Genomic DNA, 56,734 nt, shown 5'->3' on the forward strand with positions numbered 1-56,734 from the left:
TATCCTGTAACTGTAGTAATCCAGTCATTTTGATCATTTAACACACGTACTTTAGATACAGTGGGCAGTCCTTGAGTTTGATCAGTAACCTCTTGTCCATAAACAACATCGGGAATCATATAGCCTCCAATATCAACATAGGAGTCATAATAATTAACCGTAAGCACTTCATCTACTGTGGTAGGAACAGCGTTTTGCGAATAATAAATAGCAGTACCCCCTACTGTAACTGTAACTGGATCTGCTGTTCTTTGTTCATATTGCGCTTGATCAGAAGCGTTATCTACCACACTCTGAAAAGTAGCTCTTGAAATATTTGCTCTTTTAATCCCTGTATAAATCACTCTTCCAAAAGCATCATATTTAGTAAAAAGCCATTCTCTTTGAGGAGACTTCGCATACTGATTTGCATCTTGAGTTAGAATAGGTTGATCCAGTTTATTATAGACAATATACTCCCATCCTTTGGCAGGGATTTTCTTTTCTATAAGACGGTTTCGATAATCGTACTTGTATTGATAGCCTAGTTTGTCAAGAATATCTTGGTGATTAGTCACAAGATTATCATTAGTATCAACGATTTGATTACTTGCTTCGGGTGATAATACAAAGGTTAAATTTCCAAAATCATCATAGGCATAGTATGTATTGTGAGCGATGTTATTGTTATAAGTACGCTTTAAAAGTACTTGTCCACTTTTATTAGTAAATTCTTCAGTGGTATGATTATTCCCAGAGGAAAGTGTCCAGTTCTCATCTTTAGTGATGTTTTTATAGAGCTCATTAGTTGGGTAGTAGCCTGACAAAGTAAGGTTAGGATTCTGAGTATTTCCCCCACTAAAACTTACATCAAAAAAGCGCACTTCATTTGCCACATTATGCTCATATTCAAGTTTAATGGTATGATCGGTATCATCCGAGACTGCCCAAGAATTTCCAGGGGCTCCTTGCTTTAATACTCTATTTAGTGGAGAAGTCTCATAGACCATTTCAGAGTATGGGTTCTGAGTATCTTCATATTTAGGCGTATTATAGAAGTTACCAATCCCAATTTTAAGATCTTCTTGGTCCATAAAGTCTAATGGATTAGTCACCTGAGTATCTGTAGCATAGGGGAGGTATTGTTTTGGTGTTCTTCCTACACCATCATACTCTTGATAGGTAACAATATTTTGTCCATTTCCTCCAGCGCGAACTGTAATAGATTGGATAGGCCTTCCTAAGCCATCTAGATATCCTATGGACTCTATCTTTAGAGAAGAGTCTAGATTATCTTCTTGTCCTTCATCTACAGCTACCTGATAGGTAGTTGATTTAACATAATTCTGTGTTTGTGTTTGTCCGATAACAAGCATCGGAAGCACTAAAGCGATGGTAATGATTATTTTTTTCATCTGTTTCCGATTTTAATTAGTTATTAATACCATAACGATATTCGTTTTTGCTATAAACTTTTCCGTTCTCATCTTTGACATACTCAAGTCTATTTTGAAGATCATACTCATAAAACATCGTATAGCCTCTTGGATCGGTTACTGAACTAACCCCTACAAGTGGTTTATAGGTATAGGTGGTTACTAGTGCATTAGGTAATCCTTGACGAATTGTATGTAGGGCCGATCTAAGAGAATCCCCATCTAAGCTTTGAATATTTCCCACTCCAGTATCTAATGCTCCTAAGACTTGGGCTATAGTAGCATTCTCTACTTTAGCTACGGGATATTGTTTATTATATCCCCATAAATAAGCAACAGCTTGTCCATCTTCTCTATGAGTCTGCGAAATATTTCCATTGCTATCATAGCTATCTATTGTATAAATGGTTTCTAAATCACTAAGAGGTACAGCTCCTTTATTTGCTTTTACTTGTTTAAGATGATATCCATTGATATGAAATATATAATCTGTTTTCTGACTACCAATGATTTGATCATTAAGGTAGGTTTTCTCTATTACTGGCGTTGAAATTTGATTACGATTCACCATAGATTGATACTGACTCTCATCTGTTCTGTTTTTAGGATATTCAAATACTTTCCGTCTTGTTTCTCCTTTACTATTGGTGATTTTTTGTTCTTTAATTAAGGTAAAATCACTTACAGGATCACGCTGATATTCTTGAGTAGTTATAATCTGATCTTTCATACTCTGTTTGTATGTAATGTCAAAATAGCTTTCGATTTCTTTATAACGAGTAACCTCATAGAGTTCACGAATAGCTTCAAAACAATCTGTATTTCCTAATTGATAACAATTAACTAATTCATTAACAAGGCGTACTTGTTTGTAGGCAATTTTAAAACTCCAAGGATGGTTTAAGCTAAAATCTTGAGGGTTTCCAGTATCAATTTCCAAATCAGGTCGTATCAGGGCATAGCTATTCTCTTCAAAAGCTATAACACCATCTTCACCTATCATTTTACTAGAGATGATTTTGGCCTTACTTTTATCCAAGTGTATTGGTCTGGGAGGATACTTATAGGTTCTATCCTCTAAAGGCATTTGATATTGATACTCCTCTACTCCTGATGCGATATATGATAGATTAGTAGTTGTATCAGGATTGGTAGGGCCAATGGGTCCTATTGGAGGATTGTCTTGATCATTTCCATTATTTGCGATTGTGGCAGCATAATACTTTCGTACTTTTTTATAATATACAGGAATTCCATTATGAGCATCCATAGCTCCAAAAGAATTAAGTCTATAATAGGTATCTTTTCTTTGATAATAATCTCCATTATTAAGAATAATATCAATATGGTGTGTTTCAACATTGCTAGGGATTTGATTTTCTTGCGCTGTAGAAAATCCATCTTCATCCTGATAGTTATAAAGGATAGTATTAGTAGCATCCCCTTGAATAGCATCATAATTTTTTATAGATGTCACACGTATTCCTCCAGTTGGATCATTTACAAATAGTTCCCTTACATCTGTTTGTTCATCTGCACCTGGAGGCAAGTAATATTGGAGTCTCATATCTGCAAATAATTCATCATAAGCCAAATTAGAAACAAGATGTGGATTTCCATTGGTGTGGGTAGAAATTACAAATCTATAAGTTCCAGCAGGGATCCAAAATGGGGTTGAATTAAATTGTTGGTTGATGGTATTTTGTTCTGTACATCCAAACCAATCATTGGTTGGGCCATTTACATTCCAATATGGGCAGTTATTATCTGGGTCTTTTGAGACGATAAAAGCAGGATTTACAACTGGATTTGGGTAATAATTATCACAAGGTCTTGGCGGTGTATTTGGATCATTATCAGGTGGGATCATACGATTACGAGCATCTTCTACATTTACAGGATATCTACTTCCGTGATACGTTGGTGTTCCTTGATAACAAGCATTATATTGATTTAAATCAGGGCCATCAAGTCTTTCTATTGTGACATATATGGCATTTCCAGAAGCTACATTCCCTATAATTCTATGTGTTAGATTTGCTCTAACAGGATAACTAAATGTTTTTGTAACTTCAGTATGCCTCTCGTTATTAGATAATTTTGCATCTAATTCAAGGAATACTTGATTGTTAAACACATTCTCATCCTCAGCACCACCAAGATTACTATCTCCATAGAGTTTTTTTACAGTATTCTGTTGATATTCTATCAGGGTATATCCACCAGTAGGGTAGGTGATTTTAGACATGGCTCCTTTACGAGTATCTGCAAGGCTTATAGATTTATCGATTTGTTCATTAAGAGCATAATCAATAGCTTCAGTATTATTATGAGAACCGTTATAGAATCCCCATAGATCTTGATTAAGTGGCTTGTTATTTACCCCTTCATAAAATCCAGGGATTCCACCTGTGGTAAGTCCATAATAATCAAAGCCAAATAAAAGTTCGTTGTTTTTACGCACTTCAACCAGCGCATCTCTATCTCCTTGATAATCGATTTGATAATCACATACTGTTGTTCCAGTATGATCTTTTAATATAATGGAATCAAATACGGTATGTCCACTTGGTCCTGCAATAGTATTAAATTCTAATGATCCTTTAGGAAAACTAATAGAAGATAATATTTGACGCCCCATAGTGGTTTGATTCATCTTATCGTCATACCCACCTATAAGTTCATCGGTAAAATACCCTACATTGTTAGGGTCTTGACCTGTCGCTCCATCTAGTATAACGGCACTGGCAGAAAAATCCCAGGATGTATATGTATCTGAGGTATAGTTAAAGATAATTTCTTCACCATTGAGATATTCTATTTTAGAAAGCAGCCAAGAAGTTGTTTTATCAATGTTATAAGGATGTCCAGGGTCTTCGGAGGGAATCACCGCTTCTCTGTTGTCATCATCAAAATAATACTTAACTCCCTTATCATCGGTTACCACAAAGCTACCTATCTCGATAGTAGGATGATTCTGCATCGTAATATCTACCTTAAAATTATGTTTTGATAAAAAATGAGCTTTATACTCCTGATTAGTAGTGTCATAATATATTTTAAAACCAAAATTGGCCCCTCCAATATTAACAATAAATTTATCTGCTTCTGAATCGTATTTGTTTTCAGCAAACTTCATAAAATCATCAAAAAGCATTGCATCAACATTATCAGTAGCTACGTACTGGTCGATGAGTTGTTTTCTGTTATTGGGTCCATAATATCCATCAGGATGAAAATCAGGTAGTCCGCGAACTACTTTTGTAATGACTCCATAGGCATTTAAGTTCCATCCCCATCCAGTAAGTGATGGTTTTGTCTCCGCAATGAAACCACTATAACTATAGTTTAGATTTACTGGCCAAGAATTTCCATTAACAGAAATGGTATGTATAGGAACACTATAAGACATTTGACCTGTTGCAGTATTTATAGGAACATTTCCAGCTCTACTTAGCGCTCCAGCTTCTGGTGTGGTGGGAGTAATGGCATCTATACCAGATGCCGCTTGTTGTGCATACGAAAAATGCAGACACAGAATACATAAAAAAAATAAACACACTGATTTTCTACTCATAATATTAAAATAAGATGGTTACTAATTTGATTTTTAGATACACGCGTAACTAACTCATATACGGCTATGTATAGGAAGTGAAGGCCATATAAAATTATTCACAGATAGGTATCTGTTGTTTTCAATAAAGGAGGTGGTGGTGCTTGTTTGGTATAAAACAATAATGATAACTAAAATATCATTTCAGATTTATAAGTCCAAAACTAGAAAATTAGTATCAAACTTTAACATTTCGTTACTGAAACTACTGAAAAAGTAGATGTCAATTTTGCTTATCTATTTGTTGTTTAGATTATTATTGTAAAATACTTTTATAAAAAGATGACAGTTTTTATATGAAAGATGGATTGAAATCTTATTTTTTTAAAGAATAAGGTGATAGAAAACAGTAGTTATAAGGAGCTACTATTTTGTTATTGTATATCATTATTATGTTGATGGAGTTATAAAAATACGAGTAGATTGTAATGTTTTGATTGAGTTACCGATCTATATATAAGTATTGTATTTTTATGATGAATATATATTGGTAGAATACAAACGCACCACACAAGAAAAGCACCTTTATAAATAAGGTGCTTTTTTATTCAATTATTTTAGCCAAATCTTTTTGGCATTGGTAAATCCAATCCAGTGTTGATTGTTATCATACCCGCGACTAGCTAGTTCGTAACGAATGAACTTTTCAAGTGGAATGTGATGTGCGAGCACAAAACGTAATATCTCTCCGTTAGTAGAAGAAAATAATCCTTTAAGCTCTTCCCAAAACCATAATGGATTACGATCTGCAAAGATTTCAGCGATCCGATCATAACAAAGAGAAGCATAGTTATCGGGTAAAACTTCAAAGGCTTCTCCAACAAATGTCGGATGATCTGCTAGTATGACCAGATAGTCGTGTTCTATACTTTGCATAACACCATATTCTTTATCAGTGGTACGATGTTCAAAATTGAGCCAAAGTGCGTTATCAAAAGCTTTATCTTTTTTTTGGTGTCGGATCATCTTTTTTGTTTTTTAGAGTTCCTTTTCTGAGTGCGATGGTTTTAGGTACTTCTTTCTTTTGAGTTTGTACAGGAGTATCTTTTACATCTGAGGTTTCAGGTTTCACTTCCTCTTTTTTGAGAGGTGTTCCATTGAGTGAAATGATATCCTCTCGAGAAGACAACCCTTCTGCTGCTTTTATGCGAATGAGTCTCTGAGAATTAAAGAGCGGTCTACATTTAATATTAAAGGCGGTATAGTTAAGAGCATCTTTAGGATTCTCCACACTACCTGCATATATGGTGTAGAGTTCATCATTGGTAAGTGAGTGGTCTTTAGCATCCATAATGATATTTAATGCTCTTGTGGCCACATCGTTTAATCCGTTACTACTATCAGAAGAATCAAATCCTAGAGCTTCAATCTTTTCTTTTTGCTCTTCGTTAGCATATTTCATTATAATGCTAATTTCCTTTCGATAGTCTTTTAAGCGATCTACAACGTCATTTTTTGAAGCTTTTGCTTCTGCAATTTTTGCGTCAGCCTCTTGTAAGAGTGCTTGATCTTGAGTGATGTTTTGTATTAAGACATCAACAATACTTGGTGTTTCCATAATGTATTCAGTTTTTAAAATTTAAGTTATTTGATTTTCCAGAGTGGGTAGACAACAAGGTCTGTTTCGCTATAGTTTTCTTGTTCGATAAGGCGCGTGATTTCAGTTTCTGCCTCTGACTTAGTATCATAGAGAATCTTTGGAGGACTCTCTATGATATAGATATCTTCCTTTTTTACAGAAGAACTATAGATCCCATAGACTGCAATGGTAAACCCAGCTTTATTAAGGAGTGAGATGTAGTTATTTTTGTCATAGCCGTCCCACGAAGATGTAGGTTTACTATACAAGTAATGCATCTGATTATTGGTTCGTGTAAATAAGGCATCCACTTCTTCATCTGAAAAAGTGATCGGTTGTGATAGATGAGCTTCCCATTTGTGTATGATATACAAAAGGACATTGTAATCAGTAACTAATGTTTTATGTAATTTTTCATCATCAAAATTTTCTAGTTCAGATTTATGATACCGTTCTGGCGAAAGCCAAAGAGCGATATCAATACACTGATCACGGGTAAGGAATCCTTTGACTTCTTTAGAAAGAGGTAAGGCATCGGTAAATCGCAAGTGTGCTTCGAGTATTTCAAAGAAGTAGAGATGTAATCGTTGTTGTTTTAGATTCATATTCAGTTGTGTTTTTAAAAATTAGTATTAGAGTTTTTCAACTTCTGATTGAGAAAAGAGGCAATGATTAAGGACGGTATCAAGCGTATAGTGATAGCTGTACCAAAACACACGATCAAAGACAGCATTGACTTCCTCCTCTGTCCAACCTTTATGTAAGGCAGTACGTTCAAAGCGTTTCATAAAATGAAATAAGTGTTCATTTTCTTTTGGGAATCGTATTTCAATCTGTTTATTGTGAGTTACTGTTTTGCGAATAGTCATAGATTAAATAGGGTAATTAGCGGTTAAGACTTCCACCTTTTTGGTAGTGCGAGATTTTCCTTCTGTAGCTTTTATAGCATTGAGTGGTTTCTCAAAACGTATAGAATACCATCCGTTCTTTTGGATGTAGGCGTCAAGGATTTCAGAAGGATATGAGGACAAGAGAAACGTTCCTTTAATGGTAGAGAGGGTATCTAAAAGCTTTGTATAATCGCTTTCGGTATAGCCTCCATATAATCCTTGATCTGTATTGATATATGGCGGGTCGATATAATGAAAAGCATCATCAGTGTCATAGGTTGTAAGTGCCTTAACTGCATCATTGTTTTCAATAGAAGTATGCTCTAGTCGCTTATAGATCGACTCATCAAACAAGAGTTTCTTATTGCGAAATGATTTCACTCGTTTCCCGTATTTATCAAATCCCCACGACCCCACGTTACAGGCAAAACCCATATTAGTAGCGATGTAAAACGCCCAAGCTTGTTGTAATTTGTTAAACAGGTGTGGCATTCGATAGATCGTCAGTGCTACTGAATAGGTAGCACGAGAGAAAAGACTAGCCTCTATTTTTAATTTCAAAGAATCAAAATCAGTCTTGACCACCTCATAGAAATTAATAACTAGATTATTGGTATCGTTAATAATTTCGGATTCAGAGGGGTCTTTTGCAAAGAAGATTGCGCCACCTCCAAAGAAGGCTTCTGTATAAATGCGATGTTTTGGAATTAATGGCAGTATTGCAGATATCATATTGATTTTTCCGCCGTAATAGGTAATAGGGGTTTTAGGCATAGAAGGTCAAAAGCTATAACCAATCTTCGTCAGAGAAGGAGGTATAGCTTTCTGTAGTTAGGATAATATGGTCGAGTAATTTGATATCAAATAAACCAAGAGCTCCTTTGATACGTTGGGTGGTTGTGTCATCAGAAGCAGATTTTGTAAGTTGGCCAGAAGGGTGGTTGTGACAGATAATTACATTTGATGCGTTGGTAAGAAGAGCAAGTTGTACGATTTCTTTAATATTCACTAATGTCCCGTGGGTACAACCTACTGATACTTCACTTATGGCAATGACTTGATTCGCATTAGTAAGGAGCATTACCCAAAAGAATTCTTTGTAATCCAATCTTTCGGTATCAGCAAATTCGCGAAACATAGTTTCAGCAGATTGTGATGTTGATATTTTTAGAGTGGTATCATATAAAGCACGTTTGTAATGTATTTGGACTTCGTGACAGGCTGGAATATCCAGAGTAGTGTGTTTCGTTGGTTTCATAGACTATTTAATTAAGGTTCGTTTGAAACCAGTATGAACTATCAAAAAATTAGGAGGGAGAGTCAGTAATATGTACAGGGGTGTAGAGTTTCTTAATTTGATGATGGGTAATGGTATGAGCCGAGAAAGCTTTGGAAGGAGAGCCGTTAATCATCAATTTGAGATAGATATCATAGTTAGCAAGATTCACAAAATCCGTTACAGCAAATATTGGATAAAACTCTTTTTCCATAAACCGTGCATCAGATTGGGAGAGTCTAAAACAAACTATTGAGCCGACGTTTCCAAGGACCGCTTCTCTGATTTTAGGATCAAGTTGTGAGATATATTGATGCGCCATGACAAGTCCTAATTTGAACTTGCGCAGCTCTGAGAGCATATCTATGATAGAAGCTGTCGTGTAGTGTTGAAATTCATCTAAATAGCAAAAGAAAACTTCTCGTTTTTCTGGCGGAGTATCAATACGAGAAAATGCAGAAGAGGCTAAGGAAGTGAGTAGTAAAGAGCCTAAGATATATGAGGCATCAGCACCCAGATTTCCTTTAGAAATATTTACCAGCAGTATTTTTTTACTATCCATAACCCAGCGTAAAGAAATCTGCTGGGTATTACTCACCAATACTCGTTTGACCGAAGGATATGAAAGGATACCTCCTAGTTTATTATAGATAGGGATAAGGTCTGTTTTAGGAGAATAGTTTTTAAATTCCTTTTCCCAAAATGCACGTACATCTGGATTTATGATATTAGGTAAACATTGATTTCTATAATCGCGATCGTGAAGAAGTTTTAAGATATCAGAGAAAGTTGCTTGCTTTTGATCTAAAAGAGTGAGAATGACATTACGTAAGATATGTGAGAGTTTGATACCCCAACTTTGATTTCCCCATAGATGCTGAAAGATTTCAAGGATGTTAGAAGTAACTAATGGTCGTTTTTCATAGGATACATTTCGCAGTGGGTTATAGCCTAGATTAAGAGTAGGGTCAGTAGTGTTAAGATAGATAACATCTTTTTTACGATGCTCTGGAATAGTCTCATAAACTTTTGAAACTAAATCCCCGTGTACATCAATTAGGCAAAGCCCTCTCCCGTCATAGATATCTTGAGCAATTTTTGTATGTAAAAGGGAGGTTTTCCCAGTTCCGGTACGACCTAAAATATAAAAGTGATAAAGCCTATCACGAAGAAAGATACCAAAGTCATTACGTTGGTTTCTAAAGTTAGTCTGTGCAAAGTAGCAGATAGGATTGTCATCGGAAGTATTCACTCTGCTATTTTCCCTCACAAAAAATAAATATGAAAGAGCCAGCAATATGTATAAGAAAACACCAATACTTGAAGAGGTGTTTTCTAGCTAATAATTTTGATTTTCTCTATGCTTTGTTTAGTAGGTTGTTTCTTAGGAATCTATAATACTGGTTCGAACGTTACGCAGTGGTGCGAGCAAGTATGCATTCAATGTATCATAACCTTTAGAATCGCCTTTGTTTATATGGCGATTTTTTGGTTCGAACCTTGTTTTTTCAGCATCATAAGCCCCTTGAAGTTCTTTAAGGGCTAATAAAGGTTTTGCCCTTATAAACGTTAGTTTTCTATCCAATAATGTCTGGTTCGAACCTAATTTAAGAAGTAGGTTTCTTTTGATAAAAGGGTCACTTTCTTTAAGCACATTGGTTGCATTTAAGGCAAAGTTCATATAATCCTTAGCTACTTTAGTCCAATCGACACTTTTATTTTTATAGGTGTTTATCTGTTTTTCTAGAGATTGAATACTATTGAGCGTTTCTTCTTTCATCTTAAGATATTGATCTTTTTCGATATCACCGTCTGCTCTCATTAAGGCAATACCTTTGAGGCGTTTTTCCAATTCACTCTTCTGTTTTCTTAGAAGTTGGATAACCTTAAGATCATTGGGTTGTTCGTTGATATTCAATATCTTTATAGTTTCTATCACAAAATCATAAAATTCCTTTTGGATTTCTATTTGTTTTAAAATCGTAAAGTATTGAAGCTCCAATACCTTTTCAGAAACAGTCTTTTGACTACAGGGTTGCTTTCGTTTAGTACATCGATAATAGATGATATCAATACGAGTTGGGCAATCCATATCGACAATGGAAAGACTACACTTAGGGCAATCCTTTCTATTGATACAAGAGAATTTATACCTGCACTGACTACAACGTACTTGTAGTTTACGTTCTGCTGTAATATTGCACCCGCATTCTCCACAACTTAGTAAGCCACGAAACGTATAATCATATTGCTTTTTTCGAGTAGGACGTCTATGATTCCCTAGTCGTTTCTGTACAGTATTAAAATCGGCTTCTGAGATCATAGGCTTGTGATGTCCTTTGTGCCTTTTTTGGATGCCATTTACATCTTTCCAATAGAAATATCCGTAGTAAAATTCATTAGAAAACAATTTATGAAAGGTATTAACGGCATATGGCTTTTTATAACGGTTAACTAATCCTAAGCGATCAGCTTCCCGTTTGATAGCACCAATAGAATAGTCTGCTGTAATCATAAGTTGCCAAAGTTTCTTTACAATAGGAAACCTTTTTTTATCGATAATGATCTCGTTATTTTTAAATCCTTGCGAATGGTCTTTAGCATGTATATATCCTATAGGAAGAATTGAAAAAGGATTCCATCCTCGTTCTGCTTTTTGTCGCATTCCACGTTTTACATCGACACTCAAATCTTTGACAAACTGATTCGCCATTCCAAGTTCCACTTGCATCATCAGTACGTTGTCAGAAGGCTTGTAATCCCTCCCAAAGCATTGAACGTGCTTAATGATGTTATTCTGTAGCATCCAACTGATTTTCCCTCCATCAACAGGATTTCTGGCTAGTCGATTTAGTTTCCAGCAAAGTATAGCGTCAGCTTCTCCTTTTTCAATTCGTAAAAGCATTTCATTGAATACGGTTCTACCTGGAGCCTTAGCTGATTTGGATTCGCTAAAAGTGCCTACTATGTTTAAATCAAGTTCATCTGCGATCTTTTTAACTTCAATTTCTTGATCTTGTATAGAAGCCATTTGGCGATCTTCTGATTCGCTTGATTTTCGTGCATAGAGAAAATAACGTAATGTTTTGTTATTTTCCATAATACTCACCAAAAAAGGACAAAGAGTAATAATTCAGAATGCTGTTCAAAATCATTTCTTTGCCCTTTTTTAGTCTGAATTTATTTTGACCTTGAACAGCAAGCTGAGTATACCACAGCATATAAAAATGCCTATTCATAATACTTAGGAGTGTTTTCAATAACAAGTGCAAAGAAGCTAAATAATCGATAGGCTTCTTCATTTGCTTCTTGGATATTCAGGTCTATCCCATATTGATTTTTATAGAGTCTTCTAAACTCTGTATTACTCTTTGTAGATAATGTTGTAGGTACTTGAATTTTCATACTATCACTATAAGCGAAGTGATAGAGTTACAGGTAGGAGGAGAAATATGTATATCAGATGTTATGGATACATATTCATAACACTACCACCTTAAGACTATTGACTTATAGAATAAAGGTATGAGCTATTATACCCAAACAACCCAAACACCCAATATATTATTCGATCACTTATTAAAACGATTAACCAGTAGTGAACTCAAAGTATTGCTTACGGTGGTTCGTAAGACGGTAGGGCAGGCAGATCCTATAGACAGTAATAAGCGATTAGAGAGAGCATGGATATCTCAAAAGCTATTTATGCTCTGCTGTAATTTATCTGGGAGAGCAGTATCAAATGCTATTGATTCCTTAGTATCAAAAGATTTGTTGGAAGTAAGTAATGAAAGAGGGACTATTTTAAACACGAAAGCTAAAAGAAGGGGAGCATCTCGCCTGTATTTTACAAGCCTTTTAAGGCTTGAACAGAAAAAAGAAAAAGCTAGTGAAGTAGCTTGTTATAAACCAGTGACAAAAGGTCACACTATTAAACTAAACAGGATAAAACAATCTTGTTACAATAGGTCACAAGGTGTTGAAAAATTATCAGATACCGAACGTTATTTACAAATTAAACAGAATCTTACTACTAAAGATATTCATATTTAAAAGACACCATTTCTACACATATTATCCACTAAATATCAGGGTCACCACGAAAAAATATGTATTATATACATATTACTTACCCTTCATACTTCTCCTGCCTGTAGATAGTGTATTTAAGATACTATGTGAAAAGGCAATGTTTAACCCATTGCCTTTAACACATTATGAATAAACAACCGAGTATATACCCATCAGGGGTACGCAAGGCTCATCACTTAAAAATCAATGATCTTGCTTACCTTTTAGAAATGGATCAAAGTAGTTTATCCCGCTTTGAGGCAGGAAAATTCCAAAGCCTCAAAGCTTTAATAGGCTATCATATTTTACTTAATTTATCAATAGAAAGCTCAATTAGGCAAGTTTTTGAAGCAGGTTTCAAGGGTTTGTCAGATCGATGCTTTCAGCTTATAGAAAAAGTTTCCGAAGGACCAAAAACCCTTAAAAATACATTGCGATTGGAAAGTCTTAATAATATTGTTACGCGATTAATGCAACTTGATGAAGCCTATGTCTAAGACACATCAAACGATATTGGCACTCTACCCAAATAGGTACGGTATAGGGTATGCTGTTTTTGATACGCCAAATAACCTTGTAGAGTATGGTATTGGTTATGTACAGCCTATGAGCAATAAGAAAACAATGCAACGAGTGAAACAATATATTGCATATTATAAGCCTACTATTATTATCACTCGTAATATCAACGATCAAAACAAGAAAAGTAAGCGTATTGAAAAGCTAATAGATTGTATTTGTAAAGAAGCTCGATTACAGAATTTTGAAGTACATAGCTATACAAGAACTCAAATCAAGGATATCTTTCTTCAGTTTGGAGCAACTTCTAAATATCAGATATCGCAGAAGATTATAGGGTGGTATAAACAGTTAGAGAGTTATACATTTCCAGAGCGTAAACGATGGATGACTGAAAATCACAATACAGGAGTTTTTGATGCGGTGAGTTTGGCAATGACTCATTATTATTTAGAGTAATTTATTTTTATTAAAAACACCTTAAAAAGAGGTGTTTTCTATGTTTGATGCTAAATCAAAGTTTGGTGTTGTCAAGATGATTTTCAATTGATCTCAGAGTTAAAAGCTCGTATACCAAAGTTTAAAATGGATTCAGATTTAGAGGATTATAATCTGGGACTCTTTGATGTTTTTGGACTTATGCTAACACATCATTATTTAGAGTGATTAGCTAAATAATAGGCTAACATCTACAATATTATCTATAACTCACTTAATTAATCAGAGAAAATCAAACCTAACAATACACCTAAAATGATGTAATACATTGATTATAAGTCAATTGCATTGTATTTGCCATTTAAAAAGTGTTTAACAATAAATACTTTTTAAAATGAAAATTAAATTTGATCGAATCTTTAAAAGATTCAAGAACCGAAACAACTTTTTAATTATCTTCTTTTTGATAACAACATCCTGTAGTTTAGATGACAACTTTGAAATTTTGGAAGAACCAAATCCGAAATGTAAAAACTCAAAATGCGATGAATTAAAAACAGGAGACATTTTGGATGATAAAGTTGATCCTGATGATGATGATGAGTAGTCTTATGAATCTAATTAAACCTCATATTTTGAATATGAGGTTTTTTTTAATCATTTTTTTTTATGAAATTACAATCGGTATTAATTTTATAATCAATTGAAAATAAACCTATCTTTATTATTTTTATGTTGTTTGAATCTGTTTAAACCTATCTCAACAGATAATACTTTTATTTTCAATTTTAACCTGTCCTTATCAGAAATAAAGCAATCTGATTCTACTAGAGTTGTTTTTTTAAAGAAATCTATAAAAGAATCATATAAAAATAAAAATTGGGAAATCTTTCATAAAAAAAGATTTGAACAGATAGAATTAACGACTAAGCTTAAAGATTCCTTGAATCTAGCCAAAACCTACGAATATAGTGGGGCATTTTTTGATAATAATAATCAAGTAGACAGTGCTTATTTTTATTATTATAAGAGTTTTAAATTATATGATAATCTAAAAGATTCTATAAAAGCTGGTAGGATTTTAATAAACCTAGCTATTCTACAAAAAAACGTTAGAGATTATAAAGGAAGTGAGAATACATCATTTAAAGCACTTGAATACCTTAATAAAAGTGATAATGCTAGAAGGACAAGTTCTATCTATAATAATTTAGGGGTTGTTTATAATGAGCAAGGTGATATCGTTAATTCTATTAAATATCATCAAAGAGCTCTTGAGTTAAGAAGAGAAATTGAAAATCCATTATATTTTATTCATTCCCTTAACAATTTAGGTAAACTGTACAAAGATGATAGGCAATATGATAAAGCCATTAACTTCTTTGATAGAGCTTTACAGTTTAAAGAGATATTAAAAACACGTCCTCTTACATTTGCTACTATAATTGATAATAAAACTCATGCTCTTTTTAAAAAGGGGAAAAAAGATAAAATTATAGAAAAATCACTTGAAACTCTTGAAATAAGAGAGAGTGAGAATGATAAAGAAGGAGTTATTATCAATTGCATACATTTAGCTGAATACTATAGTGTTTTTGGATATAAAGAAAAATCAATAGAATATGCTGAAAAAGCAGAAAAAATTTCACTTGAAGTTAAAAACATTAGAGATTATTTAGCCTCTCTTGAACTTGTTAGTAATCTGTATGATTCACCTAAAGCACAAGATCATTTTAAAAAATATATAAGAGTAAGGGATAGTATTGATAAGGCAGCTGTTGGTTATAAAAATCAATTTGACCGAATTCGTTTTGAAACAGATGAAAAGAATAGGACTATTGAAATACAATTACAGGAAATAGAAAAAAATAGAATTATAATTATTTCAATTACAATAGGATTACTTTGTATTTCAGTTTTTTTAATATCACATTTTATAAAAAAGAAAAAGAAAAGAAAAAAGCTCCAAACAAAGTTAGAAAAAGGATTTGAGCAATATATAAAAGAGAAATACTTTCTATCAAATCAAAATATAGAATTTTGGAAAATTTGGGTTATAGAACATGGACAAATTCAAATATCTGAAAAATTATTTATTACAGTAAATGCTGTTAAGTCCAGAAGAAGATCTTTAAGGGACAAAATATTGAGAGTTGAAGAGATCGATGGAGATTTTGATCAAGCTAAAGCTATTATTTTGTATAATAAAGAATTAGAATTCTATAAAAAATATAGTATAGTTAAGTGATCTTAATGTACTAAAGCACAAACTTACTATAACTACTACACCCCTAGGGGTGAAATCATTTTATCTGAAAATCTTTAACAGATAATCACCCTTCAATAAACAAAACTATTTATCAATTTTGATCAACCTCTTAATAAACGATCTTTCTTTATTAAGGATTATGATATTAATAAATATAAGAAATTAAGTATGGGAAAATATAAAAAAGTTGGTGAATTTTCAGGAGAGATTTACGGAAGAAAGAAAGATAGTAATGGCTGTGTCTGGGTTATAGTAATTATCATTTTAATAGTCATAATATCTCAGTGCTCGTAATTTTTTTATTTAATACTAAGATTTGAAAAATATTAATTCAACTAATCGATAAATACTACTATTAAACTTAATTAAACCATGCCAGCAAAATGTAAACATTGTGGATATCCATACACAAATGGATCTAACTGTAATAATTGCGGTTCTAATGATCCTAAGAATTATAAACCATCTGCAATTATAGTATTTGTTTTAATAGTAGTATTACTTGTTTATGGTTGCTAGTTCTTTTAGTTGTTATAAAAATCATTAAATGAAATATAAAGTTATCCAATTCGATCAATCAGAAGATGTCCCCAAAGCATTACAAGCTATAATTAATCTAGAGGCAAGAGATGGATATAAATATATCAATCATGAATATTCCGATAAACTAATACCAGGATCAATAGGTTTTTTTGGTATTGGATTCCAACCAGACATTAATATTCATGTGGGTTTTGTCATTTTTGGTAAAGAGTGATTATTCAAAAGGAATACAATTCTCTAGGTAATGTAAAACTTAAGGCTTTGAACGTTCCTAGAATTGAAAACTTAAGATAAGTAATGTATACTATAGATATACTTTTAATAATAGGGTATTGTCAAATATTTAATCAGAAAAAATTATGAATGCAAAAAAAATCATTAAAATAAGTGTAATCCTTTTTCTATTTATAGGAGTGTTTTTCATTTTTAAATTATATAATAAACAAGAGTTGTCAATTCCTAATAAGGAAACAATCCATAATATAGATATTGGTTATAGTAGACTTCGAATAAGTTTACCTGTATTTGTAGCTCAAGAAGAGGGGTTTTTTGAGAAACAAGGAATTAATGCAAATTTAAAGATGTATGATACTGCTCAACCATTAATGCAAGCATTGATTGCTGGGAACATAGATATAGGAGGATATACAGCATTACCTATTACTTATAATGGGATGTTAAGAAGCGGTAAAAAATTATATTTTATCACAGCAATGATAGAAGATGAAGACCATAGAATTAGTTATCTTCTTCGTTATAAAGAAGAAAACAAGGATTCGAAAATAACTACAGTAAATGACTTAAAAGGAAAGAGAATAGGGATTTTGCCGACAATAGCTTATAAGGCTTGGATTACAGAAATTTTAAAGAAAAATGGTCTTGATCCAGAAAAAGATGTTGTAATACAACAAATAGCTCCTGCACAGCAAGGACAGGCATTAAAGAACGGTGCCGTCGATGCTTTATTCACAAACGATCCAGCTGCTACTTCTATTATTGAATTAGGGATTGGAGAACTTCTTTCTAATGAAGTAGAGTCCTCAAAATATATAAATGATCCATTTGTTTTTGGAAGCTTTAATGTCAGTAAAAAATGGGCTAATGAGAATAAAGACATATATAAAAAATTAGTTCTTGCTTTAGATGAAGCTGTGAATTTTGTAAACAACAATCCACAGAGGGCTAAAGAACATATGAGAAACTATTTGTCTGATACTTTTAAAGAGCACATAAAAAAATATCCAGATGCCTTATACTGGAACACAACTGAAAGTGATGAGATTTTATTTGAAAATATTGCTGAAAAATACTTAAGCATTGGTATTATTCCAGAATCATTATCACTGAAAGGTTTAGTAGAATAGGTTATGAAAATATTGCTTATAGAAAACCTTCAAATTAAGTACAAAAAAAAAGAGGGAAAGGAATTAATAATTTGTGATAACCTATCTCTTAAATTCAAAGAAGGTGAAATTATTGGCATTTTTGGACCTAATGGGTCTGGTAAAACATCGCTTTTAAGAACCTTAATAAGGTTAAACAAACCTTCTAAAGGCTGCATTAAATATTTAAATAACAGAAATATTGAAAAGGGTAAAATATCTTACATTCCACAGCAAATAGAAAATTCTTTTTTTTCCTGGTTGAGTGTTAAAAAGAATATAGATTATCTTAAGAAAGATAATACCGATGAGAAAATAAAAAACCTATGGAATGATTTTGAAATTGAATATGACTTTCGAATAAACCCATTAGACTGTAGTGGTGGAATGCTACAACAAGCGGCCATAGTAAGAGCGTTTATAAATAATCCAGATATCTTAATAGGTGACGAGCCCTTTTCTGCACTTGATGTAAAAACAGCAGGAAGAATGCGATCAATGTTTAGGAAAAAAATAAAGCAACAAGGAACTATAGCTATTATATCAATTCATAATTTAGATGATTTATTGTCAATTTGTGATAAAGTTTTATTTATTCCTAATAAGCCTTATTCATCTTTAGAAGATACATCGATTCATCAAGTTGAAATTTATAATAATCATTATGTAAATGATCGAGAATTTACTAATAAGGAGAATTCTTTGAGGCAGACATTAGAAAAATTATTTAATTAAGATATGATGATAAATAGAAAAAACATCATTTGGTTAAATGGTTTAATACTTGTTTTGATACTATGGTATCTTTCTAGCTCTTTTGATTGGATTGATAATACGTTATTGGCGAGTCCAATGGAAACTCTAGATGTTATAAAGAAAAGTTTTGATTCTTCGACCCCAGTTAGCGGAAGGATTTTTTTGCATGCAAGCTATACTATTAAAATCTCCTTAATAGGGTGGGGTATATCATTACTTATTGGAACAATATTAGGACTTCTATTTGGTTTTGTTAAATACCTTATGAGAAGCTTTGAGATTACACTTGAATTTTTCAGAGCGATTCCTCCTATTTTGGCATTTCCATTAATGTTAGTTTCTTTTAATTATGAAGATTCTGCATATGTATGGACTATAGTTTTTGGATGCTTACCGATAATGATTCTTACTGTTTCAAAAGGTGTTGAATATATTTCGAATCAAAGTATAGAGATTCTGAAGGTATATTCTGTAAAACCTACAAAAATCATAATGGCAAAAGCTATTGAAATGCTTCCTAGTATATTTTTAGGAGCTAGAGTGACATTCTCTTTCGCTTTGATTATTTCTGTAGTTACAGAAATGGTATTAACCCCTAAAAATGGTTTAGCGTTAGGAGCTTTAGCTAGGGATGCAGAAATTAATTTTCAAACCCCAGTTTTTTACGCAGTTCTTTTATTATTAGGGTTTTTAGGCTTTTTTATAAATCTACTTTTAAAAAGAATAGAAAGATTATTTGGAGTTAAACAATTAAACAGTTAGGTATGACAAGGTTTGATCAAAAACAGTATTATTTTGAAAATTTAATTCACATGGCCTTTATAGGACGATATGAAATAGATAATCCAAGAATAGAAGCAGACCAGGTTAATGAAAAACTTAAAATTTTCTTTAAAAAAAATTTTAAAGAAAATAATAGTTTTTATAGTTTTTATAAAGGAAATAGATCTATAGAAAATATTATTCAACTAATGATTGTGGACATAGATGTTATTGATGAGTATCTTAAAGCTACAAAATTATTGTTAAAAAAGAAATATACAGAAGCCAAAAATATAAAGTGGAAATATTTTGAGATTAGTAGAGTTATTAATGATTCTAAAGAAGAAACGTATGCTCTTAAATCAAATCGACCAGACGGGATTTTAACTAACTTCACTCCTTTCGGTGAGTTTAAAAATGATGGAGGTATTTACATTGATTTATATACTGTTCCACAAATAGATCATAATCATATAGTTGGTTTCCAGGCATTATTTCCAATTGTAAATCAACGAAGGAATTTTTACATTAAAAATAAAAAAGAATCGGAGCTTAATGTTTTTCACTCTTTGTTAGTTGATATGAAAAATCGAGCTCCTTCTCTTTTAAATAACATTCTAGTACATGATAAACTCCTTTCACAAAAGGCAAGAAACACTATATTGATAGCTAAAGACTACATCAATGGTGTTATTGATCAATCAAGAAGTGTTTTAAGTATTTTTAGTGAATATGCTTATTCTAATTATGTATTTGAGCAAATTGAAATTTCTAAACTAGAGAAAATTATCTTAAGTAAAACTAATCAATACGATAATGATTTAAAAGTTTCATATAAAATAAATAAGGGATTATTAACAAAAAGAACTTTGTTACTTCCTGAAGTATTAGGTTATTTTTTAGATCAGTTAATCAAAAATGCAATAAAAGAATACCAAAGAGAAAAGATTTTATATGAAGAAAGGCAGGTGTTTATAGAATTGTCAGAGGTTAGTATTGATGAAAAACCTGTTTTGAAAATTTCGGTGCTAAGTAAAAAAACTTATATAAATAGTCCTATTTTAATTGATCAAGCGGGAAAACGACCCGTTCAAAGCAAAACCTCTACGGGACTAGGTTTATATTTTTTAAATACTCTTTTAGAGTTATTGAAAGCTTCTTTACCCGAAAATAACAAAGGACGATACTTTGATTTGTTTTCAAAAAAAGAGGAAGGCGTCTATTTTAATTTCTATTATTTAATTGATTAATTTTTTGATATGGACAAAAAGGAGATTTTGGGATTTGAAGTTGTATCGACAGATTATGATATTGAAAAAGTGAGACAAGGATTTGAAGCTTACTGTGAAATGGATCCTTATTTTGCAGTGGAAATTGAAAAAAGATTTCCACATTTAATTAAACATTTTAAGAATATAGAAGAACGAAAACAACCTCTTAGGGCAGATATTCTAATTATTGAGGATGATATTATTTGTATTATTAAATACTTTTATTTTATAGAACTTTATACTCAAAAGTATAAATATCCAGAGATTAAATATGTGGTAGCTTGTACAAAAGCAGAATCGGTCCATAGTATATTAGATAATTTAGCTCATCCAAAAAATATAAATTCAAAACCTAGATTAATTATTCTAGACTTTGATTTACAAGAAAAAAGAGACTCGGCTAAAAGTATTTTAAAAATTGTTAATCGAATCGAAGATTTCAATTGGTATCCAGAATATTTAGCTGTTTCTGGATTTAAATCAAGGAAAGGAGAATTTGAATCTTTTGAAATTAAGTTAAGGGAGAATCATCATCGAACTTATAAAAAAGAGCGTTTAGATGATAAAGAATCTATGATTGATGATTTAGAATTTTTATTAAATAGACGACATGTTGATTATAAAGAAAAAGATCGCATTGATGAACTTTATAAAGTTGGAAATGATGCGTATTTGAAATTAGAAAGAAGATTCGGGAAGAAAAAAATTGAAAGCACAATCAAGTTTTTGGACGGATTAGAATTAGGAATAAAAGCGAGTTGCCAAAAACAAGAAAAATTAAACCCAGATATTCATAAAATAATTAATATGAAAGGTGGTTTTTATAATAGAAGTAAATTATCTCAACAAATAAGAGTGAGATTTGAAATCATAAATAAATTATTACTACTTTCTTATCACACTTCATTTCTTAGAAATAGGTGGGAGTTTTTGGAGTATCAAATTTGTCATCATCAATTCTCAAAAAAATATCTAAGATGTCCAGATTCTAAAAGTTTTTTGTTTAATAAAGAGAAATAAAAATCAATTGAATTAAATCTATCAGAGAAAAATTATAGATAGCATCTAAAATATATACAACAGAAATTTTAAGGGGTTCAACTTTTACAGTTGGACCCTTTTTTATGTATAAAATATAGGTTTATATTTTAATTAGGGATTCATTTTCGCTTGTAGATTCTCTGTTTTTATGATAATCTACAAGAAATATGAAAATAACAATTGACAAAAGTTAGGTTAAAATTTAGCCTAACTTTTGTCAATTGTTATTTTTTTAGCCTAAAAGAGTTGAACATAATTCTCCTAAAAGTTTGGCTAAATAACTATAAATCATTTTAAAACAAGATTTGCACTTTTATTGAAATACAGTATTCGTAATTATAAAACATAAACAATGAAACAGATTACGTTGAATTATTTGAAAAACTTACCAATTAATGGAGGCACACTTATTTATCTAATAAATGTGTTTCTGTTTTTCAATACTTGTATAACCTAACGCTCCTCTTTATTATGAAACATAAAAAGAGAACACAGAAACCTCAAGGTGCTTTTCATAAAAACCTTGAACAGATGACTTATAACAGAATCATGAATATGACTATCCTAAAAAGTGATAGAAAGATCAGATTCTTACACGACAATCGAGACAAAAACAACAAGACTAATATGTATGTTGTTTTTGATGGTCGTACAAATCAGACCCATTACGCTACTACCTATCAACAGGCAGAGAAGCGATATAATTATTTAGTAGCAAATAGCTAGAATTTTCAGCACCTCAAATTTCTTGGGGTGCTTTCCTTTTTTTATTAATCAACGCTTTTTCATACCGATGAAAAAACAACAACAGGATACACTTATTCAAGTGATCCGAACCCATGATGATGATTTCATCAAAGAACTCAACCGTATACATACGCAAGAGATTTTACCTATGACCACAGACAGAGCAAAGAATGATGCCACCAAAAATCTTCCAGCTCTTGAAACGCAAAGCCCCATTCACTTTGAGTTTTTAACCACACGTTTTAATCGTTTGATTGTAGACTTTAAAACACACGCACAGCGTAACCACGAGGCATATTATGCGCAGAAGGACATTAGCGAGTTTAAGAAACTAGAGAGCCGATTACAAGAGAAATTGAAAGGAGTAAATAATGAACTACGTATTAAAAATCGTGCTATTGAAAACCTTAAATCGTGTAAGGAGAAAATGACAACCTATAATAAGGCGCTTGTAGGCATTGTATTATTGAGCTGTTCTGAAGCCATATTTGCTAGCAGTAGTTTCCAGATATTTATGTCGAACCTTCTCTTAAGTTTTGTGATTGGTGTCACTTTTGCTGTAGCCTTATATTACAGTGCCACCATTGGCGGCAAGCTTTTAAAACTTACAAAGAGTAAAATGCAATTTATAGGAATACTCTCAGCTATATTACTGGTCATTGGCGGAGTTTTCTATACCCTTGGATATTTCAGGCTTCTATTTTTAAACGAGATGGCAGAACCATCACAATCAGGATATGATTTGTCACCCTTACAATTTATGGCAATTCAATTATTTTTTTATATCTGCGCAATACTTTTAAAATATTTCTACTTGCCAGAGAAATCAGAAGTAGAACAATACAGCCAATGGAAAGAAGCCAAGCGTGATATTGCTTCTTTAACGAAACAGCAACAAGATTTGGAAGGACAGCATACAGATATGGAAAAGTCTTTAAAAGAAACGCTTATTGCTCGCAAGACTTTAATGTCAAATGCTGCGGATACGGAGCGCCGTATTGATGCACTCTATAAAGATTCCTACCAACACTATGTACAGATCAATCTTCATCATCGTAGTGATAGTGCTATTCCAAAATGCTTTGAGAGTATGAATATCCTTCCACCACTGACGCTGTACTTCCAAGACGAGGCATTACAGGATTTTAATGAAGCTGAGCTAGAAGATGAATAGAGCGCTTATAGGGTTACTTTGTGTACTGCTGTTTTCTTGTAAAACAGAAGAGACGCGAACCGATGTGTATTCGGTTTTACGTGATGTGACTGATCCGCTCTTAGCAGATGTAAATGCTGATGAGATTACTGGGGCAATGCATCTTGAAAATATGGATAGGAATGTTGTATTAAGGTATAGCGAGATTTCTGATGTAGATATGCATATTGTTGAGCAAGTAGTATTTAAAAAACCTGTTACAGGACTATTAGGGAATGAAGTAGAAAATACTAAAACCGTGCGAACATTTAAGAAGGATATTGCGGAAGTATTAACGCCGAAAGACACCCTTGTGCTAGTTTCGCACTCGGCAATTTTTGTTCCGATACTACAGGAGATACAATACCTTAATTCGCTCCCTGATGCAGGGGATAAGATTCTTGTGGTGTATAGCAATTTGATGGAAAACGACCCAAGTTGGTTATCATTTTATCGTAGTGAAGATGTACTTGCTTTGTATCATACACCAGAGTCAATTGTACAACGTTATTTGAGCAAAGCTGATATGACAGACAAGCTTATTGATGTATCTGTTCATATAATTTATATGCCGTCAGATATTAAGGATAATAGGCGTTTTAATGCTCTACGAAGTTGTTATATGATGGTGTTCTCTGAACTTGGTATTTCTCTTTCATTTTCGGGGAATATAACACAAGCTTTGGTAGTGCTATGAAAACACTTATGACGATACTTGGATTCTTTGTAAAAATATTCCTTATCGTGTTCTACTGCGTAAGCAAAGGAGCAGAACTTATCCTGACGGCATTTAATACCGTCTTTAAAAAATTATTAGATAAATAACGCTGAATTCATATCATGAGTTTTTATGATTTTTTAGAAGCAAGTGGAGCTGTCCTAGACAGCTTGCTTGCTCAATTAGTAGGAAACAAGAACGATTATAAAGGTAGATTAGGTAGCGCTCGAAAAGTTCTTAAACGTAAACACAAACACAACGGACTTCGTATTGGCGATAAGTATGTGTCGCTTAAACAATCACTCAATGGAGGTTTGTTACTTATTTCAAAAACAGGAGGTGGGAAATCAAGTAAGATATTTTTACAAAATTTACTAGGTGCAGCAAAAATGTATCCTACTAATTTTATCTGTTTAGACCCAACAGGAGAGCTTCGAGATCGCTCTATGCCGTATCTCTGTGATGAGCTTGAATATGAAGAGGATATCATTAATTTTTCAGATGCGAGTAAATCCACGATAACGTGGAATCCAATCGAAAATCTCCCACAGCATCGTATTCATCGCTTTGCGAGTGAGCTTGTTGCTTTGAGTTCTGATTCAGCTCCAAAAGATCCTATCTGGAATAACTTAAGTAGTAATCTATTGGCTATGAATATTAGACTATTGCAACTAATAGGTATACAGGAGTGTATTAATATGTACAACGTTCGTTTTCTGGTATTGACGCTTCAAGCAGATAATGAGAAAATGAATAAATTGATTGCAAAGTATTGTGATGATAGCCTATTTCAAGATTTTAAATCCTTTTTGAATAACGATGATAAATTTCTTCAAAGTGTTCTCTCAAGCACGCTTTCGGTGCTTAATCCGTGGTTAGATGAGCATATTACCAAAACTACAGCAACAACGACACTTGATATGCATTCGTACCGTTCAGACGAGCGTAAAATCCTTTTTATTCAGAACGAAATTATGAGTCAATCATACCTCAAGGTATTAAACTCACTCTTCTTGAAAGAGTGGTTTACTCATATTACCGAAGCAGGCATACCAGAGCAGGGAAGTAATGTCATTGCTTTTCTGATTGACGAAGCCTCATCATTAAAGACTAGTGACAAGAACTTCATTCCTTTTATATCAAGCCAAATACGTAAGTATAAATCCTACGGAATTTGGGGATATCAGAGTTTTAGTCAGTGCCAGGACTTACTTGGTAGGGAAGGGGCGCAAACCTTAAAAATGAATACAGGATCGGTGCTCTATCTCGGTAATCAAAACCTTGAGACAGCAAAAGAAATCAGTCAGTCACTAGGCAAGTATACCTATATGGAAAATGACAAGAAAGCAGCACGTGAGGTGCTAACTGCTGAAGAAGTAATGTATCAAGGTGGAGCTATTCTTATCTCTGGCAGTGAACCACCGATCAAACTGAAAAAGGTACGTGCCTACTATGAAGATAAAAAAATGCGGAAATGGTCGGAAATACCAGTGCCTGATATTTCATCGATTATTCAGGAGATGCCGGCACTTTTACCCATAGACGAATTAATTAAAAATGTATAATCAATGCTTATCTACAAGATGAGGCCAAAAATTTCAACAAAAAATGTAGCCTATGTTATCCGTGGCGAATACGGATTTAATTCAATCAATCAATTTTTTGAATACACTCAGCATCATACTGTTTTGCGAGAAAAAGTAATCAAAAAGATAGTTCAGGAGTTTACTGACTACCATTTCAAGGATGGTAAATTAACTACCCTGAATCCGTATACCAATGCCTATGAGAGTTTAAAAATTGAGAACTTCAATCATATCACTACCAAAGAAGAACTCCTGAAAGAGCTTTCGACCTTGCATAAGGCGAGAATGGCAATGTTAGAAAAATCTCGCAAGAAACTTGTTGAACTTTCAAAGAAGAAGGATCGTGACAAAGATTTGGAAACAATAGTGGAAAGACGCTCTGGTAGAGAAGCGGAGTTACAGGAAGTACAACAAGGAAAGGGCAATGGTCAAGATATTGAACGATAATTAATAATTAAACACAAACGCTTATGTAGAAACATGCATAAAGTATTATTTAGTAGTAATCACACAACATGGGAAACACCACAATGGTTATTTGATAAACTGGAAGAGGAATTCAATTTCACTCTAGACCCTTGCTGTGTCAAAGAAACAGCAAAATGCAAGAAGTATTACACTCCCGAAGATGACGGTCTCATTCAAGATTGGAGCGGAGAGACCGTATTTGTAAATCCCCCTTATGGAAGGGATATCGTCCATTGGGTAAGAAAAGCCAATCAAGAAGCACAAAAAGGAACAACCATAGTAATGCTGTTGCCAGCAAGGACAAGCACACGTTGGTTCCATGATTGGATTTATAATGATGCTGATGAAATTCGTTTTGTTAAAGGACGCTTGTGCTTTTTGCTTAATGGAGAACACAAAGGGAGCGCACCTTTTCCGTCCTGTGTTGTTGTTTTTAATGGTAATAATCACACGAAAAAGCAAACTACGTAAATGGAATTTCCGTATACCAATGTACAGGAATATTTAAAAGCTTCGGGAATACTTGAAAAAGGTACTCCTGAAGCTATTGCTAATGCACGTAAACTCTTTAGAAAGCTTTATTTAAAACAATACAAGAAAGAATATGCTAAGGATCACAGTAATGTGACCATTAGCTTTACTAAAGAAGATAAATCAGAATTAAAGGCAATAGCTGTAGAACAAGGAAAACGTTTAGCCAGCTATATCAAAGAAATCTCGATAAAGCAATTAGATCAGCATGCCCGTATACGTAACAATGAAGAAGATGTCTTTTTAGAAATGAAACAACTTTTATCACTCTGCCTTGATATTGTAGAAGCGTTACAGTTTGAAAATGAATACCCTCGACTTAATAATTCATTTAGCGAGTTAGAAACTCTATTTAATCAAATGTGTGTCCTTATAGATAATGATCATTAAATCCCTATCACATACGCAAAAGGATTCAGCAAAGCTTTTAATACGCTATGTGTTTGATAAACGAAAGCCACTATTAGATAGAGATCAAAAGTCACTTGTTTTTAAAGCAGGTGTTAGAACCTATGATAAAGACAAATGGATCAAACAATACCGAGATTTAGAATCCAAACGAAAATCCAAGTACGCTAATAGATCAGTGGTTAGTTATCATGAGGTGGTCTCATTTTCGCCAGCATCCACAAAGCATCTAGATCGACATAAGATAAAAGACTTAGTTAATAGATATATTAAGCTACGTTCTCAAAATCAACTTTGTGTGGGGGCGGTACATTTTGAGAAGAATAGAAATTATCATGCACACCTTATTTTTTCAGGAATTAGTACTTTAGATTATAAAAGTGCGAGGATATCAAAATCAAAGTTAGCCACTATTAAGAGGGAAGTACAACGATATCAAGAACAGAAATATCCAGAATTATCCGACAGTATTGTACGTCACGGACTTAAAAAAAAAGATTAGTCCGTTCCTACAATGAGAAAGAAGCACAATATAAAAAACGAACCCAACAGCTTTCTGAAAAAGATAGATTATTTCTCAAAGTTGAACAGGCATTTGAAAAAAGCAGATCACAAGATGCTTTTAAAGAGGAATTAACAAAACAAGGAATACACACCTATGATCGCAATGGAAAATTATGTGGAGTGTATTATGGAAAACGCAAGTTTAGACTTAAACGAAGTTTAGGAATTGACCCCGATCTATTACTATTAAGAGATAAATTTAAAGAACGATCTGCATCACTTTCAAAGCTTCGCAAGAAATTGGAACGTAACAGATCAAGAGGAAGAGAACGCTAGTAACGTTCTCTTTTTTTGTGGCGGGTTGTGAGGAGTTTGAGGAGACATCCTCAACCAGATGCAAGTTCTATTGTACAAACGAAGTGAGTACCAATGGAACTTGCAATCTGGCTCAAAGACTGTCCTAAAAGTATGACGACTTAGGTTAGTCTTTGATCGAATGTCTTAAAAGCCTCGCAAGGCGACTTAGGACATTCGCGATTAAAGGACATTCATCATTCCTATTTAGGGATAAAAGGATACTACTGTTATTTTATAGGCTTTCTTTTATTCTTTTTGAAAATGTGATTTACCCACTTGCTAAATGTATAATCATTGTTGCCTTGAATATATGATATATACCATTTGTCATCAGTACTCTTTTTAAATATAAAGACACAAATAACTTGTCTATCATTTTTCTTTGACCAATCACCGTTATAGTAGTCTTCCTGATACCTTACTTCTGCGGCTATATTGCGAGTTGTTTCATCTACGATATTGAGTAATCCAATATCGCTGACACGAATATTTTCCATCGTTACACGATGTGTTGCTCCATAGTTATTCTTAAGTCGTGTTGAAAACCGTGTTTCTTTGGTGTTTTCAACAATCCAGTTTTCTATTTGTGCTTGCTCAAGGTCATTATTTGCACTGCAAGCGATAAGGAATAGAAATGGGATAAGGAGATATTTTTTCATTATTACATTGTTTTAAGATTTATAAAGGATTATTTCGATTGAGTTTCTGTTTGTATTTTCCACCCAGTATCATACAGGACAAAAGTTACTTCTTCTTCACCTTGAGTGATTTCACAGCCTCTGCGTTTACTGAATCGAATCTTCTGAAAAGGTGTTGTTTCTGTGATATATGAAAACCGTACTATAGCAGTTTTAGTCTCCTGATTGACCGATATACCTACTATGTCTTTCACTACTAGTTCTGTCATTTTATACAGCTTACCACCACGTTTACCCAAGTCTTTCCCTTTATACTTTGTAACAGCTTCTTCGGTAGGTTCCCATGTATAATTTATATGAGATGGTTTACCTCTATAATACCGTTGGTCTTTTTTGATGGTGATAAGTCCTTGTCTCTCGAGGTCTTTAAATGAGCTAATACAGGTAGTGGTTGTTGATTGTTATTATGATATGTGGAACTGTGTACCGCTTTTTCACAATATCGTTTATAGCCTTGTTTAATAATCTCAAGAGCTTCACTATTTGAAAGATCAATCTTTGATGTACAGGAGTCAATGGCTAGGGAGAGAAAGGCGATAATAATAATTACAAGTAATGATTGTTTCATGATGTATTGATTTTAAGTGACTAATGAAGCAAACATATAAAAAATCCTTATAAAATACACCTAATAAAGAACACTTTATAAAAGGTTGTATATGTACACCAACTCATAGAGGTTTGTAATATGGCAAATCACGATACAGAGACAACAGAGAAACTTGAAAAATTTGGCAAGAGACTTAAAGAATTACGTAAGGCAAAAGGCTACGAGAACTACGAACAATTCGCCTTTAAGAATAATATTTCACGTTCTCAATATGGGAGGTATGAAAAAGGACAAGACATACGTTTTAGTTCGATATGTAAAGTTCTCAAAGCGCTTGATGTTACCTTTGAAGAGTTTTTTAAAGGATTTGATTGAATTTATTTATTATTGAGCAATGAAAAAAAGTTTACTCTTCAAATATTGTGAGGCATCTTTGGAAGTTCTTAACTCCCAATTCAACGTTAGTACTTTAATCAAACACAACGCTACTAATGGTATGGTAAGAGAACAGATTATAAAGGATTTTTTAAAAAAACACTTGCCAGATTTGATACATGTTGTTTCTGGCCAAATTATAGATAGTAAAGGAAACTATACAAAACAACAAGATGCGGTATTGGTTTTGAAAAAATCACCTCGGCTACCTTTTTCTAGTGGGGATGATTTGATTTTCACTGAAGGCGTATTGTCAACCATTGAGATAAAGTCTCAATTAAACTCTAGTGTTTTAAAATCCATTGGAAGTAACATACGGACAGTGCGTAACTTACAGCCTAGTTCTAAAGGAGCTAGTTATACAATGCCAATATGTAAATGGAAAATTAGTAGAATTCTAACATCTATTATTACATATGACGGTAGTAGTATTGAAACATTAAAAAAGGCGATTACTGCTTTAGATGAATCTGAAAAACCAGATTTAATTTTAGATTTAGGTAAAGGTTTGTTAGTTAAAAACCATGGACTGCTCATGGAGATGTCAGAGGATGATCAGGAATACATATCAATTTCAGATCCTTCTAAAGGTTTAATGCTATATCTTACTTTTTTAATAGAAATTGCAAGTAATAATGCCACAAAAAATATAAAATGGAGAGCCTACTGGGATTGATTTTTTATGATCTACTCTAGTCCTACTAATCGATTCTTCTTTTTAATCTCTTATTGTTTTTTCAATAGTATTTTCTGTTTCATTAGTGATAGCTTGTAATTTGTTTTTAAGTTCATAGTTAGTCATAGTATTATATAAAGATTAACGAATAATACGCTGACAGAAAAAGCCCAGTAGCAAAGCTTTTTTGGCAAGGAGGAATCCGTTAGGAGCATTCCTTGCGAAAAAGGTGTACTGGGCTAATGTCGAAAGTATTTATTTGGTTTTATATAAGACTAAGAGTAACTGTTTGAAAAAATATTCTAAGTAAGAATATTTAATGAGGGATATTAGAAGAGCGAGAGTATAGATTTTTAAGCATATAAACTACTCAAAATCAGTGTTTAATAGTTTTTGGCGATCTTTTGTGTGATATTAATCGTATATATAATAGCAGATGGTTTTGTCAAGATGCTTTTAGAAGTAAATTTTGTTAAAATCTTTGTTAGGAACTTTATATTTCTTCTACTAATAGAACTATAATATTCTTTAATTTTATAGCAGAAACATCTGAAAATGTTTGCTTTGTAGTGCTTTTTGGCTTATCTTTGTCGTCCTCTTTTTTTTAGAGATTAGAGGAAAGAAAAGGACGATCGGCAAATCGTCCTTTTACAGCATTTGACTAAAGATAGCCAATCAAGGGTCAGCGTTGTAGGGTTTTTATTAAAAACTCTCTAAGAACTGTAGTCTGAGTAATAGTATCAAAAATTGATTCTATTAATCCAACATCAGGTTTTGAGTTTGAAAAATAAACCACTAACGCAAATGCAATGAAGCATACTGGTCGTTTGACCAGTTTACAAACATCACTTCTGAAAAAACGAAACTTTTTCATAAGTATATAGGTGTTTTAAATTAATTGAGTTTCTCCTCGTGAGAAACTCTTTTTTTTCGAATCCCTGCGGACCACCTAAATACCTCAATAAGAGATATTGTTTTTTCAGTATTTTAAAGAGCTTAAAAAAGCCGTTCTCTTTTGGAGAACGGCTTTTTATTTTATATTTAATGTTACGTTATACCGTTCGTTTTTTAACGTAACTGTCATTGCTAAATCTTTTATTAGTTCGTATACCCTTATTCATGTTTGTTCTTTAAACCTTAAATAGATTAAACCTATTTAAAAGGCTATGATTGATTAGTTAGTTTCCTAATATACAGATTTTTAATCTGTTTTAAGAGTTTTTATTTTAGGTTTTCGTTAAGTAGCAGTATAATATCGACAAAACACACAAAATGTTATAATATATATATTACATCGTTAAATTTAGAGGTTATAAACATAATACAACGTTATAGTTGTAAGAATTTTATTACTTTGTTTTTTGTGTTCTCTATTTTTTCCTGCTTACTAATTTGATATTAGACTACTTGTATTTTATAATTTTAGAAAAATAAATTATGAGATACATAATACGTAGATATATATTCTGTTTTAAGGTTATTATTAAATAGTAATATAGAATATTTTTCTAAAAACTTATTGAATGACTAAAATCAAAATTAATGAGTTTATTTCCCTCTAACCTTATTCAACTCCTCCAATCTCTTTTTCATCGTCACCGCTTGCGACTTCTCTAATTTATCCTTCTCAATAATAGAATCCAATAAGATTTCCACCAGAATCGAACTTTCCGTAAATAATCATCTGACTCTTTACGGAAAACCGTACTTATTATATTTATTAGTAAGTTATTTTTAGAAGGTTTAATATTTATGAGATAATCTGAATAACTGCTTTGGGTCAATCGGATAATAAGGGTAAATGTCTTTTAAATTCTAGGTGTTTATACCCTGATTTAAATATTATTTATTTATTATTTTTCTTAAATCAAAATATATATAATATAACTAACTTTTATTTCCCTTATTCGTGTAACTTATATTAGTATTTTGTTACTAATATGTTGTATATGAAATGTTTTTGATATAAAACTCGTTAATAATTTTTGATAAAAGTTCATTGATTTTGCAGTATAAAGCTTTTGTTTTGGCGTATATTGGGTAATTTAATCATAAAAAAAAGCAAAATATGTTAAATAATTCACTTATAAGTGAATATATTTGGTTATTAACTTAAAAGTGAATATGTTTGTAGAAGTGTTTTCAGATGAGGGTAAGAAAGTTACTTTTTATACAATTAGGCATGAAGATGCTGATATGTCAGAAACTGAAGATTTTTTCAGAAGAGTTCATAGTAGTGACTATAAAGAAGACGTGTTTAAATTATCAATGTTATTAGCTAACGAGATAGGAGATAGATATGGCGCACATGAAAAATATTTTAACAGAGAAGAAAGAGCAGCAACAGCTCTACCCCCGAAATATTACAAACCGTTTAAAGGAGAAAAAACAATCAGTTTTTCTTACTCACCCTTAAGGTTATATTCTTATAAAGTATCAGATTCAATAGTAGTTTTATTCAATGGAGGCTTAAAATCCACTAATGGAAGTGCTCAAGACGACCCCAATATTAGAATACATTTTCGACAAGCTTATCTATATTCAGAAAAAATACAACGAGCGATCAATGAAGGTATGATTGACATTCAGGGTAAATATATGGTAGGATTTGATGGAAGTAAAAAAATTAAAATTTAAGAAATTATGGTAAACGATTTTTTCAAGCAGGTTTTAAAAGAGACACCTAAAGACATAGAAGTTTTCGTATCAAAATATGAGGCTATAACTATGCGTATTTATGAAATACTGAAAGCTAAGAATTTATCTCAAAAAGATTTAGCAGAAAAATTAAATAAGAGACCTTCGGAGATTAGTAAATGGTTAAATGATGGTCATAATCTAACATTAAAAACATTATCGAAATTAGAAGCTGTTTTAGAGGAAGAAATAATAAATATTCCTCTAAAGCAAAGTTTTGTCGGTAAGAATAATGATGTTAATACATTTAGTGGTGTAACCACTTTTTTTGTTTACAAAAATGATAAAAAGGAAAGTATCAAATATCAAGAATGTAATTTTATAGAAATGAAACCTAAACTATCAAAAAGAATTGCATAAATGTTGAATAAATTTGATCCAACTGAATTAGACATTATTGAACATAAAATTGTTCAAGGTCATATTGAGTCTCCATTTGAATTTGATAGTGATTTAATTGAGAATTATAAAACAGATATGTCTTTCAATGCTTCTTTTGTAATAGAAAAGAAATTGGTTAAGGCCTATATGGGATTTGTAATTCAAACTAATAGTGAATCTGACCAAAAAGAATCAAATGCTGAATTTGATTTTGTATACGTTTTCAGAGTTGGTAATATAGAAGAATTGCTGACTACGGAAGAAGATGGTGAGATTAATGATTTAGAGTTGACTTTATTAACTGCAATTGCAGCTATTTCATTTTCTACCTCTAGAGGTATTTTAATGACAAGATTACAAGGTACAGTAATGAAAGATTATATTTTACCTGTTATTGATCCTAAGAAACTTTTGGAAGAGTGGGCGGGCGTATAATAATTTTATCAAATAGATTTCTTTGCTTAAAGAAGAGATCTATTTGATTCTTACCCTACTCAACTTATCCAACCTCTTCTTCATGGTAACCTCCTGTTACCTCCAGCTTATCTTTCTTAATAATCGTTTGATCCTTCACTTCACGAGAACGGAATAAATCAACCACGGAAGTACTAATCGCATCACAGACTCCTTTCAATGATATTATCTACAAAACTAAAATCTATTGATCCACCATTAGAGAATATAATTAATTATAAAAATAAATATAACTTGCATGTTATCAATTAAGTAGTATTTTTGATTACTATATAGTTAACAAAATTAAGTGAGTTACAGATACCTGCGTTGATTTACTTTTCATTACCCTCCAATACCTATATTTTATATGATTGATATTCGTTCATACTTCTCTATGAATTGTTATAATTTGAGTGCTAGTTCAATTTTACAATTAAATAAACATAAAGATAGTTCTATCCAAAAAGTGATTTCAGGGATAGAAAAAAATTGTTTTGCAGTCCAGGTTTTTAAAAATGGAAAGTACGTTATCTCCTATATAGATAATAACAAAGAATTAAATGGATTGGGTTTTAATCTTTCGTTAAAAATAGACGTAGATACCAGAACGACGTTTACCATAGAATTCTGTAAGTTGGTAAGTGATAAATATCAAAGTATAAATTTTGTTGATGCGTTTAATACCTTTCAAATTCAATTACGTGATAGTTTTGATAAGATAGGATATGTTACTTTAGATACTCAGTTTTTTAAAGCAGAAAAATTAGAAGAACCATTAAGGAGGAAGGGAGTTTTTCTTTTCCCTGAATTAGATAAACTCAGTATATATCGATGGTTTTTTGATGAGAATGAAAAAAACATAATAATAAATTAGAGAACAAGAAAGAAGATATATTTAGTATTGAATCTTGTTACTAACCTGATTGAAATATGCGAAGGGTATTATTCTTGTATTAAAGTAAAAATATGTCAGGAACTAAACCCTAGTTGTGAATTAGTAACGACGTGGACAACGCCAGCGCCTGAGTTAGACTTAAAAAGAATACATAACCAATTCAAGAAAAAAAGAAGAGATGGTGAGTGGTTTAATTTGAATTTTAATGATCTTAGGTATATTAAAGATCGTATGGAGAAATATAAAGCTATTTAATCTTTATGAAATTTTAAATTAAGAATAGCATTTTGATTAGGTTCTCGCCTTATCTAATTCTTCCAATCTTGTTTTAATCTTCAGATCTTGCATATTTTGCAATTGTGTTTTCTCAGAAAGACTATCTAAAAGATCATTCACTAATTTTTGGTCACTACTATTTAAGGACTCTATACGTAATATCTTTTCTAATAGTGAAGTAGTAGGGTTTTGCATATCAGTAAGTAATTCAGCAGCAGAAATCTCTAACTTTTTTGATATCTGTTCTATGGTTGAAATACCAGGTTCGACTTTTCCATTAATAATTCTACTGAAACGACTTTGTTCGATATCAATCTTCTTGGCCATTTCGCCTTTTGACATGTTATGCTCTAAAAGATAATTGTTGAGATTGTTAATCAATATTTTTTGCAGATCTGACATAAAAAGAGTGATAAATATGTGCTAAAGGTATTAAAATTTGTTGTATTGTGCATAAATATACGTTAAAAGTATATAATTTTTGTTTAATAGAACATATATTTGTTTATGTCTAATACAACAAAAAATGAAGATAAATTTGCTCAATACGACAAAAAAATACAATATTCACGTATTAGAGAACGTCTACGCTTTTATGCTTTGTTGGAATATGAATGCTATAAACAACGATGCAAAACGCTATAATATATACTCGCGTCTCCACCGACGAACAAGCTTCAAAGGGATATAGCTTACCCCATCAAAAAAGTGTCCTCGAACTCTACTGTGCACATCGTGGCATCAACATTCTCTGTCACTATCAAGAAGATTATTCTGCCAAGAACTTTAATCGTCCTGAATTCACCAAAATACTAGACTACATAAAAACACATCGCAAGATCATCGACTATTTCTATATCACGAGGTGGGACAGATTCAGTCGTAATGTAGAAGAAGCGTATCGTGTCATTAGAGAATTTAGAGAGCAGGGGATAGAGATTAATGCCATAGAACAACCGCTAGACTTTTCTCAACCTGATTCCAAGATAATGTTAGCCGTCTATCTAGTGGTTCCTGAAGTAGAAAATGACAAGAATAGTATCCGAACCAAAGAAGGACTGCGTAGGGCAATGAAAGAAGGGTGTTATGTTGCAACACCGCCAACAGGGTATACCTTAACCAGAACCGAAACAGGGAAGTCTACATTAAAGATTAATGAAGCACTCGCTCCTTTGATACAAAAAGCCTTTAGTGAATATGCAACAGGAGAGTATTCCTCAGAAGATATACGCAAGCGATATTATGACAAAGGCTTAAAAGTATCAAAACAGACATTACTTAACATGCTGAGGAACCCTATCTATACAGGGAAAATAAAAATCAAAGCGTGGAAAAAAGAAGACGTGATGATCGTTGAAGGTTTACACGATGCTATTATTGACGAAAAAACCTTTGATACGGTTCAAATCCTTCTCAGTGGCAAACAACCCAAGAAAATCCATAAGTACTCGGAAATCGACGAAAACTTGCCTTTACGGGGGCATTTGCTCTGCAAAAAGTGTGGACGCGTCCTCACGGGTAGCGCTTCACGAGGGAGAAACGGAAAACGTCACTTTTACTACCACTGCCAACCAAAGTGTAAAGAACGCTTTAAAGCAGAAGAAGCTAATACACTGTATGAGGATATGCTTGGTGAAATGGTTATTACCGAAAATGCACAAAAACTATATAAAGAACTCTTGCAAACCGTCTTTCACGGAGAAGAGAATGAGCGAACAAAGAGAGCACAGCAGATTCAAAAAGAATTGGATGTATTGTATATGCGCACGGAATCTATGGAAGAAAAATTCTTGGATAACGAGATTAATGCTGATACATATAAATCAATGAAACTACGGAATCAGAAAAAGATTCTTGATCTAGAAGCAGAGAAGAAAGGTATTACCACGATGAAAAAAGACATTGAAGAGTATCTTAAACTCGGTATTTCCTTTTTGCACGGCGTTGATCGATTTTATAAAGATGCACCTGCGGATATGAAAAAAAAAATTACTGGTTCGATGTTTCCTGAAAAACTCACTTTTTTAGGAAACAGTTATCGAACCGCTTTTCTTGATGAGTTGATTTCGCTCATCCTTAGTAAACATAGGAGTTTCAGACGATTGAAAATAAAGACACCTTGTCAAAATGACAAGGTGTCTAGAGTAGCTCCTCCTCTTGGGCTCGAACCAAGGACCCTCTGATTAACAGTCAGATGCTCTAACCAACTGAGCTAAGGAGGAGTGTTATTTCCTTTAAGCGGATGCAAATATACACAATTTTACAACCTGCCAAAAAGAATTTTAAACTTTTAAGAAACTTTTTTTCGAAGTAACTCCTTTTTACAAAAAAAGCCTCTCCTTATGACAGGAAAAGCTTCTCATCGGCTTCAACTACAAAGCCTGCTACGTGTGACGTAGCCAACACAACATCTTATAAAAAAAGCCCTCGGACTGAGGGCTTTTGTAGCGGTCTGGACGGGACTCGAACCCGCGACCCCCTGCGTGACAGGCAGATATTCTAACCAGCTGAACTACCAGACCGTTGCGCTGTTGCGGGTGCAAATATACATCCTCTTTTTACATCTGCAAACAAAAAAATAAAAAAATTACACAAATTTTTGTCGCTCTACTAAAAACGTAGTCAGAATGGGACTAAACCCCTTCTCAATGACCGCTGGGATGTACTTAATTCTATATTGCGCACATCGCAATTGCAAGTTTTTAAAATACGTCTCTACAGACGCTTTATAGATGTCTCTAATGGAATCTGCATACAAATTGATATGCTCACCCGTCTCCACGTCTACAAATCGCTTAGGCGTATTAGAAAATTCAAAATTATATTCCTTCTCAGAACTATATGTATGAAAAAGAACCACCTCGTGTTTGTTATACTTTAAATGTTGTAATGCCTCAAAAAGTTGTTCCTGTTCTACATCACTCTGAAACATATCCGAAAAAAGAAACACTAAAGAACGTCTCTTTAACTTTTCGGCGATGAGATGTAAGTGTGCATAAGTAGCTGTCTTTTTTTCCGCTTTCGCGAAAGCGGGATCCAACGTACCCCCTAATTGATCTAGCAACATATGATGATGACGATCACTTCCTTTCTCAGAAGCATAAAACTCATAATCCTCTCCATATATGCTTAATCCTACAGCATCACGCTGTTTCTTCATAAGATGCATAATCGCGGCACTAGCCAGTGCAGAAAAACTAATCTTATTAAGATTTTCTACTCCATGTTGAGATACTGGAGGATAATGCATCGAGCTACTATTATCTACAATAAGGTGACACCGTAAATTGGTTTCTTCCTCATAACGCTTTGTATATAGACGGTCTGTCTTTGCGTAGAGTTTCCAATCTATATGTTTTGTACTTTCCCCATTGTTATACACCTTATGCTCTGCAAACTCTGCAGAAAACCCGTGAAACGGACTCTTATGCATTCCAGAAATAAAACCCTCAACCACTTGCTTTGCAAGAAGTTCTAAGTTGCCAAAACCGGCAGTTTTATGTAATTCTGATTTGATGTCCACAATAAAAATATTGAAAATTAGAAAAACGAATTCTGATTTGAATTCGTATACATGTCACAAGATAATAACATCGTAAAGGTGGTTGAGTGATGTATACATTCTGAGCTGTATGCTCAGAATATATACATTGTATCGAAACTACCCTTTAAAAATCCCGTCTGCAATACCATAGGCAACAGACTCTTCTGCACCCATCCAGTGATCACGCTGAAAATCTTTCATGATTTTCTCAAACGTTTGACCACAATTATCGGCTAGGATTTGAGCACTTAGCTCTTTTGTTTTGATAATTTCTTGTGCTGTAATCTCAATATCACTTGCTTGTCCTTGAGCACCACCAGAAGGTTGGTGTATCATCACACGCGCATGAGGTTGTATAAAACGACGTCCTTTTTCTCCTACAGACAGTAAAAGAGAACCCATACTAGCAGCGAGTCCAGTACAAATTGTAGAGACAGGGCTCTTTATTTGTTTAATGGTATCATACATCGCAAATCCAGAAGTCACATACCCTCCAGGACTATTTATAAATAACTGGATCTCATCATTGCTTATAGAATCCAGATATAATAAACGATCTATCACGTGCTTTGCACTACTATCTTCTACCATTCCCCATAAGAATACTTTACGTTGTTCAAGAAGAGAATTATCTATTGCGTCTTGTACTTTGGTCTTTTTTTCCATACTTGTGCCCACGAAGGTGGGTATCTTTTCATTCTCACGAAAGCGAGAATCTCATAAATATTAACTTAATCTCATTGAGAAGCAGGAAGTTTGCATCATTGTGTTTTCGCAAAAGCGTACCTCAACTACTTCAATAGCTAAAAATAAAAAAGGTTTGGCACTACACCAAACCTTTTGTATAATCTTAATAAAAAGCTGTCTGTCTTAGTTTAAAAGCTCGTCGATTGCTTTTGTATATACATCTTTAGGAGCAACACCCACTTGGCGTCCTACTACCTCTCCGTTTTTAAACATTAATACAGTAGGGATGTTACGTACTCCGTATTTTGCAGCAAATTCTTGATTTGCATCTACGTCTACTTTTCCTACGATCGCTTTTCCTTCATAATCTCCTGCGATTTCTTCGATAACAGGTCCTACCATACGACAAGGTCCACACCAAGCAGCCCAAAAGTCTACTAATACAGGTTTGTCGCTATTTAATACTGCTTCTTCAAATGTTGCATCTGTGATTTCTAATGCCATAACTATATAATTTTAAAGTTTTAATCCAATTTGATATGCAAACTTAGTCAAATATTTTGCCAAAGCTTACAGCACACGTATCAACTTTGACTATCGTGTCATTGAATAGCTTGATACCACAGGGTTTGTCAATTTGTCCTTTATTGTTTTCCTGTCATAATATAAGGAGGAATACCTGTCATATTTGGGCGTGTCCCTTTTATCCTGAAACAAGTTCAGGAATCAGGGTCGGGCTATCCGTTCTTACTCCTCGTACAAAAGAAAAGGACACTGAGTATTTTTTGCGTAGCATTAAAATGTATCGAAGTGCCCTTTTCTTTTGTCCTGTGGGGTATCCACTACTATCCCTCACGCAATGTAGAGTATAGTTATTGCCAAATATCTATAAATAGTGGAGTTTTGGCTATCGTCTTCTATTACCTAATACTTTTACAGCAAAATATAATAACGTTGCAACAGATCCTAAAGCAGCGACAAGATAGGTGCGAGCTGCCCATTTTAAAGCATCTTCTGCGCCTGCATATTCTTCTTGAGTCACCATGTTTTCTTCCTTTAACCAAGCAAGAGCACGATTACTCGCATCATACTCTACAGGTAACGTAACAAGACTAAACACCGTACCTACTGCAAACAGTCCAAGACCTACTAGTGCAACGGTACCACCTATGGCAGTCGTAGCCATAAGCATAAGACCTCCCATAAGTACCATCATACCAAACTTAGAAGAAATATTTACCATAGGTACTAGTTTAGAACGCATAGTGAGCCAGCTATAAGCTGTCGCATGTTGTATGGCATGACCACACTCATGAGCAGATACCGCAGCTGCAGCCGCATTGCGCTCATGAAAAACAACCTCACTAAGATTCACCGTTTTATTTCTTGGATTGTAATGATCAGTAAGTTGTCCTTTTACAGAAATGACATCTACATCCGTAATTCCATTATCAGCAAGCATTTTTTTTGCAATCTCTTCTCCAGACATCCCATTACGTAACTCGACTTTTGAGTAGTGTGCAAATTTCTTTCTAAGTTTAGAACTTACATAACTGCTTATTAAAGCAATAGCACCAGCAATGATATAATATCCTATATCTCCCATAATAATTTGATTTTGATATTTAAAATTACAAAAAGTATGTCAATACTAAGATCAAACCTCTAGAAGCAAGCTTTTGATAGATATATAGGCATTTTGGAACGATGAAGTGTTTCTTAAAATGTCAATAAGAGTCATGGTAGTACATTTTCCTATGCCAATTGATTTTTTTAACAATCGTTTGCGCGCCAACATTTAAGTGGTTGAGCTGTACTTTTTTTACATGTCCAGCGGCAGTTAAGATGATTAAAGTATAAAAAGTTTCATTTTTAGAATAGTGTTTTTCTAGTAAATAGTAATCCATGATGTTGCTCCAGAAAATCGTTTCCGTAGATGTTTGTAGACCATCTTCGGTAATTTTGAATTGTACTTTATAATCATAAGTCAAATATTTATAACTAAAAAAACAGCTTGATAAAAAAGCAATAAATGCTATTAAAAGAGCTATGGGTTGATCAGTATTAAAAATGTAATATATAAAACTTACAATGATGCCCGTAATAGAACCAATAATAGCGATCAGATCTGATTGATCAGATTCCCTAAAGATTAGTTTTCTAGTTGTTCTATATGATGGACTGTTAAGTGTTTCTTTTTTGATTAGTCTAGATCTAGTTCTAGTGAAAAGTTTCTCAATGGCATCTACAGGAGGATCATATCGATCCATAATGTGTTTCTCCTGTCTGATTCTTCTTTCTAGAAGTGTAGGAGTATCAAGCGTAAATGAAGGGCATTCAGAGTCAAAGTTGGCAAGCTCATTAGTGAGTTTACAAGAAACCACACGATCTGTACTTACTTGCCTGTGTTTGCATACAGTGCAAAAACCTAATTGATGACCCCTTCTACCGGTTGTACTCATACCTATAATGTAAAGATATATGATTATAATATAGAGACTACGTGTTTTTAAAGTATGATTTAATATCTAATAATACACTTGGTAATAAATCAAATACTATTTTATTTTCGAATCGGATGACCTTAAACCCTAATTCTTCCAATTTTTTTGTTCGTTTAGCATCATATTCTTGTGCGGTATCATTAAAGTGAATTTCTCCATCTAATTCAATAATTAATTGTTCAGAAGGACAGTAAAAATCGACGATGTAATTAAGAATGCTATGTTGTCTTAAAAACCGTTTACCATCCAGTTGTTTGTTTTTAAGATGTTTCCATAAAAAGCGTTCTGCAGGAGTTGCATTATTGCGAAGTGATTTTCTGTAATTCTCTAAATGTTTTCTAGAGTGAATGGTCATTTTTTAAAGATAGTAGTTTTCGGGCTAGCTTTCAGCTTCGCCAATCCCTCTGTCAAAAACAACCTTTTTGACATCTCCCTTTTTTAAAAGGGAGAAGCCTTGCTTACTATTATGTGAGTTTCAAATAGAAGCACACGCTTTTTATAAATAGATTAATGATGTGTTGTTGGAAAACGAGAACAAAAGCTTCTCCCTTCAAGAAGAGAGATGTCTGCTTTGCAGACAGAGGGATTATTTTCTCCCGTATTTCAATTTAAAATACACTAATAAGAACACAGAAATAATCGTAATTCCATTGGCAATGACTAATGAAGGACTGTCTTTATAGATTCCGTAGACAAACCAGAGAGTAATCCCCGTAAGAAACATGGTAAGCATAGGAAGTGACAATGCAGATACATCTTTGGTCTTCCATGTTTGATATACCTGTGGTAAAAATGAAGCCGTTGTGAGTACAGCAGCGGCAAATCCTAAAATTTCGATCCCTTCCATGTGTTTGTTAGTTCGTCACACCGAAATAAATTCGGTGTCTCATTATTTTTATTTCCGTGTGTGATGCTGAAACAAGTTCAGCATGACGCGATATACGTCACACCGAATTTATTTCGGTGTCTCATCTGTATATTAGTTCTAAAGCTTCAGTGTTTCTAGTTTTGGATTTGTTGCTCGTATGAGATTTAACTTCCACTCTTTATGCCAGTTCTTCAATTGTTTTTCTCGAGAAATAGCTTGATCAATATCGGTAAATTCTTCAAAATAAATCAAGTCCTTTAGATTATATGTGCTCGTAAACTTTGACCCTATACCTTCTTGATGTTCGCTGACTCTTTTTGACAAATCTGCGGTAACACCTATGTAAAATGTTGTTCTATATGTGTTTGTCATTATGTAAACATAGCTAAGTTGCATAATATCATTTTTTAGCGACTATTCTAAGTTAACTACTTGTGCGATGCTGAAACAAGTTCAGCATGACGATGTGTCGACGTACGTCACGCCGAATTTATTTCGGTGTCTCATTATTTTTATTTCCGTGTGTGATGCTGAAACAAGTTCAGCATGACTCTGCGTCACGCCGAATTTATTTCGGTGTCTCATTTATTTTTAATTGAGCTATACTATATACGTTGCTCTATGTGTGATGCTGAAACAAGTTCAGCATGACGAGGATTACCCCACTATATTTACAATCTTTCCAGGGACGATAATCACTTTTTTAGGCGTGCGTCCGTCGAGATACATTTTTGTTTTTTCGTGAGCCATCACGACTTCTTCTATCTGATCTTTGGTATAGTCAAGTGGAAGTTCTAATGTAAACTTCATTTTCCCATTAAAAGAGATCGGATAATTCTTAGCACTCTCAACCAAGTGACTTGCGTCAAAAATTGGGAAGGGTGCTTCAGAGATACTTTCTGTATGTCCTAATTTACTCCATAACTCCTCAGCAATGTGCGGCGCATACGGGGCGATCAAAATCAAAAGCGGTTCTAAGATGCCTCTAGAAGTACACTTTTGTGCAGCCAACTCATTACCTGCAATCATAAAAGTAGAAACCGATGTATTGAAACTAAAGTTCTCAATATCTTCTTCTACTTTCTTAATCGTTTTATGAAGTGTCTTTAAGTTGTCTTTTGTAGGCTCAGCATCTGTTACGTTAAATACTTCTTCTGCACCAGAGTGGTATAATTTCCAAAGTTTCTTCAAGAAGTTATGTACCCCTGTAATACCTGCCGTATTCCATGGCTTTGCTTGCTCCAACGGTCCTAAGAACATTTCATACATACGAAGTGTATCTGCACCATATTGATTACAAATGTCATCAGGATTAACAACATTGTACCAACGCTTAGACATTTTTTCTACTTCACGTCCAACTATAAATTTATCTCCTTCTAAGACAAATTCTGCATCCTTAAATTGAGGCTGCCAATTCTTTAAAATCTCGACATCAATTTCATCAGAGGCATTCACCATATTCACATCAATGTGAATACCTTCTGTTTCGTGTTGACCTTTAAGACCTGCAGAAACATATGTATTTGTTCCGCTTATTCTATATGCAATAGCACTCGTTCCCAAAATCATCCCTTGATTGATCATTTTTTGGAACGGTTCATCGAACTCTATATACCCACGGTCGTATAAGAATTTTACCCAGAAACGTGAGTACAATAAATGACCTGTTCCATGCTCGGAACCTCCAATGTATAAATCAACATTCCCCCAATAGTCCAATGCCTCTTTAGGAACAGAACCATCCTCTGTGGTATTGTCCATATACTTTATGAAGTACCAACTACTTCCTGCCCATCCAGGCATCGTATTTAACTCTAATGGATAGACCCCCTCTGTCCCTTGGACATCTCCCCCAGAGGGAGAGATAAGGTCATTGGAAACAATAGTGTTTGTTTTTGTATCCCACGCCCATACATCGGCGCGACCTAATGGTGGCTCGCCATCTTCGGTAGGTAAGTATTTTTCAATTTCAGGAAGTTCCACAGGCAAATGCTCTAGCGGAATCATCTGTGGCATTCCGTCTACATAGTATACTGGGAAAGGCTCTCCCCAATAACGCTGACGACTAAATACTGCATCACGTAAACGATAGTTCGTTTTACCCGTTCCTGCGCCTATTTTTTCTAGCTCGTAAATCGCCAGTTTTACCGCTTTCTTATATTTTAATCCGTTTAGGAAATCACTATTTGCAATAACCGTTGTCGCTTTATCTGCAAAGGCTTCTTCAGAAATATCAACTCCTTCAAAAACATTTGGAATCGGAATTCCAAACTTTTTTGCAAAGTCATAATCACGCTGATCGCCACAAGGTACCGCCATCACAGCGCCTGTTCCGTAGCCAGCCAATACGTAATCACCAATCCACACAGGAACTGGGTCTTTGGTAAATGGATGTTCTGCATAGGCTCCTGTAAAGACACCAGAAATGGTTTTTACATCGGCCATACGCTCACGTTCAGAACGTTTTGATGTAGATTCTATATAAGCATCTACCGCTTCTTTTTGTTCAGGAGTGGTGATTTTTGCAACCAATTCATGTTCTGGAGCAAGCGTCATAAAGCTGGCACCAAAAATAGTATCTGGACGTGTCGTAAACACATCTATTTTTTCTGCGTGTTCTTTTAATTGAAAAGACACCATCGCACCCACCGATTTCCCAATCCAGTTACGTTGCGTCTCTTTAATAGACTCACTCCAATCAATCCCTTCTAATCCTTGGATCAAACGTTCTGCATAGGCAGAAATACGCATAGACCATTGGGTCATTTTTTTACGTACTACCGTATGCCCACCACGTTCTGAAACGCCGTTTACAATCTCGTCATTAGCAAGTACGGTTCCTAAAGCAGGACACCAGTTTACTTCCGTTTCGGCTAAGTAGGTAAGTCTGTATTTTAAAAGAATTTCTTGTTGTTCTTTATCAGAAAAAGCATTCCATGCATCGGCTGTAAATGGCTCGATATTGTCATCACATACCGCGTTTACTCCTTCATTACCCGCTTTCGCGAAAGCGGACACCAACGTATCAATTCCTTCAGCTTTATCCGTATCTATATTGTACCAAGCATTATATAGCTCGGTAAAAATCCATTGTGTCCATTTGTAATAAGCAGGATCAGAAGTGCGTACTTCACGACTCCAGTCAAAAGAGAATCCTATTTTATCCAGTTGGTTGCGATACCCAGCAATCACATTACCTTGATTATCGACACCGCCTTCTATGTTTACTTTGGTCGTCGTTGCAGGATGTTGTCCCGTCTGAATCGCATACTGCTCGGCAGGCAATCCAAAAGAATCATATCCTTGAGGATGCAATACATTAAAACCTTTCAAACGCTTGTAACGTGCATAGACATCACTGGCAATATAGCCTAATGGATGCCCAACGTGTAAGCCCGCTCCAGAAGGATAAGGGAACATGTCGAGTACATAATATTTGGGTTTATCGCTATTGTTGCTAGCATGAAAAGTGCCTCTGTCTGCCCAATATTTTTGCCATTTGGCTTCTATTTCGTTGAAATGGTATTTCATCTACTTGAAAATTTTATTTTATTGGAAATGAAGTAAATAAAAATTTTCTGCTTAGATCAACCGCTACGCTTTCGCATAAAAAATTTAATTGTTCTAGTTGATAAGCAAAAAATTAATTTTGTTTATGCTCATTTCATAATGTGTTATTTTTTCCGCTCTTGCCTACCGTCAGGCAGGTTTGCGAAAGTGATTCAAGACTGAAACGAGTCAGGAATCAGGACGATTGTATTATTTATATGTCACAGCTTTACGCTGTTTAAGCCGGCAAATTTACAATTATTTGACCTATTTCATCATGTATATGTAATAGTATCCTAATATATGTGATGCTATAAAATAGAGTAACACTCTAAATTAGAGTAGTACTCTATTTTTAGTAAGCCCCATAACCCCGTAAAAGTGGTGACTGAGTGATTCTGAGGAACGAGGAATTGTATCGAAGTTATTGGTTTAGAAGTATTAGATAAGCAACTCCCTTTCACCTGTATTCGTGCCTCATACAGCCACCTCCCCTCAGAGAGAGGAGGAGCTTTTGTTTGTAGTAAGTTGATGTGTTTTGAGTCATCTCGACGGTAGGAGAGATCACACATGTATTATTTGGATAAAGATAAACGTGCTATTTTTTCTTGCGGTGTCAATAGCTCATATATCATCTCATTAACAGGCGTGGGAATACCTAGTTTCTTTCCTTCTTTTACAATAAAACCGTTGAAATTTTCGAGTTCGCTAGGTTTGCCTTCCATGATATCTCGTTGTGTAGATGCTGTGGTTTGTGATGCTTGACGCGTGATGGCAGCAAAGGCTTTGTCTATTGTGCTTTCTGGAAGTAGAATTCCTTTGGCGTGTGCAACGGCATAGACTTCTTGTGCTGTTTTGAGCATGACATCTTTGATGTATGGGTTGTCACGCATTGCTCCAATAGGAGCTCTGGTCAAACCTCCGATGGCACTTACGGTCGTGATAAATAGAAATTTTTGCCAGATAGCGATTTGGATATTTTCTGGGATGTTGGCATTGAGATCTGCTTCCTTGAATGCTTGTAAAATAGCTTCGACTCTAGGTGTTCTGGTATTGTCTTGTTCTCCAAAAAGAAATGTAGGTGGAATATCTGGATTTGAAATCACGCCTGGGCTTTTTATAAAACTAATCATCCTACATAAACCAGAGAGTACTTGATTCTTTGGAAGTACGTTGTTTAATTTTTCTGTATTGTTAGCTCCGTTTTGTAATGATAGAAATAAAGTAGTATCATTTGTATATTGCAATATCTCTTTTGATGCTTCTTGTAATTGCCAAGATTTGGTGCCAAAGACAACAAGATCGGGAACATCTATTTTGGAAAGATCATCGGTAGCAAGATGCGGATGTGCGGTAAAATTACCTGTGATACTTTGTACTTGAAGGCCGTGTTCTTGAATGGCTTTAAGGTGTGCGCCACGAGCAATGAGGGTTACTTGATGTGATGTTTTGGCTAGTTTTCCGCCTAAAAAGCCACCGACGCCTCCGGTACCGTAGATTAGAATTTTCATGATTTAAAGATAATCGTTTTCGCGAAAGCGAAAAAAGAATATAGATAAGAGCATATAGAGAAAAGACGTATGGGTATGTATAAAATCGGCTTAAGAATAGAGCATTAATCTATAACTTTCCTTTTTTCTCTGTTCTTTAATCTCTTCTCTTTTATATGAAAATTTCATAATTGTAAATCTAACGTCATTCCGAATTCATTTCGGAATCTCACTTTGATTGAGAAGAATGATGATGAGAACCTGAAACGAGTTCAGGTTGACGAACTGACGATGCCTTGTCTACTGTTTTTTATACGCTTTCGCGAACCTGCCGGCAGGCAGGAAAGTCTAGACTGATGAAAGGTCAAAAATGATACTACTTTACGTATGACGTCATTCCGAATTCATTTCGGAATCTCACTTTGATTGAGAAGAATGATGATGAGAACCTGAAACGAGTTCAGGTTGACGAACTGACGATGCCTTGTCTACTGTTCTTTATACGCTTTCGCGAACCTACCGGCAGGCAGGAAAGTCTAGACTGACGAAAGGTCAAAAATGATACTACTTTACGTATGACGTCATTCCGAATTCATTTCGGAATCTCATTCTAATTAAGGAAAATATGAGAACCTGAAACGAGTTCAGGTTGACGAACTGATGATACTATGTCTAAAATAACTAAAAAACAGGATGTAATAATTTACCAGCATACAACGCCCATAACATAGAAGCCACAGCCGAGAGGTTCATAGCTAGTCCAAAGAGTTTCATTTGTGCAACTGAATAGGGTTTTTCTTTAAAAAAGAAGAATACATCCAGAAACATCCAAATAGAAAATACAGCGAGAAAACCTGCGAGGACATAATCCTGGAACCAAATGGCAAGAATATAGACTTCAAGAAGTAACAATCCAAGCATGATATACTTGGTGTTTTTACGGCCTATGACGGTAGCGGTTGTTTTCTTTTTGGCTATAATATCTGGTTCTATGTCCATAATTTCTCCTGCAATATGTGCTTGAAAAGCAAATAAGGTAAGATAGAGCAAGGTCTGCCACGGAATTATTTCTAAGTCATTAAGCAATACACTAAATAGTGCTGTAAATACGTATCCTATCTGAATACAGATTTCAAATGGAGGACGTTCTTTAATCCGAAAGGGTTTAAAATTATAGATGATATTAATGACGACCATAAAAATCAATAACAGCAACATATAGATACCCGATAGATAGGTGAAATAGATAATGAACGGCAAGAGTACAATGGCTATTTTTTTGGGAACGGTGTTGAGGTGTTGTTGAGAGGCTTTGGCACCAAACAGGAAATTTCCTTTACGATCATTTACTTTATCTGAGGCTACGTCGTTATAGTCATTAAGCCCGTATACAAGAAAATTTAAAGGAAAGGTGACAAAGAAAAACCCGATCCAAAAAACAGGTTGTTCCCAGAAAGCCGTATTCAGACTAAACGGGACTAGATAAATCCATACGGTAGGAAACCATAGTCCGGGTCTTGATATTTTTATGTCTTTAAGGAAGTCTATAATGGTAGTGATTGAAATTCAAAAATAAGAAGTTGAGATGACTTTTATTTGATTGAAAGATAGATATAAAAGTGCAGATGGTTTTTATAGGTGTATAACAATGTGGAAACTTTGAACGTTGTGTATGCATAGATTTAAAAATCATTGTATTTTTACGTTATTAACCACTCTAGTTATTTATGGCATCTTCATTTGAACGTTATCAAAAACGCCGACTTGTATTCTCGTACGTATCTGTAATCATAAGTATTACATTGGTACTTTTTTTACTAGGGAGTTTAGGGATTGTTGTTATTAAATCTAAAACAGTAGCCGATCAGTTTAAAGAGAAAGTGGTTCTTACGGTCTATTTTAAGGATACTGCCAAAGAGGTTGAGATTAAACAACTAGAAAAATCACTGGCACTTGCCGATTATACAAAGTCTTCTGTTTTTGTGTCAAAAGAAGCTGCCGCCGAAGCGCATAGCGAAGAGATAGGTGAGAACTTTATGGACTTCTTAGGATATAATCCATTACAGAATAGTATTGATGTGTATCTAAAAGCAGATTATGTGTCTCCTACAAAAACCAAAGAAATCTCTGATGAAATTGCCGCTAAGGATTTTGTAGATGAGGTGACATATGATCAATCGCTTATTACATTATTGAGTGATAATATCAAGAAAATTACGTTTTGGGTACTTGTCATCAGTGCGGTGTTTACAGTGATTGCGGTTTTATTGATTAATAGTTCGATACGGTTATCAGTGTACGCCAAGCGTTTTACAATAAAAACGATGCAAATGGTAGGGGCTACAAAGCGTTTTATACGACGTCCTTTTGTTTGGAGAAGTGTACGATTAGGAATTCTAGGTGCGTTACTAGCGCTTATAGGGATGGCGGTTATATTATATTATCTCAATGAGACCTTTCCAGAGTTTTCATTACTTGATGATAAAGTTCTTATAGGTGCACTTTTCTTAGGCATCTTCTTATTAGGAGTTCTCATTACTTGGGTAAGTACATTTATTGCAACACAGCGTTTCTTGAATTTGCGCACAGATGAGTTGTATTATTAAAGAAAGGTGTTATTACTATGAAAATCAAAAGCATTAAAAAATTAATAGGACTGTTCTTGATTTTTAATTTTATAGTTTGTTGTAAAACGGATAAGATTGAGGGGGTAATAATTGGAGACACGTTGCTTGCTCATCAATCTTTTGCTGAAAATCAAAAAATGCAACACTTGATTTCTAATGCACTGCAAAAAGATAAAAAATCAATAATCGAACTAAAAGATTTTCCAAATGGAGGCGCAGCAAGTGCATATGATTTGGGTTATGTTTTGACTCAGATTATTTATAGAATTGGAGAAGACGAGTTTGCCGAAATAATGAGAGAAATACCAAAAGCGAAAAGAAAAGGACTTGAAGGACTTATTATGGTTGGACTCGAATATGGAGACAATGACTATGATGGCAAAGTGGATAATAAAAGAATGGGAATCGAATTTCCACAATTGATAGAGGTGTTTAAAGAATAAAAACAAATCATAGCAATCGCTAGAAATAGTTGCTTGGCAAGGTATTTAGAAAGTCATTGTTTTCTTATAAGATTTTAGTATGAATTTAAACGAAACTTCGACCAAATGGATATTATGAAAAATGGAATCTATTTTTTGTTCTTGAGTATGTTCTTTATGAGCTGCACTCAAAATCAATCTAAAACCACCACAACTCCCATGCGTACTTCTGAATTTATTACTGTAGCTAAAGAAAAAACAGTATCACAACTTGCCGATACTCTTATCCCACAATTAAAAGAAAAAGGATTTAAAATCATGGCCAATATTGATCATTCGATTGCGGCAACAAAAGCAGGTCTTGAGTTACGTCCTACACGTACGATCATTTTTGGAAACCCTAAAGGAGGAACATTACTGATGCAACAAGATCAAAGAATAGGATTGGATCTTCCTTTGAAACTTTTGATATGGGAAGATGCCGCAGGAGATACCCAAATAAGTTATTATAACGGGACGACACTTACGAGTCGTTATGGAATCACAGAGCCACAAGCTGTGATTGGAAAGATCAATGGAGCGTTGGCTGGGTTTACAGAAAATACAACGGTAGAAGGTGCTTCGGTAGCGTCTATAAACGACCAATTAATTACAAAGAAGAGCCCTCATACGGCAGATGAAACCTTTACAAAACTTCAAGAAGTGGTGACTTCAAAAGGGTTGCACGTGATGGCAATTGTACCTCACGATAAAGGTGCAGCTAGCGTCGATCTTGAATTACGCCCTACACGCGTATTAATTTTTGGAAACCCAAAAGTAGGAACGTTATTCATGCAAAGTAATCAGAGTATCGGTATTGACCTCCCTTTAAAAGTACTGGTGCATGAGGATGAAAATGGAGCTGTATTTGTGTCATATCTAGATGCTTCTTTCTTAGCAGAACGTCATGGAATTACCGATAAAGCTGAAGTTGTACAAAAAGTCAATGGAGCACTTGATGGCATTACAAATGCTGTGATTGCCGAGTAACAATACATGTTTTATGGTGAAATAATTTAATGTGTTATACGTTAACGTATTAAAGCCTTGCCGTATGAAACGTGTTATTCTTCTTTCGTTTTTTCTTTCTTTTTCATGTACTTCTTGCCTTATCCAAAACCCCAAGATGGAGGATTGCGAGGTAAAAGAAATTAAAGTGACCAAGGTGTATGAAGGAGGTGTAAAAGATATTGTCTTTCAAGAGGCAGACGGGAATTTCTATTACATCAATAGAGGATTAGAACAAGGGTATACATTAACAAAATTTCGGGAGAAAGTTTTAAATAAAAATGTTACTTTGCATCTAGCAAGTACGCTTATGGGGTCTTCATCCAATCATATTGCTCAAATAGCTATTGGAGATGAGATTTTATTTACAGAGTTTAATTAAAAATATCCGCCTCTGCGGACACAAGCATGGGAGAACAAAAACGTAAAACAACGACATTACAGAAGCATCAAACAGAATTTATTTTTGGTAAGAAAAACTACCAATGGATGCTTATTGGGTTAGGTGTTATTGCCTTTGGATTTATTTTAATGTCTGGAGGAGGAAGTGATGATCCTAATGTGTTTAACCCAGAAATTTACTCTTGGAGACGTATACGTCTTGCACCTGCTATTGTATTGTTGGGCTTTGGTGTCGAAGTATATGCCATTCTTTTAAACCCAAATAAAGAGAAAAAGTAAGTTTGCCACTTTATAAGACTAAGTTATCTTTGCATCCATGAATAATCTAGATGCCCTTTTACTTGGTATTATCCAAGGTCTTACCGAATTTTTACCTGTTTCTTCTAGTGGACACCTCGAGTTAGGAAAAGCTATTCTTGGAGATACATCTGTACCTGAAGAAAGCTTGATGTTTACAGTAGTAGTACACTTTGCGACTGCCTTAAGTACTATTGTTGTTTTTAGAAAAGATATTTGGGAAATCATTACTGGATTATTCAAATTCAAGTGGAATGAAGAGACACAGTTTTCTACAAAGATTATTCTTTCTATGCTTCCTGCTGTTATTGTTGGATTATTTTTTGAAGAAGAATTGGAAGCATTGTTTGGAAGTAATATACTCTTAGTTGGTTGTATGCTTATTGTAACCGCTATTTTGTTATGGATGGCAGATAAGGCAAAAGACACACAGAAGAAAGTATCTTTTTCCAATGCTTTTGTAATAGGAGTCTCTCAGGCAGTTGCCATGATTCCTGGAATTTCTCGTAGTGGAGCGACTATATCGACCTCTGTATTATTAGGGAATGATAAGAGTAAAGCAGCTCGTTTTTCGTTTTTAATGGTAATTCCATTGATCTTAGGTAAGATAGCCAAAGACATTCTAGGAGGTGATTTAACGACAGAAGGGGGTAATATTTCTGTTCTTATTATAGGATTTCTTGCTGCTTTTATTGCAGGGCTTTTTGCATGTACTTGGATGATTAAACTTGTGAAGAAAAGTAAGCTTTCTTGGTTTGCAATCTATTGTTTGATTGTTGGATTAATTGCAATAGGATTTAGTTTGTACAATCGATAATCTTGACTTAAATATCATATTTTATGGAAGAGAAGACAGTCTTAACAGATCAAGATTATAAAGACGGACAGTTATTACTGTTTGATAAACCGATGGAGTGGAGCTCGTTTCAGTTGGTGAATAAAGTACGTTGGCTCATTCGTAAAAATCTGAATATTAAGAAGATTAAAGTAGGACATGCTGGGACATTAGATCCTCTGGCGACTGGTCTTATGATTATCTGTACTGGGAAGTTTACAAAGCGCATCCATGAGTTTATGGGGCAAGAAAAAGAGTATACTGGTACTGTTATGTTAGGAGGAACAACGCCTTCTTATGACTTAGAAACCGAAGTCGATCAAACCTTTCCTATTGATCATATTACAGAGGAGGCGGTATACGCTTTCGCGAAAGCGTACCAAGGAAATATCCAACAACGACCTCCTGTATTTTCTGCATTAAAGAAAGATGGAAAACGTTTATATGAATATGCAAGAGCTGGCGAAGAAGTAGAAATTCCTACAAGAGAAATCACGATTTATGATTTTGAAATTACCCGAATAGCCTTTCCAGAAATAGACTTTAAAGTACGTTGTAGTAAAGGGACCTATATACGATCTCTAGCGTATGATATGGGAAAAGGATTGCAGAGTGGCGCACATCTTACGGTATTAAAAAGAACCAAAATAGGGAAGTACTCCGTAGATAATGCACAGGATCTTACATCTTTTGAGCAAAGTTTTGACACATCTGTAGAAAGCTAAAGAGTGTTAATAGACACGGTGTAAACGAGATTTTGACTATTTTAGAAACCTTATGAAGTTGAGTCATCAAGATAAATCCATGCTTATTACGTTTTCGGGCGCATGTTTATTGGTGCTTGTATTTTTCTTTTTAGGAGTAAAACCTTATGAAGATCCAAATCCAGAAGAAGAGTTTATAGCAATTCCTGTGATCCAAGAACCACTTGAAGAAGAAGAGGTAAAAGAAGAAGTGACGCAACAACAAATGCAAGTAAAAAGTCATCAAGTATATAATGCAAGTGAGTTGCGTAATGAGAGTAGAGAACTTTTTAAAGAAGAAGATCTTATACGTAAAGCTATTGAGCAACAACAATTAGAAAGTGTAGAAGATCTTGAGGCCGAGAATGAGAAGACATTAGAAGAGCACAAAAAATCTACGGAGTTAGCCATGGCTGAACGTAAAGAACGTATCAAGGCTCAAATAGAAGAGAGAGAAAAAGAACGTGCCAGCAAAAAAGGAAATAGAGAGAGTACGGTTTCTTATAATCTTAAGGGGCGAAATGCTCTTAGAATTCCTAATCCTGTATATACTTGTGATGCGATAGGTTCTATCGTATTGGATATAGAGGTAAGTAACACAGGAACTATTACAAAGAAAGAATACAATAAAAAGGCATCTACATCTTCTAATGGATGCTTGATAGATCAAGCACTTATTTATGCCTCTGAGGCTTATTTTGATAGCTCGTCCAATGCTTCTCAAAAAGGAACGATTACCTTTTATTTTCAAGGGTAGTATCTTCTCTATAGAGTATAAATAAAAGGAGTTTTTAAAACACCTCAATTGCATTGCGTGTTTTAAAAACTCCTTTTATAATAATATTTATAGTTTACTATTTTGTAAACGTCTATTTGGTCAAGTAGTTGTTAACTTTAGTTTTCTAAAAATTTAACAAGATCTTTTACTGTATTTTGACCTTTATCTTTATTATACCAAACTTGTAAATCTTGTTTGAATTCTGGTGTTAATTTGCCATGCTCAGCTTTATAATCGTCAACCATTTTTGTAGCTTCGGATGGACGAGGTCCCCAGTCTGTAAGTACGTTTCCAGTAGTGTTATCTATTGCAACTAGTTTTGGTATAGAACGACCTCCATTATATAAGAACGTATCTATTAATTCTAGATTCTCATCACGTTGTACTACTTTTAAAGTAATTCCTTCTGAAAGTTGCGCTATTTTTTGCATCACCGGCATTGTTTGAGCAGCATCACCACACCAGCTTTCTGTAATGACAAGCCACGTAACATCTCCTTTGAAGTCTTTTATTTTTGCTATATCTGCTTCTTGTAATTTGGTAGTTTTATCTAAGCGTTTCATACGACGCTGGTTAAGCATTGTATAATTGGTAAGCGCTTCTGTTTGATTAGGACCTGTGCTTGTTTCTTGAGCAGCATGGTCATCCATTAATTGTCTGAAATCTTCATAAGAAATCGCTTTTGGTAACGCTTCTTGTACAATTTGTTCTCTTGATTTTTCTATCATTGTTTTCATAATCTGTATGTCGACAAAGAAAAGATAAACTTACTTTTCTATATTGTCTAAATTACACTTTTTACGATCAAAATAAGAAATTGTTGTGAAAATTAATAGGATTGTTTTCGTTCTTTGTTATTCTTTAATTACTCTCTTAATAGCCTCTGTTCCTGTGATAGATGTTGTTTTTATAAAATAAAGTCCTGCGTGTAATGTACTCATGTCGATTTGACTATTATACGCATTGATAGGTATTGTTTTTACAACTTGTCCTAACGTATTAAATAGTGTTACGCTTTCTATGCGTGTTGCACTCTCGATGGTTACGATGTCAGAAACAGGATTTGGGTATAAATTGACCGTAAGTGTCGCGAAACCTTCTACAGATAATGCCTCTACAAATGTGGTAGAAGTTGTATTTGTGATGATAGGAGGGTTAAAGTCAAAGAAAATAAAAGCAGTATTCTCAACAGTGTCTTCTAATACAACAGTGTTTTTTGGTTTTATCTTAAAGGCTATAAACCCATTGCTCCCTTCGGGGTCTGCCGTCTCGTGAGGTAAGTTAATATCATCAAAGATGAAAGATACATCATGTCCGTTCATTATTTCTGTTCTCCCAGGATGACTAAGTGATTCTACAACAAGTGTTGTCCAATCTAATTTTTCGTCAAGCTGATCTGCGACTCTAATATTTATAGCAGAGGCTGTCCCTGTATTTTGAAAACGAATCAGATAATGTAAATATTCATCTGCATTTTCAATAAGTACTTCATCTCCTTCAAGACATCTTTTGTCATTTGGATCAAAGGAGTTGAC

General features: G+C 33.9%; 64 protein-coding genes and 2 tRNA genes. 35 read left to right on the plus strand and 31 right to left on the minus strand.

Features of this window, described 5'->3' with window-relative positions; translation table 11 throughout:
• The 11 genes from ABJD27_RS18280 to ABJD27_RS18330 all read right to left on the minus strand — a co-directional run.
• On the minus strand, nucleotides 1-1,394 hold a 1,394-nt coding region (locus tag ABJD27_RS18280; RefSeq protein WP_348166919.1), incomplete at its 3' end, for a DUF6443 domain-containing protein.
• A 16-nt stretch (nucleotides 1,395-1,410) separates the two neighbouring features.
• On the minus strand, nucleotides 1,411-4,992 hold the full coding sequence (locus ABJD27_RS18285; protein WP_348166922.1) for a SpvB/TcaC N-terminal domain-containing protein: 3,582 nt from the start codon (nucleotides 4,990-4,992) through the stop codon (nucleotides 1,411-1,413).
• A 591-nt stretch (nucleotides 4,993-5,583) separates the two neighbouring features.
• The gene (locus tag ABJD27_RS18290; protein ID WP_348166925.1) at nucleotides 5,584-5,997 is read right to left on the minus strand and encodes a hypothetical protein; all 414 of its coding nucleotides are present in this window, start codon (nucleotides 5,995-5,997) and stop codon (nucleotides 5,584-5,586) included.
• Complete coding sequence (locus ABJD27_RS18295; RefSeq protein WP_348166928.1) at nucleotides 5,972-6,589, minus strand: hypothetical protein; 618 nt, start codon at nucleotides 6,587-6,589, stop codon at nucleotides 5,972-5,974. Before ABJD27_RS18295 ends, ABJD27_RS18290 begins: the two co-directional genes overlap by 26 nt.
• Nucleotides 6,590-6,615: 26 nt before the next feature.
• Nucleotides 6,616-7,215, minus strand: coding sequence for a hypothetical protein (locus tag ABJD27_RS18300; RefSeq protein WP_348166931.1), 600 nt, complete (start codon nucleotides 7,213-7,215; stop codon nucleotides 6,616-6,618).
• A 27-nt stretch (nucleotides 7,216-7,242) separates the two neighbouring features.
• A complete protein-coding gene (locus tag ABJD27_RS18305) occupies nucleotides 7,243-7,479 on the minus strand; it encodes a hypothetical protein (protein WP_348166934.1) in 237 nt (78 codons plus the stop codon).
• Between the two features lie 3 nt (nucleotides 7,480-7,482).
• Nucleotides 7,483-8,274: a DNA adenine methylase gene (locus ABJD27_RS18310; protein ID WP_348166937.1), complete on the minus strand. Its 792-nt coding sequence runs from the start codon at nucleotides 8,272-8,274 to the stop codon at nucleotides 7,483-7,485.
• A 13-nt stretch (nucleotides 8,275-8,287) separates the two neighbouring features.
• A complete protein-coding gene (locus ABJD27_RS18315; RefSeq protein ID WP_348166940.1) occupies nucleotides 8,288-8,758 on the minus strand; it encodes a JAB domain-containing protein in 471 nt (156 codons plus the stop codon).
• Nucleotides 8,759-8,807: 49 nt separating this feature from the next.
• Nucleotides 8,808-10,028, minus strand: a complete 1,221-nt coding sequence (locus tag ABJD27_RS18320) for a type IV secretion system DNA-binding domain-containing protein (RefSeq protein ID WP_348166943.1) — start codon at nucleotides 10,026-10,028, stop codon at nucleotides 8,808-8,810.
• 132 nt (nucleotides 10,029-10,160) lie between these two features.
• Nucleotides 10,161-11,876 (minus strand): recombinase family protein, encoded by a 1,716-nt coding sequence (locus tag ABJD27_RS18325; RefSeq protein ID WP_348167105.1) that lies wholly within the window; start codon nucleotides 11,874-11,876, stop codon nucleotides 10,161-10,163.
• 131 nt (nucleotides 11,877-12,007) lie between these two features.
• Nucleotides 12,008-12,181: a hypothetical protein gene (locus ABJD27_RS18330; RefSeq protein WP_348166946.1), complete on the minus strand. Its 174-nt coding sequence runs from the start codon at nucleotides 12,179-12,181 to the stop codon at nucleotides 12,008-12,010.
• A 120-nt stretch (nucleotides 12,182-12,301) separates the two neighbouring features.
• On the opposite strand from ABJD27_RS18330, the gene ABJD27_RS18335 reads away from it, so the two are divergent.
• From ABJD27_RS18335 to ABJD27_RS18425, 19 genes are all read left to right on the plus strand, one after another.
• Nucleotides 12,302-12,829 carry a hypothetical protein gene (locus tag ABJD27_RS18335; RefSeq protein WP_348166949.1) on the plus strand — a complete coding sequence of 176 codons (528 nt, stop codon included), beginning with the start codon at nucleotides 12,302-12,304 and terminating at the stop codon, nucleotides 12,827-12,829.
• 164 nt (nucleotides 12,830-12,993) lie between these two features.
• Nucleotides 12,994-13,344 carry a helix-turn-helix transcriptional regulator gene (locus tag ABJD27_RS18340; protein ID WP_348166952.1) on the plus strand — a complete coding sequence of 117 codons (351 nt, stop codon included), beginning with the start codon at nucleotides 12,994-12,996 and terminating at the stop codon, nucleotides 13,342-13,344.
• The gene (locus ABJD27_RS18345; protein ID WP_348166955.1) at nucleotides 13,337-13,825 is read left to right on the plus strand and encodes a hypothetical protein; all 489 of its coding nucleotides are present in this window, start codon (nucleotides 13,337-13,339) and stop codon (nucleotides 13,823-13,825) included. The genes ABJD27_RS18340 and ABJD27_RS18345 overlap by 8 nt, the downstream gene beginning before the upstream one ends.
• Nucleotides 13,826-14,267: 442 nt before the next feature.
• Nucleotides 14,268-14,411: a hypothetical protein gene (locus ABJD27_RS18350; protein ID WP_348166958.1), complete on the plus strand. Its 144-nt coding sequence runs from the start codon at nucleotides 14,268-14,270 to the stop codon at nucleotides 14,409-14,411.
• Between the two features lie 96 nt (nucleotides 14,412-14,507).
• Nucleotides 14,508-16,052, plus strand: coding sequence for a tetratricopeptide repeat protein (locus tag ABJD27_RS18355; RefSeq protein WP_348166961.1), 1,545 nt, complete (start codon nucleotides 14,508-14,510; stop codon nucleotides 16,050-16,052).
• 568 nt (nucleotides 16,053-16,620) lie between these two features.
• Nucleotides 16,621-16,830, plus strand: a complete 210-nt coding sequence (locus tag ABJD27_RS18360) for a hypothetical protein (RefSeq protein WP_348166967.1) — start codon at nucleotides 16,621-16,623, stop codon at nucleotides 16,828-16,830.
• 145 nt (nucleotides 16,831-16,975) lie between these two features.
• Entirely contained in the window at nucleotides 16,976-17,980 is a 1,005-nt protein-coding gene (locus tag ABJD27_RS18365; protein WP_348166970.1) for an ABC transporter substrate-binding protein, read from the plus strand.
• Nucleotides 17,981-17,983: 3 nt separating this feature from the next.
• A complete protein-coding gene (locus ABJD27_RS18370) occupies nucleotides 17,984-18,733 on the plus strand; it encodes an ABC transporter ATP-binding protein (RefSeq protein ID WP_348166973.1) in 750 nt (249 codons plus the stop codon).
• A gap of 3 nt (nucleotides 18,734-18,736) precedes the next feature.
• Nucleotides 18,737-19,516, plus strand: coding sequence for a hypothetical protein (locus ABJD27_RS18375; RefSeq protein WP_348166976.1), 780 nt, complete (start codon nucleotides 18,737-18,739; stop codon nucleotides 19,514-19,516).
• 2 nt (nucleotides 19,517-19,518) lie between these two features.
• Nucleotides 19,519-20,766 (plus strand): hypothetical protein, encoded by a 1,248-nt coding sequence (locus ABJD27_RS18380; protein WP_348166979.1) that lies wholly within the window; start codon nucleotides 19,519-19,521, stop codon nucleotides 20,764-20,766.
• Between the two features lie 9 nt (nucleotides 20,767-20,775).
• Nucleotides 20,776-21,807: a hypothetical protein gene (locus ABJD27_RS18385; RefSeq protein ID WP_348166982.1), complete on the plus strand. Its 1,032-nt coding sequence runs from the start codon at nucleotides 20,776-20,778 to the stop codon at nucleotides 21,805-21,807.
• 492 nt (nucleotides 21,808-22,299) lie between these two features.
• Nucleotides 22,300-22,554 (plus strand): hypothetical protein, encoded by a 255-nt coding sequence (locus ABJD27_RS18390; protein ID WP_348166985.1) that lies wholly within the window; start codon nucleotides 22,300-22,302, stop codon nucleotides 22,552-22,554.
• Nucleotides 22,555-22,621: 67 nt separating this feature from the next.
• Nucleotides 22,622-23,749: a hypothetical protein gene (locus tag ABJD27_RS18395; RefSeq protein WP_348166987.1), complete on the plus strand. Its 1,128-nt coding sequence runs from the start codon at nucleotides 22,622-22,624 to the stop codon at nucleotides 23,747-23,749.
• A complete protein-coding gene (locus ABJD27_RS18400; RefSeq protein WP_348166990.1) occupies nucleotides 23,742-24,464 on the plus strand; it encodes a hypothetical protein in 723 nt (240 codons plus the stop codon). Before ABJD27_RS18395 ends, ABJD27_RS18400 begins: the two co-directional genes overlap by 8 nt.
• Before the next feature lie 143 nt (nucleotides 24,465-24,607).
• The gene (locus tag ABJD27_RS18405; RefSeq protein WP_348166993.1) at nucleotides 24,608-26,050 is read left to right on the plus strand and encodes a type IV secretory system conjugative DNA transfer family protein; all 1,443 of its coding nucleotides are present in this window, start codon (nucleotides 24,608-24,610) and stop codon (nucleotides 26,048-26,050) included.
• 18 nt (nucleotides 26,051-26,068) lie between these two features.
• Nucleotides 26,069-26,518 carry a hypothetical protein gene (locus tag ABJD27_RS18410; protein WP_348166996.1) on the plus strand — a complete coding sequence of 150 codons (450 nt, stop codon included), beginning with the start codon at nucleotides 26,069-26,071 and terminating at the stop codon, nucleotides 26,516-26,518.
• A 33-nt stretch (nucleotides 26,519-26,551) separates the two neighbouring features.
• Nucleotides 26,552-27,010 carry a phage N-6-adenine-methyltransferase gene (locus tag ABJD27_RS18415; RefSeq protein WP_348166999.1) on the plus strand — a complete coding sequence of 153 codons (459 nt, stop codon included), beginning with the start codon at nucleotides 26,552-26,554 and terminating at the stop codon, nucleotides 27,008-27,010.
• On the plus strand, nucleotides 27,011-27,460 hold the full coding sequence (locus ABJD27_RS18420; protein WP_348167002.1) for a hypothetical protein: 450 nt from the start codon (nucleotides 27,011-27,013) through the stop codon (nucleotides 27,458-27,460).
• The gene (locus tag ABJD27_RS18425) at nucleotides 27,450-27,980 is read left to right on the plus strand and encodes a hypothetical protein (RefSeq protein WP_348167005.1); all 531 of its coding nucleotides are present in this window, start codon (nucleotides 27,450-27,452) and stop codon (nucleotides 27,978-27,980) included. Before ABJD27_RS18420 ends, ABJD27_RS18425 begins: the two co-directional genes overlap by 11 nt.
• 586 nt (nucleotides 27,981-28,566) lie before the next feature.
• On the opposite strand, the gene ABJD27_RS18430 is transcribed toward ABJD27_RS18425, so the two are convergent.
• From ABJD27_RS18430 to ABJD27_RS18440, 3 genes are all read right to left on the minus strand, one after another.
• Nucleotides 28,567-28,998 (minus strand): hypothetical protein, encoded by a 432-nt coding sequence (locus tag ABJD27_RS18430; protein WP_348167011.1) that lies wholly within the window; start codon nucleotides 28,996-28,998, stop codon nucleotides 28,567-28,569.
• 29 nt (nucleotides 28,999-29,027) lie between these two features.
• The gene (locus ABJD27_RS18435; RefSeq protein ID WP_348167014.1) at nucleotides 29,028-29,246 is read right to left on the minus strand and encodes a hypothetical protein; all 219 of its coding nucleotides are present in this window, start codon (nucleotides 29,244-29,246) and stop codon (nucleotides 29,028-29,030) included.
• Nucleotides 29,247-29,329: 83 nt separating this feature from the next.
• Entirely contained in the window at nucleotides 29,330-29,605 is a 276-nt protein-coding gene (locus ABJD27_RS18440; protein WP_348167017.1) for a hypothetical protein, read from the minus strand.
• Nucleotides 29,606-29,725: 120 nt separating this feature from the next.
• Between ABJD27_RS18440 and ABJD27_RS18445 the strand changes: the two genes are divergently transcribed.
• Together ABJD27_RS18445 and ABJD27_RS18450 are read left to right on the plus strand one after the other, a co-directional pair.
• A complete protein-coding gene (locus tag ABJD27_RS18445; RefSeq protein WP_348167020.1) occupies nucleotides 29,726-29,962 on the plus strand; it encodes a helix-turn-helix transcriptional regulator in 237 nt (78 codons plus the stop codon).
• Between the two features lie 19 nt (nucleotides 29,963-29,981).
• Nucleotides 29,982-30,698 carry a DUF6602 domain-containing protein gene (locus ABJD27_RS18450; RefSeq protein ID WP_348167023.1) on the plus strand — a complete coding sequence of 239 codons (717 nt, stop codon included), beginning with the start codon at nucleotides 29,982-29,984 and terminating at the stop codon, nucleotides 30,696-30,698.
• A gap of 682 nt (nucleotides 30,699-31,380) precedes the next feature.
• Here the strand turns inward: ABJD27_RS18450 and ABJD27_RS18455 are convergent.
• On the minus strand, nucleotides 31,381-31,572 hold the full coding sequence (locus tag ABJD27_RS18455; RefSeq protein ID WP_348167026.1) for a hypothetical protein: 192 nt from the start codon (nucleotides 31,570-31,572) through the stop codon (nucleotides 31,381-31,383).
• A gap of 1,250 nt (nucleotides 31,573-32,822) precedes the next feature.
• Between ABJD27_RS18455 and ABJD27_RS18460 the strand changes: the two genes are divergently transcribed.
• From ABJD27_RS18460 to ABJD27_RS18480, 5 genes are all read left to right on the plus strand, one after another.
• Nucleotides 32,823-33,335 carry a hypothetical protein gene (locus ABJD27_RS18460; RefSeq protein ID WP_348167029.1) on the plus strand — a complete coding sequence of 171 codons (513 nt, stop codon included), beginning with the start codon at nucleotides 32,823-32,825 and terminating at the stop codon, nucleotides 33,333-33,335.
• A 6-nt stretch (nucleotides 33,336-33,341) separates the two neighbouring features.
• Nucleotides 33,342-33,755 (plus strand): helix-turn-helix transcriptional regulator, encoded by a 414-nt coding sequence (locus ABJD27_RS18465; protein WP_348167032.1) that lies wholly within the window; start codon nucleotides 33,342-33,344, stop codon nucleotides 33,753-33,755.
• Entirely contained in the window at nucleotides 33,756-34,211 is a 456-nt protein-coding gene (locus tag ABJD27_RS18470; RefSeq protein WP_348167035.1) for a hypothetical protein, read from the plus strand. It abuts the gene before it with no gap.
• Nucleotides 34,212-34,599: 388 nt separating this feature from the next.
• Nucleotides 34,600-35,106: a hypothetical protein gene (locus ABJD27_RS18475; protein ID WP_348167038.1), complete on the plus strand. Its 507-nt coding sequence runs from the start codon at nucleotides 34,600-34,602 to the stop codon at nucleotides 35,104-35,106.
• Between the two features lie 27 nt (nucleotides 35,107-35,133).
• Nucleotides 35,134-35,382: a GIY-YIG nuclease family protein gene (locus ABJD27_RS18480; protein ID WP_348167041.1), complete on the plus strand. Its 249-nt coding sequence runs from the start codon at nucleotides 35,134-35,136 to the stop codon at nucleotides 35,380-35,382.
• A 36-nt stretch (nucleotides 35,383-35,418) separates the two neighbouring features.
• On the opposite strand, the gene ABJD27_RS18485 is transcribed toward ABJD27_RS18480, so the two are convergent.
• Nucleotides 35,419-35,805, minus strand: coding sequence for a helix-turn-helix transcriptional regulator (locus tag ABJD27_RS18485; RefSeq protein ID WP_348167044.1), 387 nt, complete (start codon nucleotides 35,803-35,805; stop codon nucleotides 35,419-35,421).
• Nucleotides 35,806-36,032: 227 nt separating this feature from the next.
• On the opposite strand from ABJD27_RS18485, the gene ABJD27_RS18490 reads away from it, so the two are divergent.
• Nucleotides 36,033-37,586, plus strand: coding sequence for a recombinase family protein (locus tag ABJD27_RS18490; protein WP_348167047.1), 1,554 nt, complete (start codon nucleotides 36,033-36,035; stop codon nucleotides 37,584-37,586).
• On the opposite strand, the gene ABJD27_RS18495 is transcribed toward ABJD27_RS18490, so the two are convergent.
• From ABJD27_RS18495 to ABJD27_RS18555, 13 genes are all read right to left on the minus strand, one after another.
• Nucleotides 37,552-37,625: transfer RNA gene (locus ABJD27_RS18495), tRNA-Asn, on the minus strand. The two genes, ABJD27_RS18490 and ABJD27_RS18495, sit on opposite strands and share 35 nt — an antisense overlap.
• A 226-nt stretch (nucleotides 37,626-37,851) precedes the next feature.
• Nucleotides 37,852-37,925 (minus strand) — tRNA-Asp (locus ABJD27_RS18500).
• Between the two features lie 65 nt (nucleotides 37,926-37,990).
• Complete coding sequence (locus ABJD27_RS18505) at nucleotides 37,991-38,926, minus strand: DUF58 domain-containing protein (RefSeq protein WP_348167050.1); 936 nt, start codon at nucleotides 38,924-38,926, stop codon at nucleotides 37,991-37,993.
• A 138-nt stretch (nucleotides 38,927-39,064) separates the two neighbouring features.
• Nucleotides 39,065-39,637: an ATP-dependent Clp protease proteolytic subunit gene (locus ABJD27_RS18510; RefSeq protein ID WP_348167108.1), complete on the minus strand. Its 573-nt coding sequence runs from the start codon at nucleotides 39,635-39,637 to the stop codon at nucleotides 39,065-39,067.
• A gap of 180 nt (nucleotides 39,638-39,817) precedes the next feature.
• Nucleotides 39,818-40,138 carry a thioredoxin gene (trxA, locus tag ABJD27_RS18515; RefSeq protein WP_348167053.1) on the minus strand — a complete coding sequence of 107 codons (321 nt, stop codon included), beginning with the start codon at nucleotides 40,136-40,138 and terminating at the stop codon, nucleotides 39,818-39,820.
• Between the two features lie 403 nt (nucleotides 40,139-40,541).
• Complete coding sequence (locus tag ABJD27_RS18520; protein ID WP_348167056.1) at nucleotides 40,542-41,240, minus strand: zinc metallopeptidase; 699 nt, start codon at nucleotides 41,238-41,240, stop codon at nucleotides 40,542-40,544.
• A gap of 121 nt (nucleotides 41,241-41,361) precedes the next feature.
• Nucleotides 41,362-42,096 carry a hypothetical protein gene (locus tag ABJD27_RS18525; RefSeq protein WP_348167059.1) on the minus strand — a complete coding sequence of 245 codons (735 nt, stop codon included), beginning with the start codon at nucleotides 42,094-42,096 and terminating at the stop codon, nucleotides 41,362-41,364.
• Nucleotides 42,097-42,133: 37 nt separating this feature from the next.
• A complete protein-coding gene (locus tag ABJD27_RS18530) occupies nucleotides 42,134-42,493 on the minus strand; it encodes an endonuclease domain-containing protein (RefSeq protein ID WP_348167062.1) in 360 nt (119 codons plus the stop codon).
• Between the two features lie 231 nt (nucleotides 42,494-42,724).
• Complete coding sequence (locus ABJD27_RS18535; protein WP_348167065.1) at nucleotides 42,725-42,985, minus strand: SemiSWEET transporter; 261 nt, start codon at nucleotides 42,983-42,985, stop codon at nucleotides 42,725-42,727.
• Nucleotides 42,986-43,123: 138 nt separating this feature from the next.
• Nucleotides 43,124-43,402, minus strand: a complete 279-nt coding sequence (locus tag ABJD27_RS18540; protein ID WP_348167068.1) for a GIY-YIG nuclease family protein — start codon at nucleotides 43,400-43,402, stop codon at nucleotides 43,124-43,126.
• Nucleotides 43,403-43,663: 261 nt separating this feature from the next.
• On the minus strand, nucleotides 43,664-46,540 hold the full coding sequence (gene leuS / locus ABJD27_RS18545; protein ID WP_348167071.1) for a leucine--tRNA ligase: 2,877 nt from the start codon (nucleotides 46,538-46,540) through the stop codon (nucleotides 43,664-43,666).
• A gap of 593 nt (nucleotides 46,541-47,133) precedes the next feature.
• The gene (locus ABJD27_RS18550; RefSeq protein ID WP_348167074.1) at nucleotides 47,134-48,069 is read right to left on the minus strand and encodes a 2-dehydropantoate 2-reductase; all 936 of its coding nucleotides are present in this window, start codon (nucleotides 48,067-48,069) and stop codon (nucleotides 47,134-47,136) included.
• Between the two features lie 660 nt (nucleotides 48,070-48,729).
• The gene (locus ABJD27_RS18555) at nucleotides 48,730-49,614 is read right to left on the minus strand and encodes a UbiA family prenyltransferase (protein WP_348167111.1); all 885 of its coding nucleotides are present in this window, start codon (nucleotides 49,612-49,614) and stop codon (nucleotides 48,730-48,732) included.
• A 161-nt stretch (nucleotides 49,615-49,775) separates the two neighbouring features.
• Here ABJD27_RS18555 and ABJD27_RS18560 point away from each other — a divergent pair, with 161 nt between their 5' ends.
• The 8 genes from ABJD27_RS18560 (at nucleotide 49,776) to ABJD27_RS18595 (ending at nucleotide 55,178) form a co-directional block, all read left to right on the plus strand.
• The gene (locus ABJD27_RS18560; RefSeq protein ID WP_348167077.1) at nucleotides 49,776-50,654 is read left to right on the plus strand and encodes a permease-like cell division protein FtsX; all 879 of its coding nucleotides are present in this window, start codon (nucleotides 49,776-49,778) and stop codon (nucleotides 50,652-50,654) included.
• Nucleotides 50,655-50,671: 17 nt separating this feature from the next.
• Nucleotides 50,672-51,118 (plus strand): hypothetical protein, encoded by a 447-nt coding sequence (locus ABJD27_RS18565; RefSeq protein WP_348167080.1) that lies wholly within the window; start codon nucleotides 50,672-50,674, stop codon nucleotides 51,116-51,118.
• 156 nt (nucleotides 51,119-51,274) lie between these two features.
• A complete protein-coding gene (locus ABJD27_RS18570) occupies nucleotides 51,275-52,126 on the plus strand; it encodes a DUF302 domain-containing protein (RefSeq protein WP_348167083.1) in 852 nt (283 codons plus the stop codon).
• 64 nt (nucleotides 52,127-52,190) lie between these two features.
• Nucleotides 52,191-52,526 carry a hypothetical protein gene (locus tag ABJD27_RS18575; protein WP_348167086.1) on the plus strand — a complete coding sequence of 112 codons (336 nt, stop codon included), beginning with the start codon at nucleotides 52,191-52,193 and terminating at the stop codon, nucleotides 52,524-52,526.
• Nucleotides 52,527-52,552: 26 nt separating this feature from the next.
• On the plus strand, nucleotides 52,553-52,825 hold the full coding sequence (locus tag ABJD27_RS18580) for a DUF3098 domain-containing protein (RefSeq protein ID WP_348167089.1): 273 nt from the start codon (nucleotides 52,553-52,555) through the stop codon (nucleotides 52,823-52,825).
• A gap of 37 nt (nucleotides 52,826-52,862) precedes the next feature.
• Nucleotides 52,863-53,660, plus strand: coding sequence for an undecaprenyl-diphosphate phosphatase (locus ABJD27_RS18585; protein ID WP_348167092.1), 798 nt, complete (start codon nucleotides 52,863-52,865; stop codon nucleotides 53,658-53,660).
• Between the two features lie 23 nt (nucleotides 53,661-53,683).
• Nucleotides 53,684-54,403, plus strand: coding sequence for a tRNA pseudouridine(55) synthase TruB (gene truB, locus ABJD27_RS18590; RefSeq protein ID WP_348167094.1), 720 nt, complete (start codon nucleotides 53,684-53,686; stop codon nucleotides 54,401-54,403).
• Nucleotides 54,404-54,461: 58 nt separating this feature from the next.
• Complete coding sequence (locus tag ABJD27_RS18595) at nucleotides 54,462-55,178, plus strand: hypothetical protein (RefSeq protein ID WP_348167097.1); 717 nt, start codon at nucleotides 54,462-54,464, stop codon at nucleotides 55,176-55,178.
• 137 nt (nucleotides 55,179-55,315) lie between these two features.
• Here the strand turns inward: ABJD27_RS18595 and ABJD27_RS18600 are convergent, their stop codons facing one another.
• Both ABJD27_RS18600 and ABJD27_RS18605 read right to left on the minus strand, forming a co-directional pair.
• Nucleotides 55,316-55,936, minus strand: a complete 621-nt coding sequence (locus ABJD27_RS18600; RefSeq protein WP_348167100.1) for a thioredoxin family protein — start codon at nucleotides 55,934-55,936, stop codon at nucleotides 55,316-55,318.
• A gap of 117 nt (nucleotides 55,937-56,053) precedes the next feature.
• Nucleotides 56,054-56,734: T9SS type A sorting domain-containing protein (locus tag ABJD27_RS18605; RefSeq protein WP_348202083.1), on the minus strand; the 681-nt coding region annotated here is incomplete at its 5' end.

The sequence above is a fragment of the Dokdonia sp. genome (assembly GCF_039945015.1).
Taxonomy (GTDB): domain Bacteria; phylum Bacteroidota; class Bacteroidia; order Flavobacteriales; family Flavobacteriaceae; genus Dokdonia.

What these genes read in the sequence shown, in the direction of transcription:
- ABJD27_RS18285 (WP_348166922.1), bottom strand. Translation starts at nt 4,992, where the DNA reads ATGAGTAGAAAATCAGTGTGTTTATTTTTTTTATGTATTCTGTGTCTG.
- ABJD27_RS18290 (WP_348166925.1), bottom strand. Translation starts at nt 5,997, where the DNA reads ATGATCCGACACCAAAAAAAAGATAAAGCTTTTGATAACGCACTTTGG.
- ABJD27_RS18295 (WP_348166928.1), bottom strand. Translation starts at nt 6,589, where the DNA reads ATGGAAACACCAAGTATTGTTGATGTCTTAATACAAAACATCACTCAA.
- ABJD27_RS18300 (WP_348166931.1), bottom strand. Translation starts at nt 7,215, where the DNA reads ATGAATCTAAAACAACAACGATTACATCTCTACTTCTTTGAAATACTC.
- ABJD27_RS18305 (WP_348166934.1), bottom strand. Translation starts at nt 7,479, where the DNA reads ATGACTATTCGCAAAACAGTAACTCACAATAAACAGATTGAAATACGA.
- ABJD27_RS18310 (WP_348166937.1), bottom strand. Translation starts at nt 8,274, where the DNA reads ATGCCTAAAACCCCTATTACCTATTACGGCGGAAAAATCAATATGATA.
- ABJD27_RS18315 (WP_348166940.1), bottom strand. Translation starts at nt 8,758, where the DNA reads ATGAAACCAACGAAACACACTACTCTGGATATTCCAGCCTGTCACGAA.
- ABJD27_RS18325 (WP_348167105.1), bottom strand. Translation starts at nt 11,876, where the DNA reads ATGGAAAATAACAAAACATTACGTTATTTTCTCTATGCACGAAAATCA.
- ABJD27_RS18330 (WP_348166946.1), bottom strand. Translation starts at nt 12,181, where the DNA reads ATGAAAATTCAAGTACCTACAACATTATCTACAAAGAGTAATACAGAG.
- ABJD27_RS18335 (WP_348166949.1), top strand. Translation starts at nt 12,302, where the DNA reads ATGAGCTATTATACCCAAACAACCCAAACACCCAATATATTATTCGAT.
- ABJD27_RS18340 (WP_348166952.1), top strand. Translation starts at nt 12,994, where the DNA reads ATGAATAAACAACCGAGTATATACCCATCAGGGGTACGCAAGGCTCAT.
- ABJD27_RS18345 (WP_348166955.1), top strand. Translation starts at nt 13,337, where the DNA reads ATGTCTAAGACACATCAAACGATATTGGCACTCTACCCAAATAGGTAC.
- ABJD27_RS18360 (WP_348166967.1), top strand. Translation starts at nt 16,621, where the DNA reads ATGAAATATAAAGTTATCCAATTCGATCAATCAGAAGATGTCCCCAAA.
- ABJD27_RS18365 (WP_348166970.1), top strand. Translation starts at nt 16,976, where the DNA reads ATGAATGCAAAAAAAATCATTAAAATAAGTGTAATCCTTTTTCTATTT.
- ABJD27_RS18370 (WP_348166973.1), top strand. Translation starts at nt 17,984, where the DNA reads ATGAAAATATTGCTTATAGAAAACCTTCAAATTAAGTACAAAAAAAAA.
- ABJD27_RS18375 (WP_348166976.1), top strand. Translation starts at nt 18,737, where the DNA reads ATGATGATAAATAGAAAAAACATCATTTGGTTAAATGGTTTAATACTT.
- ABJD27_RS18380 (WP_348166979.1), top strand. Translation starts at nt 19,519, where the DNA reads ATGACAAGGTTTGATCAAAAACAGTATTATTTTGAAAATTTAATTCAC.
- ABJD27_RS18385 (WP_348166982.1), top strand. Translation starts at nt 20,776, where the DNA reads ATGGACAAAAAGGAGATTTTGGGATTTGAAGTTGTATCGACAGATTAT.
- ABJD27_RS18390 (WP_348166985.1), top strand. Translation starts at nt 22,300, where the DNA reads ATGAAACATAAAAAGAGAACACAGAAACCTCAAGGTGCTTTTCATAAA.
- ABJD27_RS18395 (WP_348166987.1), top strand. Translation starts at nt 22,622, where the DNA reads ATGAAAAAACAACAACAGGATACACTTATTCAAGTGATCCGAACCCAT.
- ABJD27_RS18400 (WP_348166990.1), top strand. Translation starts at nt 23,742, where the DNA reads ATGAATAGAGCGCTTATAGGGTTACTTTGTGTACTGCTGTTTTCTTGT.
- ABJD27_RS18405 (WP_348166993.1), top strand. Translation starts at nt 24,608, where the DNA reads ATGAGTTTTTATGATTTTTTAGAAGCAAGTGGAGCTGTCCTAGACAGC.
- ABJD27_RS18410 (WP_348166996.1), top strand. Translation starts at nt 26,069, where the DNA reads ATGAGGCCAAAAATTTCAACAAAAAATGTAGCCTATGTTATCCGTGGC.
- ABJD27_RS18415 (WP_348166999.1), top strand. Translation starts at nt 26,552, where the DNA reads ATGCATAAAGTATTATTTAGTAGTAATCACACAACATGGGAAACACCA.
- ABJD27_RS18420 (WP_348167002.1), top strand. Translation starts at nt 27,011, where the DNA reads ATGGAATTTCCGTATACCAATGTACAGGAATATTTAAAAGCTTCGGGA.
- ABJD27_RS18425 (WP_348167005.1), top strand. Translation starts at nt 27,450, where the DNA reads ATGATCATTAAATCCCTATCACATACGCAAAAGGATTCAGCAAAGCTT.
- ABJD27_RS18430 (WP_348167011.1), bottom strand. Translation starts at nt 28,998, where the DNA reads ATGAAAAAATATCTCCTTATCCCATTTCTATTCCTTATCGCTTGCAGT.
- ABJD27_RS18435 (WP_348167014.1), bottom strand. Translation starts at nt 29,246, where the DNA reads ATGACAGAACTAGTAGTGAAAGACATAGTAGGTATATCGGTCAATCAG.
- ABJD27_RS18440 (WP_348167017.1), bottom strand. Translation starts at nt 29,605, where the DNA reads ATGAAACAATCATTACTTGTAATTATTATTATCGCCTTTCTCTCCCTA.
- ABJD27_RS18445 (WP_348167020.1), top strand. Translation starts at nt 29,726, where the DNA reads ATGGCAAATCACGATACAGAGACAACAGAGAAACTTGAAAAATTTGGC.
- ABJD27_RS18450 (WP_348167023.1), top strand. Translation starts at nt 29,982, where the DNA reads ATGAAAAAAAGTTTACTCTTCAAATATTGTGAGGCATCTTTGGAAGTT.
- ABJD27_RS18455 (WP_348167026.1), bottom strand. Translation starts at nt 31,572, where the DNA reads ATGAAAAAGTTTCGTTTTTTCAGAAGTGATGTTTGTAAACTGGTCAAA.
- ABJD27_RS18460 (WP_348167029.1), top strand. Translation starts at nt 32,823, where the DNA reads ATGTTTGTAGAAGTGTTTTCAGATGAGGGTAAGAAAGTTACTTTTTAT.
- ABJD27_RS18465 (WP_348167032.1), top strand. Translation starts at nt 33,342, where the DNA reads ATGGTAAACGATTTTTTCAAGCAGGTTTTAAAAGAGACACCTAAAGAC.
- ABJD27_RS18470 (WP_348167035.1), top strand. Translation starts at nt 33,756, where the DNA reads ATGTTGAATAAATTTGATCCAACTGAATTAGACATTATTGAACATAAA.
- ABJD27_RS18475 (WP_348167038.1), top strand. Translation starts at nt 34,600, where the DNA reads ATGATTGATATTCGTTCATACTTCTCTATGAATTGTTATAATTTGAGT.
- ABJD27_RS18485 (WP_348167044.1), bottom strand. Translation starts at nt 35,805, where the DNA reads ATGTCAGATCTGCAAAAAATATTGATTAACAATCTCAACAATTATCTT.
- ABJD27_RS18490 (WP_348167047.1), top strand. Translation starts at nt 36,033, where the DNA reads ATGCAAAACGCTATAATATATACTCGCGTCTCCACCGACGAACAAGCT.
- trxA (WP_348167053.1), bottom strand. Translation starts at nt 40,138, where the DNA reads ATGGCATTAGAAATCACAGATGCAACATTTGAAGAAGCAGTATTAAAT.
- ABJD27_RS18520 (WP_348167056.1), bottom strand. Translation starts at nt 41,240, where the DNA reads ATGGGAGATATAGGATATTATATCATTGCTGGTGCTATTGCTTTAATA.
- ABJD27_RS18525 (WP_348167059.1), bottom strand. Translation starts at nt 42,096, where the DNA reads ATGAGTACAACCGGTAGAAGGGGTCATCAATTAGGTTTTTGCACTGTA.
- ABJD27_RS18530 (WP_348167062.1), bottom strand. Translation starts at nt 42,493, where the DNA reads ATGACCATTCACTCTAGAAAACATTTAGAGAATTACAGAAAATCACTT.
- ABJD27_RS18535 (WP_348167065.1), bottom strand. Translation starts at nt 42,985, where the DNA reads ATGGAAGGGATCGAAATTTTAGGATTTGCCGCTGCTGTACTCACAACG.
- ABJD27_RS18540 (WP_348167068.1), bottom strand. Translation starts at nt 43,402, where the DNA reads ATGCAACTTAGCTATGTTTACATAATGACAAACACATATAGAACAACA.
- leuS (WP_348167071.1), bottom strand. Translation starts at nt 46,540, where the DNA reads ATGAAATACCATTTCAACGAAATAGAAGCCAAATGGCAAAAATATTGG.
- ABJD27_RS18550 (WP_348167074.1), bottom strand. Translation starts at nt 48,069, where the DNA reads ATGAAAATTCTAATCTACGGTACCGGAGGCGTCGGTGGCTTTTTAGGC.
- ABJD27_RS18560 (WP_348167077.1), top strand. Translation starts at nt 49,776, where the DNA reads ATGGCATCTTCATTTGAACGTTATCAAAAACGCCGACTTGTATTCTCG.
- ABJD27_RS18565 (WP_348167080.1), top strand. Translation starts at nt 50,672, where the DNA reads ATGAAAATCAAAAGCATTAAAAAATTAATAGGACTGTTCTTGATTTTT.
- ABJD27_RS18570 (WP_348167083.1), top strand. Translation starts at nt 51,275, where the DNA reads ATGAGCTGCACTCAAAATCAATCTAAAACCACCACAACTCCCATGCGT.
- ABJD27_RS18575 (WP_348167086.1), top strand. Translation starts at nt 52,191, where the DNA reads ATGAAACGTGTTATTCTTCTTTCGTTTTTTCTTTCTTTTTCATGTACT.
- ABJD27_RS18580 (WP_348167089.1), top strand. Translation starts at nt 52,553, where the DNA reads ATGGGAGAACAAAAACGTAAAACAACGACATTACAGAAGCATCAAACA.
- ABJD27_RS18585 (WP_348167092.1), top strand. Translation starts at nt 52,863, where the DNA reads ATGAATAATCTAGATGCCCTTTTACTTGGTATTATCCAAGGTCTTACC.
- truB (WP_348167094.1), top strand. Translation starts at nt 53,684, where the DNA reads ATGGAAGAGAAGACAGTCTTAACAGATCAAGATTATAAAGACGGACAG.
- ABJD27_RS18600 (WP_348167100.1), bottom strand. Translation starts at nt 55,936, where the DNA reads ATGAAAACAATGATAGAAAAATCAAGAGAACAAATTGTACAAGAAGCG.